Raw genomic sequence first — 56739 nt, 5'->3', positions numbered from 1 at the left:
GGATACGAGACGGCCTGATCCGACTGCGCGACGCGATCGGAGTGGAGCGATGACCGAGACCAGCAGCTACGGCAACCCGACAGACCTGCACGCCCTGAGCGGCGCCTACGCGGTCGACGCCCTCGACGAGGTCGAGCGCGCGGTGTTCGAGGAGCACCTCGAGCAGTGCGCCGAGTGCCGCGAGGAGGTCGCCGGCCTGACCGCCACCGCGGCGCTGCTCGCCGCCGACGAGGTCGAGCCCCCCGCCGACGTACGTTCCGCGGTCCTGGCCGGGATCGAGTCGATCCGGCCGCTGCCGCCGCAGACCGCCCCCCGCCGCCGTGCCGCCGGTGCCGGCACCGGCGACAGCACCGGCACCACCTCCGGCGGCGCCCGCGTGCTCCCCTTCCGGCGCCCGTCCCCCCGGCTCCTTCTGGTGGCCGCGTCCGTGGTCCTCCTGCTGCTCGCCGGCGGGGTGGCACTGGTGCAGCCCTGGCAGGACTCCGCACCGCCGGTGGTCGCGCCGACGCTGACCGAGCGGGTGCTCGATGCCCCCGACGCGACCCGGGTCCGCCAGGAGTTCCCGGACGGCTCGACGGCCACCATCGTGCTCTCCCGCGAGGAGGGCCGGGCGGTGATCGTGACCACCGACATGGCCGCGGCCCCGGAGGGCAAGGTCTTCGAGGTGTGGCTGCAGACCCCCGCCGGGGACATGCAGCCGGCGGCGCTGATGCCGGACGAGCCGAACACCACCGTTCTCCTCGACGGCGACGCCACCGAGGCGACGGGGGTCGGGATCACCGTGGAGCCCGACGGCGGCTCCCCGGAGCCGACCAGCGAGCCGATCGCCCTCTTCGAGCTGGAGGCCTGATGAGCGAGCACCGGACCCCGGCCACCCCGGGCCAGCAGCCGCCGCGGCGGGTGGCGGTGGTCGGCTCCGGCGTGGCCGGGCTGGTGGCGGCGTACGTCGCCTCCCGGTCGGCGGAGGTGACCCTGTACGAGGCCGACGACCGGCTCGGCGGGCACGCCGACACCCACCTGGTGCCGGACCCCGCGACCGGCACCGACCTGTCCATCGACACCGGCTTCATCGTGCACAACCGGCGCACCTACCCGGTGCTGCTGCGGCTCTTCGAGGAGCTGGGCGTGGAGACCCAGCCCTCGGAGATGTCGCTGTCGGTCAGCGACGAGGCCACCGGCGTGGAGTGGGCCGGGGCGCTGGGTCCGCGGGGTCTCTTCCCCGGCGGCCGCAACCTGGCCTCGCCGAGGTTCTGGCGGATGCTGACCGAGGTGCCGCGTTTCCACCGGGCCGCCCAGCGGTTGCTGGAGGCGCAGAGCGGCGCCGGTGCCGGTTCTCGGGAGGGGTCGTGTGCCCCAGGCCCCGCTATGGCGGGGCGTCAGGCACACGACCCTGCCCGCGACCTCACCACGCTCCGCGACTTCCTCGACGCCGGCGGCTTCAGCCCGTACTTCCGCCGCCACTTCATGGCCCCGCTGGTGGCGGCGGTCTGGTCGTGCGACCCGGAGTCGGCGCTGGACTACCCCGCGGCGTACCTGTTCACCTTCCTCGACCACCACGGCATGCTCAGCGTCTTCGGCTCGCCGACCTGGCGCACCGTCACCGGCGGCTCGCACGCCTACGTCGGCCGGGTGGCCGCGGCGATCAACGAGGCCGGCGGCAAGATCCGCGTCGGCTCCCCGGTCACCGCGATCGCCGAGGAGCGTGACGGGGTCGTGGTGACCACCGAGGACGGCACGGAGCAGTACGACGCGGTCGTGGTCGCCGCCCACCCCTCGGCCACGCTCGGGATGCTGGCAGCGCCCAGCGACCTGCAGGCCGAGGTGCTCGGCGCGCTCCCGTACGCCGCCAACACCGCCCTGCTGCACACCGACACCTCGCTGCTCCCCGAGGCCCCGCAGGCCTGGGGCTCGTGGAACTTCCGGCGGCCCGCGGAGGACCGCGAGGACGTGCTGGTCACCTACGACCTGACCCGGCTGCAGCGGCTCCCCACGCCGCGGCACTACCTGGTCACGCTCGGCGGCGAGCACCTGGTCGACCCGGCCACGGTGATCGCGCGCCGCGAGTACGAGCACCCGCGCTACACGCCGGCCTCGGTGGCCGCCCGCGCCCGGCTGCCCGAGATCGACACCGACCGGGTCGTCTTCGCCGGCGCCTACCACGGCTGGGGGTTCCACGAGGACGGCGCGCGGTCGGGGCTGGCCGCGGTGGAGCGGCTGGGGCTGCGCTGGGACTCGCCGTCGGTCCCTCGGGCCACTGGCGTCACACCGGACAGGCGGTTCTTTCACTTGTCAGGCGTTGCAACGGCTGTCAAGCGCGGGAATCACCGGTCGACCGGTGATTCCGACGCCGGGCGCACCACCTACGCCACCGACCTCACCCACACCCGCCGCGGCCCCATCGCGCACCGCTTCCGGATCCGCTCGCGGATGACGGTGGTCGACCTGGACGACACCGCCGCCACCCACACGCGCGCCGGCTGGCGCCGCGGCACGTTCGAGGGTCGCGACCACTTCGCGGGCAACACCCCCGGCGGCCCGGAGACGATCCGCGAGGGCCTGGACCGGTTCCTGGCCAGCCAGGGGATCGACCTGCGTGGCGGGCGGGCGCTGATGGCCGCCCAGCCGCGGGCGCTGGGCCACTGCTTCAACCCGATCTCGGTGCACTGGGTGTGGGCGCCGGAGGCCGATGCGAGGAGCGCCCCGGCCGCGACCGTCGTCGAGGTGCACAACACCTATGGCGACCGCCAGGCCTACCTGCTGCACCCCGACGACAAGGGCCGCGCCGAGGTCGACAAGGCCATGTACGTCTCCCCGTTCCACGGGACCGACGGCCGGTACGTCGTGCACGTGCCGCCGCCGACCGGCGACCGGCTCCGGTACGCCGTCAGCCTCCGCCCCGAGGACGGCCACCGGTTCGACGCCGGACTCGACGGCCGGCCGGCCGCGGCGCCCCGCGTCGCGCTGGCCGGGCTGCGCGGCGCCGCGCTGATCCGTGTGCACGGCGTCTGGCTGTGGCTGCGCCGGCTCCCGGTGCGGCCCCGGCCCGCCGACCACCCGGCGATCCCGTCGGCCCCCGCAGCCGCTGCCGCGGCCGCCGCCAGACCGCCGAGTCCGCACGACCCGACGAGCACGCCCGGAGGTTCCCGATGACCCTGTCCCCGTCCCGTGTGCCCGAGACCCCGCCCCAGGAGGGTCTGGGGCACACGACCCGACCCGAGCCCGACACCGAGCCCGACACCGCCGTCGACCCGAGCCGCTGGATCGACCTGTGCCCCGCGCCGTCGTACGGCCCCGGGGCCCGGATCGCGCGCCGGCTCTTCCGCTCCGCGATCAACCGCCTCGACGTCACGGTGCACGTCGCCGCCGGCGCCCGGACGCCGGCCGAGGTGCTGGGCCGCGGCGGCCCGGCGATCCACGTGCACCGCCCCGAGGAGCTCTACGCCCGGATCGCCCGGGACCACCTCATCGGCTTCGGCGAGGCCTACCTCACCGGCGCCTGGGACGAGGGCGACCAGGGTCCGGACGCGCTCGGCGACTTCCTCGAGGTGCTCGCCGCCCGGATGAGCACGCTGGTCCCCCGGCCGCTGCAGCGGATGCGCGCCGTGGTCTCGCCGCGGCTGCCCGACACCCACCGCGGCAGCCGGCGCCACACCCGGGAGAACATCGCGGCCCACTACGACCTGTCCAACGAGCTGTTCGCGCTCTTCCTGGACCCGACGCTCACCTACTCCTCGGCGCTCTTCACCGAGGACGAGCTGGCCACGCTGCTGGCCGGCGGCGGGCCCGTGGGCGGCGACGCGTTCGTGGCCGCCCAGCACCGCAAGATCGACCGCCTCCTCGACGCCGCCGGCGTCGGCGAGGGCACCCGCGTGCTGGAGATCGGCACCGGCTGGGGCGAGCTGGCGCTGCGCGCCGCCGCCCGCGGCGCGGAGGTCCGGTCGATCACGCTGTCGGTCGAGCAGCGCGCCCTGGCGCTGGAGCGGATCGCTGCCGCCGGCCTGGCCGACCGGGTCAGCGTCGACCTGTGCGACTACCGGGCGCTGCTGGAGGACCCCGCCGCCGCGGGCGCGTACGACGCCGTGGTCAGCGTGGAGATGATCGAGGCCGTGGGCGCGGCGTACTGGCCGACGTACTTCGAGACCCTCGACCACACGCTGGCGCCGGGCGGCCGGGTGGCGATCCAGGGGATCACCCTGCCGCACGAGCGGATGCTGGCCACCCGCGACACCCACACCTTCATCACCAAGTACATCTTCCCCGGCGGCGCGCTCCCCTCGGTCCGTGCGATCGAGGAGATCACGCGGGAGCGGACCGGGCTGCGGCTGGTCGACGACCTGCCGATGGGCCTGCACTACGCGCCGACGCTGCAGCGCTGGGACGCGTCGTTCGCGGCGGCGCGCGACGAGGTCGCCGCGCTCGGGTTCGACCGGACGTTCCGCCGGATGTGGCACTTCTACCTGCAGTACTGCCGCGCGGGCTTCGCCGCCGAGTACATCGGCAACCACCAGCTCACCTTCGCCAAGCACGGGGAGCGATGAGCGACGCCCTGACGGCGCTGCTGCTCGGCGCGGCCGTCTCGGTCGCGGTGGCGACGCTGACGATGACCGCCACGGCGCTGGTCGGCCGCGCGCAGGGCCGGGTGGTCGTCGTGGACACCGCCTGGGGCCTGGGCTTCGCCGCGATCGCGGTCACGGCCGCCCTGGTCTCGCTGACCGGCGCCGGCGACGGCGAGCCGTGGCGGACCTGGCTGCTGGCCGCGATGGTCGCGATCTGGGGGCTGCGGCTGGCCCGCCACCTGCACGTGCGCAACCACACCGGCGAGGACCCCCGCTACGAGAAGCACATGGGCGGCACGCTCGCCGAGGTCGGGCTCGGGGTCGCGATCCGCAAGGTGTTCGGCGTCCAGGGCGCGGCGATGGCGCTGGTCGCGTGGCCCGCCGCGGCCGCGGCGTTCGCCCCGCTGGAGCTCACCTGGGTCTTCGCGGTCGGCGTGGTGCTGTGGGCCGTCGGGCTGCTCTTCGAGGCGGTCGGCGACGCCCAGCTGGCGGCGTACAAGGCGACGCCGCGCGGCGAGCGACCGCTGGTCATGGAGACCGGCCTGTGGCGCTACACCCGGCACCCGAACTACTTCGGCGACTCCTGCCTGTGGTGGGGGATCTGGCTGGCCGGGGGCGTCGCGTCCGGCTGGGTGATCGGGCTGGTGACCGTGCTGGGGCCGATCGCCATGACCTTCTTCCTGGTCAAGGCGACCGGCGCCGGGCTGCTGGAGCAGACGATGATGCAGCGCCCCGGCTACCCCGAGTACGCCGCGCGCACCTCCAAGTTCATCCCGCTGCCGCCCCGACGGGCGGGACAGCGGGTCCCGCGGTGAGCCGGACCCCCTAACCTGCCAGGTGTGACGAACGAGGAGTTCCTGCGCCTGGCGACCGTCGACAACTTCCGCGACGTGGCCGGGACCGGCTACGCGACGGTCGACGGCGGTCGGGTGCGGCAGGGGGTCTTCTTCCGCTCCAACGAGCTGAGGCTCTCCGGCGAGGACGCCGACGCGATGGCCGCGCTCGGGCTGACCGCGATCATCGACCTCCGCTCGGAGGTGGAGATCGCGCAGAGCCCCGACCCCGTGGTGCCCGGCGCCGCCGGCCTGCACTTCGACCTCCTCGGGATCCCGATGGCCGAGGTCGGCGGCGCGACCAGCCGCGAGGAGGCCGCGCACATCATGGGTCGGGTCTACCGCGGCTTCGTCACCGAGGAGCGCACCCGGGGCCTGCTCGGCGACGTCCTCCGCCAGCTCGCGACGGGCGGCAGGCAGCTCTTCCACTGCACGGCGGGCAAGGACCGCACCGGCTGGACCGCGGCGCTGCTGCTGCACATCGCCGGCGTGGACGACCCGACCATCGAGAGCGACTACCTGCTGACCAACGGGCTCACCGCCGGCAGCCGGGCGCGCACCGAGGCGCTGATCGCCGAGCACGCCGGCCCGGAGAAGGTCTCCGTCCTCGAGCCGACCCTGATCGCGGACATCGACTACCTGCGGGCGGCCGCCGCGGCGGTGGTGACCGAGTTCGGCGACCGCGCGACGTACCTCCGCGACGGGCTCGGGCTGGACGACGCGATCCTCACCCGGCTGCGCTCGCTGCTGCGCGAAGGCTGAGGCACCCCCGGCCGGTCAGGACGCGGTGTCGTCCTGGCGCCCGGCCCGCCGGCGCCGCTCGGCCATCTCGCCGAGGTCGACCGGCTGGGTCGGCTCCTCGGCCGCCTCCGCGCGCGGCGGGTGGCCGGGCACGTGCTGCTTGACGATCTCCTCGGTGCGGGGGTCCAGCATGATCGAGTGCGTGTCGCCGTCGCGGCCGTCGAACCGGACCTCCACGGTCTCGAACCCCTTGTGCCGCTGCATCTGGGCGTACATCGCGTAGGCGCGCCGGTCGGCGTCGGTCAGGTCGACGGCGTCGGTGAACGGGGTGAGCAGGGCGCGCGGCCACAGCCGCCGGGCCAGCACCACGTTCACCTCGATGCCGAGCACCCCCATGATCGCGCCGACGTAGAGCAGCGCCATCAGGCCGAGGACGACGCTGAAGGTCTCGTTCATGTTGTTGCCCTGGGCGCCGCCGATCACCCGGGTGACGTAGACGGTCCCGATGTACTGCAGGAACGTCCACATCACGGCGATCGTGTAGGCGCCGGGCGCGACGTGGACGACGCCCTTCTTGATCGCGCGGGCGGCGGCCATCCGCAGCAGCACCGTGAGCAGCATGCCGAGCAGCCCCAGGGTGACCAGGCGGATCACCCAGTGGAACCAGCCGTGCTGGGAGAGGCTGCCGATCAGCTCGGTCTCGGTGAGGATCGCCGAGCCGACCTGGAGGCCGAAGATGGCCGACCCGGCCACGCCCAGGAGCAGCACGCTGCGCACCCGGGTCATCACCGGGTGCGGTCGGCTGTTGCGCGGCACCGCCCAGGCGGCCGACTGCGCGTTCTGCAGCGCCAGGCCCAGGCCGAGCGCACCGTAGAGGGCGGTCAGCGAGCCGATGATGATGCCGGCCGTCGAGCCCTCGATCCCCTCCGGCCGGCCGAGCTGGTCGCCGATGATCGGGAACTGGGCCAGCGCGGAGTCCAGCACCTGCTCCTGCAGGCCGGGGCGCCCCTCGAGCACGAAGCCGAGGATCGAGGTGGCCAGCAGCAGCAGCGGGAAGATCGCGATGAACGCGTAGAACGTCAGGACGGCGGCGAGGTAGTTGCCCTGGTCGTCGAAGAACTTGTAGACGACGGCCAGCGGGAACCCGAACACCGACCTGCGGCGCTGGCCCCGGTCCATCGCCCCGACGACACCCACACGCCCCAAACTAGCGTCCGGTGCGCCCGAGCCCGCGCATATGTCGACATGGGACGGCGTGACGCTGCCGACGTGGCTGGCCTCGCGTCACAACCCGATTGGCCCTGAATCCGGCAAGAACGGGGCCGATCGGGTTGTGACGTTGAGCCACGGGGCGGATGCTCAGTACGACTTGGGGAGACCCAGGGAGTGCATGGCGACGAAGTTGAGGATCATCTCCCGGCTCACGGGCGCGATCCGGCCCAGCCGGGCGGCGACGAGCATGTTGCCCAGCCCGTACTCCTGCGTCAGGCCGTTGCCGCCGTGGGTGTGCACCGCGACGTCGGTGGCGTTGCAGGCGACCTCGCCGCCGGCGTACTTGGCCATGTTGGCGTACTCGCCCGCGGCCATGTCGTCGCCGGCGTCGTAGAGGGCCGCCGCCTTCTGCCACAGCAGGCGGGCCTGCTCCAGCTCGATCTTGGTCTTCGCCAACGGGTGCGCGATGCCCTGGTGGGAGCCGATCGGGTCCTTCCAGACGGTGCGCTCCTTGGCGTAGGCGACCGCCTTGTCCAGCGCGTACCGGGCCATCCCGCAGGAGAACGCCCCGCCCATGATCCGCTCGGGGTTGAGGCCCGCGAAGAGCTGCCAGAGGCCGGCGTCCTCGTCGCCGACCAGCGCGTCGGCCGGCACCCGGACGTCGTCGAAGAAGAGGGTGAACTGCTTCTCCGGCGCCTGCCAGGACATCGGGATCGGCTGGCGGGTGAAGCCCTCGGCGTCGGTCGGCACCACGAACAGCGCCGGCTTCAGCTTCCCGGTCCTCGCGTCCGCGGTGCGGGCCACGACCAACACCGACTGTGCCTCGTCGACGCCGGAGATGAAGGTCTTCTGACCCTTCAGCACCCAGGTGTCGCCGTCGCGGGTGGCGGTGGTGGTGATCTGGTGGGAGTTGGAGCCCGCGTCGGCCTCGGTGATGCCGAACGCCATCAGGTGGGTGCCGTCGGCGATGCCGGGCAGCCAGCGCTTCTTCTGCTCCTCGGTGCCGCAGCGGCCGATGATCGAGCCGCAGATCGCCGGCGAGACCACCATCATCAGCAGCGGCGCGCCCGCGGCGGCGCACTCCTCGAGCACTGCGGCAAGGTCGCTCATCCCGCCGCCGCCACCGCCGTGCTGCTCGGCGATGTTGACGCCGAGGAACCCGTTGCGGCCCATCTCGAGCCACATCTCGGTCATCTTGCCGCCCTCGCGGGCCTGCTTCTCGACGTACTCGCGGCCGTACTTGGCGGCCAGCTTGGCGACGGCCTCGCGGAGCGCGACCCGCTCGTCGGGCTCGGTGAACATGGTCGTGCTCATGCGTTGTCCCCTCCTGCATCGACGACGGCGAGCACGGTGCCCGCCTCGACCTGCTGCCCCGCGGTCGCGGAGAGCTCGGTGACCGTGCCGGCGTACGGCGCGGCGATGGTGTGCTGCATCTTCATGGCCTCCATGACGAGGATCGGCTGACCCTCGGCGACCTCGTCGCCGACCGCGGCGTGCACCGCGATCACGCTGCCCGGCATCGGCGCCAGCAGCGATCCCTCGGCGACCTGGGTCGACGGGTCGACGAAACGCGGTACGACGCGCAGCGTGGCGCCGCCGCGCGGGCCGTCGACCAGCACGGCCACGGCGCCGGGGTCGCCGGGGCCGGCGACTACGCGGGTCCGGTAGCGGCGGACCACGCCCGCGTCGTCGAGGACGACCTCGGTCGGGCCCGCGGCCAGCACCCGGACGCCTTCGGTGCTCGCGCCTGTCGACACCTCGGCCGGGCGGTAGCCCTCCCGGCCACCGAGCCAGGCGACCTCGACCTCATCGCCGCCGAGCTCGAACCGCGTCACCTGCGGCGCCGCGACGACGTTGCGGAACCCCGCGGGGATCCGGGACTGCACCTTCGCGCCGGTCCGCCGGTGCTCGGCCAGCGCCACCGCACCGGCGAACGGGAGCAGCGGGTCGGCGTCCGCCCCGGCCAGCGTCTCCGGGTGCTCGTCGTAGAACGAGGTGGCCACCCCGGTCACGTCGAGGAACGCCGGGTGCCGCAGCGAGGCGACCAGCTGGTCGCGGTTGGTGACCGGGCCGTGGATCCGCGCGGTCTCCAGGGTGCGGGCCAGCGCCCGGGCCGCCTGGGCCCGCGTCGGGGCGTAGGCGATCACCTTGGCCAGCATCGCGTCGTAGAAGGTGCCGACCTCGTCGCCCGACTCGAAGCCGGTGTCGAGGCGGATGCCGTGCCCCCGCAGGGCGAAGGCGTCGTCGTGGTCGATCGCCAGCTCGTGCAGGAGGCCGGTCTGCGGCGCGTAGTCGGCGGCGGGGTCCTCGGCGTAGAGGCGGACCTCGATCGCATGCCCCTGCGGTGGTTGAGGTGCGAGCGAAGCGAGCCTCGAAACCTCCGCGCCCCCCTCCGCGACATCGAGCTGCAGCTCGACGAGGTCGACGCCGTGGACCAGCTCGGTGACCGGGTGCTCGACCTGGAGGCGGGTGTTCATCTCCAGGAAGTAGAAGCGCTCGGTCTTGGCGTCGTAGAGGAACTCCACGGTGCCGGCGCCGCGGTAGGAGATCGCCTCGCCGGCCTTGCGGGCGGCCTCGTGCAGCGCGCCCGCCACCTCCGCGGAGAGGCCGGGCGCCGGGGACTCCTCGACGACCTTCTGGTGGCGGCGCTGGAGCGAGCAGTCGCGCTCGCCGAGCACCAGCACGCCGCCGGCGCCGTCGCCCACGACCTGCACCTCGACGTGGCGGCCGCGCTCGACGTACGGCTCGACGAAGACGGTGCCGTCGCCGAAGGCCGACGCCGCCTCGGCGGAGGCCTTCTCGACCTCGCCGGCCAGGTCGGCCAGGGTGCGCACGACGCGCATGCCGCGGCCGCCGCCGCCCGCGCTGGCCTTGACCAGCAGCGGCAGGTCGTCCTCGGTGGCGGTGTCCACGCTGAGGTTGCCGAGGACCGGCACCCCGGCGGCCTCCATCAGCTTCTTGGACTCGATCTTGGAGCCCATCCGCTCGATGGAGTCGGGGTCGGGGCCGATCCAGGTCAGCCCCGCCTCCGCGACGGCGCGGGCGAAGCCGGCGTTCTCCGACAGGAACCCGTAGCCGGGGTGGATCGCGTCCGCGCCCGCCCGGCGGGCGGCCTCGATGACCAGGTCGCCGCGCAGGTAGGTCTCGGCGGGGGTGTTGCCCGGCAGCCGTACGGCGGCGTCGGCCTCGGCCACGAACGGCAGCCCGGCGTCGGCGTCGGAGTGCACGGCGACGGTCTCGATGCCCAGCCGGCGGCAGGTCCGGAAGACGCGCCGCGCGATCTCGCCGCGGTTGGCGACCAGGACGCGGGTGATGGTGGAAGTCATGGGGCACTCACATCCTGAAGACGCCGAAGTTCATGGCGCCCTCGGTCGGCTGGGTGTCGATGGCGGAGAGGCAGATGCCGAGCACCGACCGGGTGTCGCGGGGGTCGATCACGCCGTCGTCGTAGACCATCCCCGAGATGACGTAGGGCAGCGACTGCTCCTCGACCATCTGCTCGACGGCGGCCTTCGTGGGCGCGAAGCCCTCCGCGTCGAACGCCTGCCCGCGGGACTCGGCCGACTGCCGGGCGACGATCTCAAGCACGCCCGCCAGCTGCGCCGGCCCCATCACCGCGGACTTCGCGCTGGGCCAGGCGAAGAGGAACCGCGGGTCGTAGGCGCGGCCGTTCATGCCGTAGTTGCCGGCGCCGTAGGAGGCGCCCATGATCACCGTCAGGTGCGGGACCTTCGAGTTGGAGATCGCGTTGATCATCATCGCGCCGTGCTTGATGATCCCGTTCTGCTCATACTCCTTGCCGACCATGTAGCCGGTGGTGTTGTGCAGGAACAGCAGCGGGGTGTCCTTCTGGTTGGCCAGCTGGACGAACTGCGCCGCCTTCTGCGCCTCCTCGCTCATCAGCACGCCGCGGGCGTTGGCCAGGATGCCGATCGGGCGGCCGTGCAGCCGCGCCCAGCCGACGCAGAGCGCCGAGCCGTAGAGCGGCTTGAACTCGTCGAACGGGACCTCGTTGCCCGGCCCGGTGCCGTCGACGATCCGCAGGATCGCCTCGCGCGGGTCGAACGGCTCCTTGAGGTCGGTCGGGATCAGGTCGAGCAGGTCCTCGGGGTCGAGGTCCGGTTCGGCGTACCGGATCGGCTCCGGGACGGCCTTGCGCCAGTTGAGCCGGGCGACCGTACGCCGGGCCAGCCGGATCGCGTCGCGCTCGTCGACGGCGAGGAAGTCGGCCAGGCCCGAGGTCCGGGCGTGCATCTCGGCGCCGCCGAGGCTCTCGTCGTCGGTCTCCTCGCCGGTGGCCATCTTGACCAGGGGCGGGCCGGCCAGGAACACCTTCGCCTGCTCCTTGACCATGATCACGTAGTCGCTCATGCCGGGGACGTAGGCGCCGCCGGCGGTCGAGTTGCCGAAGACCACGGAGATGGTCGGCCGCTTCGCCGCCGAGGCCCGGGTGAGGTCGCGGAACCCGCGGCCGCCCGGGATGAAGATCTCCTTCTGGGTCGGCAGGTCGGCGCCGCCGGACTCGGTCAGGTTGATCGTCGGCAGACCGTTGATCGCGGCGATCTCGGCGGCCCGGAACGACTTCTTCACCGACCACGGGTTGAGCGCCCCGCCCTTGACCGCGGGGTCGTTGGCGACGATCACGCACTCCACGCCCTCGACCACGCCGATCCCGGTGACCATCGAGGCGCCGACGGCGAAGTCGCTGCCCCAGCCGGCCAGCGGCATCAGCTCCAGGAACGCCGACCCCTCGTCGACGAGCAGGTCGATCCGCTCGCGGGCGGTCAGCTTCCCGCGCTGCCGGTGCCGCTCGATGTACTTGCCGCCGGCCTCGACGGCCTTGGCCTGCTCCGCGTGGAGCTCGTCGATCTTGGCGAGCATCGCGCGGCGGCGTACCTGCTCGGGGGTCAGCCCGGCTGTCCCGTCGGCGGGCGCCTCGGCCTCGGTGGCGGTCACTGCTGTGCTCCTTCGGCTTCGAGAACGGCCTTCATCCGTTCCAGGGTGGTGCGCATCCCGCGCTCGTTCGTCCGGCCGCGGAGGCGCCCGAGGAGGGCCCAGTAGGCGCGGTTGTACCAAGCCGGCGTGAGCCGGACGGTGACCCGCGTCCCCTCGACCCCGTCCTCGGTGGCGGCCTCGAGGCGGTAGCCCCAGTTGTTGATCGGGTTGGTGTCGAGCCCGACCGAGAACTCGAACGCCTCGCCGGGCTCGCAGACGGTCACCGTGCACGGGGACCAGTACGTCGGCCCGACGCCGTTGCGCTTGACGTGGCCCTTGAACCGGGCGCCGACCTCGGGGCCGGTCGACCCGTGCGTCCAGGTGGCCTCGAAGGTCTCCGGGGAGAACTCCCCGATCCGGGTGACGTCGCTGACCAGGTCCCAGACCCGGTCGACGGGTGCGGCGACGTGCACCGACACCGAGCGGGTGAGCGGTGGGATGAGGGGCATCTGCGATCAGTCCTCGTGGGTGGGAGCGGGTGTGTCTCTGGGGCCGGTCAGGCGTAGCCGAGGAGCCGGGCGGCGAGGTCGGTCAGCACCTCGGTCGCGCCGCCGCCGATCGGAAGGATGCGGGCGTCGCGGTAGTGCCGCTCGACCTCGGTGCCGTGCAGGTAGCCGGCGCCACCGAAGAGCTGGACCGCCATGTCGCTGACCGCGACGGCGGTGTCGACCGAGGTCTGCTTGGCCAGGCACGCCTCGGCGATCACCTGCTCTCCCGCGATGTGCCGGCGGGCCACCTCGAGGGTGTAGGTGCGCGCCACCTCGACCTGGCGGTGCATCTCGACGAGCTGCGCGCGGACCACCTGGTTCTTCACCAGCGGCTTGCCGAAGGTCTCCCGCTCGTGCGCGTAGGCGGCGGCGAGCTCCAGGCAGCGCATCGCGTGGCCGTAGCCCTGCAGCGCGAGGTAGATCCGCTCCACCACGAACTGCTCGGCGATGTAGTAGAAGCCCTTGTTCTCCTCCCCGACCAGGTTCGCGGCGGGGACCCGCACGTCGTCGTACGCGAGCTCGGCGGTGTCGGAGGCGTGCCAGCCCATCTTGCGCAGGGCGCGGCTGACGGTGAACCCGGGCGTGCCCTGCTCGACGACGATCAGCGAGATGCCACCGTGGCCGGCCTCGCCGGTGCGGCAGGCGGTGACCACGTAGTCGCCGCGGACCGCGGAGGTGATGAACGTCTTGGCGCCGTTGATCACCCAGTGGTCGCCGTCGCGGACCGCGCGGGTGGTGAGGCCGGCGACGTCGGAGCCGCCACCGGGCTCGGTGATCCCGAGGCTGCCGATCCGCTCGCCGGCCAGGGTGGGCCGCACGAACGTGTCGATCAGGTGAGGCGACCCGTGGGCGATCATGTGCGGCACCGCGATGCCGTGGGTGTAGAGCGAGGCCATCAGGCCGCCGGACGCGCCGACGGACATCAGCCCCTCCTGCAGGGCGCACACGTCGAGCAGGTCGCCGCCCTCGCCGCCGACCGCCTCCGGGTAGCCGACGCTCAGCATGCCCGCCTTGGCCGCGGCGTGGGTGAGGCTGCGCGGCAGCTCGCCGGCGTCCTCCCAGTCCGCGAGGCTCGGGATGATCTCGCGGCGGGCGAACTCGGCGGCGGCCTCGCGCAGCGCGCGCCGCTCCTCACTCCAGGTGCTCTCCCAGCTCATCGGGCGCCTCCCGGCGTCGACGCACGGCCCGCGCCGGCGCTGGGCGGGGTCGTGTGCCTGACGCCCCGGTATCCCGATGCCTGGGGCACACGACCGCGGCCTCGGCCCGTGAACGCGCTCATACGAGGTCCTCCTGGATGTGCACCGCGCGGCTGCGCACCCACTCGCCCAGCCCCTTGGCCTGCGGGTCGAACCGCGTCGATGCCGCGACGCCGTCGCCGAGCAGGCCGTGGACCACGATGTTGACCGCGCCCAGGTTGGGCAGCACGTAGACGTCGACGTCGAGGTCGGCGGCCTCCGGGATCAGCTCGCGCACCTTGCGCTGGCTGACCAGCTTGGCCAGCCAGGTGACCCGGGCCTCGTACTTGGGCGAGCCGTCGTTCTTCACCCACAGCCCGATGTTGGCGTCGCCGCCCTTGTCACCGGAGCGGGCGTGCACGAACGCACCCAACGGCATGCGGCGGGTGATGGTGTCGGCCGGCGCCGGGTACGGCGAGGGGCGGCGGCCCAGGTCGGGGTCGAGCTCCTCGGGGGCGACCTGCTCCAGGTAGGTCCCGGGATCGGCGATCACCTCACGGGTGCCGTCGGCGTGGACCACCGTGTGCTCGACCTGCGCGCGGTCGACGTACTCGGGCCGGTAGACCCCGTACGGCGAGGGCTTGCCGGGCGGGGTGGTCATCGTGAAGCCGGGGTAGGAGGCCAGGGCGAGCTCGACCAGCGGGCCGGTGAACGCCTTGCCGACCGCGTCCGGCGAGGGGTCCTTGACCACGCAGCGCAGCAGAACCGACGCGCCCTCCTCGGTGTCGGCGTCGGCCGCCCGGTGGCCCGAGAGGCTCCAGGCGACCTCGTCCGCGGTGAGCCGCGGATCGAGCTGCGCGCGCACCCAGTCGGCCTTGGCGTCGATGTCGAGGCCGGTGAGCACGAACTCGGCCTGGTTGCGCCAGCCGCCGACGGTGTTGACCGCGACCTTGAGCCGCTCCGGCGGCGGGGCGCCGGTGACCCCGGAGATCTCGACGCGGTCGGTGCCGACCTCGGTGAGCCGGACCGAGTCCAGGCGGGTGGTGACGTCGGGGTTGAGGTAGCGGGTGGACTGGATCTCGTAGAGCAGCTGCGCTGTGACGGTGTCGACCGTGACCGCGCCGCCGGTGCCGGCGTGCTTGGTGATCACGCTGGAGCCGTCCGCGGCGACCTCCGCGATCGGGAAGCCGAGCGGCTCCGTCATCGGCCGGCCGGCACGGAACAGGTCGATGAAGCCGGAGAAGTTGCCGCCGGTCGCCTGGGTGCCGCACTCGATGACGTGGCCGGCGACGACCGCGCCGGCCAGACGGTCGTGGTCGGTCGGCTTCCAGCCGTGGTGCGCGATCGCGGGGCCGACCACGACGGAGGCGTCGGTGACCCGGCCGGTGATCACCACGTCCGCGCCGGCGGTGAGCGCGGAGGCGATGCCGAAGGCGCCGAGGTAGGCGTTGGCGGTCAGCGCGCCGTCGTACAGGTTAGCGGGGCGCAGGTCGTCGCCCTCGACGTGGGCGACGTTGACGTCGAGCCCGAGGCCGGTGGCGAGCTCGCGGACCTTGGCGGCGAGGCCGGCCGGGTTGAGGCCGCCGGCGTTGGAGACGATCTTGACGCCCCGGCTGAGCGCGTCGCCGAGGGTGTCCTCGAGCTGGGTGAGGAACGTGCGGGCGTAGCCGAGGTCGGCGTCGCGCATCGTGTCCTTGCCGAGGATGAGCATGGTCAGCTCGGCGAGGTAGTCGCCGGTGATGACGTCGAGCTCGCCGCCGTCGAGCTGCTCGCGCAGCGCGGAGAGCCGGTCGCCGTAGAAGCCGGAGCAGTTGCCGATCCGGATCGCGCTCATGCGTCCTCCTTCGCGTCGCGCCCGCCGCCCGCGGGGCCGGCGAAGGCCTGGGCGATGCCGAGCCAGCGCTCGGCCCCCTCCCCGACCGCGACGAGGTCGGTGTCGTCGCGGTGGATGCGCTGGGTGACGAGCTGGCAGAACTCGTACGCCGACCCGGTGACCCGCTGGGCGGCGTCCTCGGGCCCCCAGGCCCACGTCGCCCCGCTCGGGGCGGTCAGCTCGACGCGGAACTCCTCCGCCGGCGGTTCCATCTGGTGCTGGCCGAAGGCGAAGTCGCGGGTGCGGACCCCGATGTGGGCCACGTGCCGGATCCGGTCGGTCGGCTCCGGGCGCGGGACGTCGGCGCCGAGCGCGTCGTAGACGTCGAGCGCGTGCGCCCAGGTCTCCATGAACCGGGCGGTACCCATCGAGGTGGGCGACATCGGCGGGCCGAACCAGGGCATCCGCTGCCCCGCGGGGACGGCGCGGAGGGCGACCTGGAGGGCGGCGCGGGCCGCGTCCCAGCGGGCCAGCAGCGTGGCCGGCGGCAGGTCGGCGAGCTCCAGGGCGCAGGCGTCGACGTACCCGGTCGGGTCGTTGATGGCGGCCAGGACGACGGCGTCCCACGCCTCCTTCCCCTCGGCGGTGTGCGCGGCGGCGGCCAGCGCGGCCACCTCGTCGGTCCACAGCAGGTGGGCGACCTGGGTCGCGATGCTCCAGCCGGGCGCGGGGGTGGGCGTGGCCCACTGCGCCGGATCGAGCCCGGCCACGGCCGCCCTCAGCTGGTCGCCCTCGGCGGTCAGGTCCGCCAGGACGTCGTCCAGGACGCTCATCGGGTCTCCTTCTCGGGTACGTCGGTCGGGCCGGTGCCCTTGTCGTGCGCTCCGCCCGCACCCGGTGCCGGCGGAGCGCACATCAGTGCGCCGTCGAGGGTGGCCGCCCACTGGGCCAGGATCCGCCGCCGGCGGGCGGTGTCGTCGCCGAGCGTGGCGGCCAGGCCGAGGCCGCGGACCAGGTCGAGGGTGGCCTGGACGAGCTCCCGCTCGCCCGGCCGGGACTCGTCCACGCCGAGCAGCTCGACGGTCATCCGGTGGGTCTCGCGGCCGACCCGCTGCTCCAGCGGGGCGACCGCCTCCAGCAGCGCCGGGTCGGTGCGGGCGGCGACCCACAGCTCCAGCGCGGCGGAGAAGACCGGGGAGGCGAAGTGGTCGCCGAGCATCTCCAGCACCGCGAGGGTGCGGCTCGGGCCGTCCGGCAGCCCGGCGGCGGCGCGCTCCAGCTCGCTCCCGCGGATCTCGGTCAGGTGCGCGACGGCCGCGACGACGAGGTCGTTCTTCGTCGGGAAGTGGTGCAGCTGGGCGCCGCGGCTGACCCCGGCCCGCTCGGAGACCAGCGTGGTGCTGGTGCCGCCGAACCCCTTCTCCACGAGCAGCTCGACGGTGGCCTCCAGCAGCCGCGCCCGCATGGCGCGGGTCCGCTCCTCCTGCGGGACGCGGGTCGGTGTTGTGGCCACGGCCACATCGTGCACCCCCGTAAACAAACAGTCAAGACTGACTTTAAGTGCCGACCTGCCGATCCGGGACGCCCGAGCCGCCGGTCGTCCCCCGCCTCGGTGGCGGGTCGTGTGCCTGAGAACGTCCTATATGCGGGCGTCAGGCACACGACCCGATCCCGGCGCAGGCCGGGGCCGGGCCCGGACCACGCGCCGCGACGCGACGCACCTCAGCCGGCGCCGGAAGCGTCCCACGCCGCCAGCACCTCCGCCTCCTGATCCGGGGTGATCCCCGTGACGACGGCGGCCGGCTCCGCGCGCAGCCACGCGGCCGTGTCGGCGAAGGTCTCCGCCAACGGCCTCAGGGCCAGCCCCGCGTCGACCGCCGGGGCGGGGTCGTGGGCCAGCATCCCGTCGTACGCGGGCCGGGGCACCCACAGCGGCAGCGACGACGGGCCCGACCAGGGCTCCACCCCATGCTCGGCCAGGAACCCGGCGTCGACCCAGGCGAGCTCCGCCGGCGAACCGGCCGCGGCGAGCAGCCCAGCGAGCGGCACCGGCTCGCCGACCGCGTCGAACGTGCCGACGGTCCCCCGCTCGGCGAGCGTCACGATCCACGCCGCGAGGTCCCGGACGTCGATCACCTGGACCACGTCGTCCGGGGCGCCGGGCGCCAGCACCCGCTCCCCGGGGTCCGCGGCGGCCAGCCGCTGCGCCCAGTACGAGAACCGTCCCGTGGGGTCACCCGGGCCGACGATCAGGCCCGGCCGTACGACGGTCGCCGCCGCGCCGGCGCGGACGACCTCCTCGCAGGCCACCTTCATCGGCCCGTAGGCCTCCGGGCGCTCGGCGAGGTCCACGTCCTCGTGCAGGGGCTCGTGCACCGCCCCCTCGCCCGGCCCGGCCGGGGAGGCGTCGTCGGCGTACACGCTCACCGAGGAGACGAAGACGTGGTGCGCGCTGGGGTGCAGCGCGACCGCGCGGGCGACCTGGCCCGGCAGGCGGCCGACCTGGACCACGGCGTCGAACGCGGCCTCCGCCACGGCCGCGGGCGGTTCCTCCCGCCAGTCCCAGCGGACCAGCTCGGCGCCCGTCGGCACGTGGCCGGACCGGCCACGACAGGCGCAGACCACGCGGTGACCGCGGGCGACGGCCGCGGCCGCCACCTGGTGGGAGAGGAAGACCGTGCCGCCCAGCACCAGGAGCTCCATGACCCCACTCCACCGTGTCCGCGGCGGCGCGGCAAGCACCGGTCAGGCGTCGTCGACGTCCAGGTCGTCCGGCGGGTCGGAGAACGCCGTCACCGAGGGCCCGAGCGGCTCGTCACCGTCGTCCTGGGCGATCGCCGCGCCGGTGGTCATCGCCGCGATCACCGCGGCCGAGGCGGCCCAGCGGGAGGTCACCAGCGCCGTTCGTCGTCGCCTGCGGTCCTTGTCGCGGGCACCGTCCCGAGCACCGTCCTGCGACTTCTCGTGCGACCCGTTCTCGGTCCCGTCGTCGGCAGCATCCATGGCAACCGAGGATGACAGCCCGGGCTGAGAGGTGCCTGAGGCCGCGGCCGCACCGGCGCGGGTCCGCGCTCAGTCCCGTCCCTGCCAGGTGGCGACGTCGACCACGTTGCCCTCCGGGTCCGAGAGGGTCCACCAGGCCGGGGCATGGTCGTCGCTGAGCAGCGTGCCGCCCGCGGCGAGTGCCTCGGCGACCCGGGTGACGGCCACGTCGTGCGGGACCGCGACGTCGATGTGGATCTGGTCGCGGCCCGAGCGGGGCTCGTCCATCTGCTGCACGAAGACCGGCGGGTAGAGGCCCAGCGGGTCCGCGATGTCGGAGTCGCCGACCTTCTCGTACCCGAGCACCGCGCACCAGAAGTCGCGGACCGCATCCACGTTCAGCGCGTCCAGCGCGAACTCCCACGTGCGGATCGCGGTGGGCTCGGCCTCCACGCCGAGCTCGCGCGCCGCGGCCGAGATCTCGCGGGCCAGGGAGAGGTCCTTGTCGGTCAGCGACATCGTGGAGTGCGTCGCCAGCCGGACCTCGATGCGGCCGTAGCGCATCTCGATGTCGGGGTGGTGGTCGGCCGCCTCGGCCAGGCGCCCGATCTCGTTGACCAGTGCCAGGCCGGTGGCGAAGTCCCGCGTGCGGAAGACGGCGAACGCCCGCCACCACAGCACCCGCCAGTCCTCGACACCCTCGGCCTCGGAGAACTGCTGCGCTGTGATCTGCTCCATGGGCACACGCTAGCCCTGGGCGCCCGGGACCTGTCCCGTGGAACGGCACCGCGGGACCACCGCCCGCACGACGGCTGCGAGGATGCCGCGCGTGGGCATGGTCTTCGACTGCGAGATCCAGGCGCGGCTGCGCGACGTCAACCTCGGCGGGCACGTCGACAACGTGGAGGCGATGCGCGTCCTCGACGAGGCCCGGCTGCTCTACTTCCGGCACGCGCCGCTGCCGGGCGGCGACGGTCGGCCGGGTCTGCTGCGCGACCTCCCCGAGCCGGTGACGATGCTGATCGGGTCGCAGCGCGCCGAGTACCACGCCGAGATGCGCTTCCAGCCCTTCCAGCCGTTCCTGGTCCGGATGTGGGTCGCGCACGTCGGGCGCTCCTCGATCACGGTCGACTACGAGCTGCGGGTCGCGCCCGACCACGCTCCGGCGGTCACCGCGGAGAGCACGCTGGTCCTCTGGGACACGCGCACCGATGCCGCGTGGCCGGTCAGCGACGAGGTCCGCGCCACGCTGGAGTCCTACCGCAACGACCCCGTCGAGTTCAGGCCGCGCCCGGTCGGCTGAGTACGGTCGGCCGAACCCGGCTCCGCGGCAGGCCGCTCAGGCGGGCCCGCCGACCGTCAGCCCCACCACGACCGGGTCGCCCGGCTCGACGCCGGCCGCCCGTCGTACCGCCACCTTCAGCGGCACCAGGTAGCGGCCGTCCTTCGGGAAGAGCGACGTCTCCCACTCGACCTCGCCGATCCGGGCACGGACCGGGATGCAGCCCCAGCCGTAGGTGACGTCGCGGGCGATGTCGCCGATCGCGTCGCTCCCGTCCTCGGGCACGGCGACGTAGTAGAACGGCGCGGGGCCGCGCCACTCGAAGACGTCGCCGCTGAACTCCAGGTCCATGCGCCGAGCGTAGGCGCGGGCACCGACGCCCGCGCGCGCCGACCGGGACCGGGTCGTGTGCCTGACGCCCGCCCATGCGCGGGTCTCAGGCACACGACCCCGCTCAGAGCCCGTCCACCGACCGCTCAGAAGACCCCGGCGCCACCGAGGATCAGCACCACGCCGAAGAGCGCGAACAGCGCCGCGGCGCCGTAGGAGATGACCTTCTCCGGCAGCCGGCGGCCGAGGACGGCGCCGACGGCGATGGCCAGCGCGTCGGCGGCGACCATGCCGACCGTGGAGCCGATCCAGGTGCCGAGCCAGCCCTCCTGGGTGGCCAGGGTGATCGTGGCCAGCATCGTCTTGTCGCCGAGCTCGGCGAGGAAGAAGGCGGTGCCGACCGCGACGATCGCCATGCCCTTGCTGTTGCGGGCCTTGGCGGCCTCCTCCTCGGTGAGCTCGTCGCCGCGCAGCGTCCAGGCGGCGAAGCCGAGGAAGGCGACACCGGCGATGATCTCGATGATGTGCTGGGAGTCGGCGAAGGCGTCGCCGATGAAGTAGCCGATGCCCACCGAGACCAGGTGCACGAGGGCGGTGGCGGCGGTGATCGCGATCAGCACGTCGCGGGCCCGGTAGCGGGCGGCGAACGTCATCGCCATCAGCTGGCTCTTGTCGCCGAGCTCGGCGACGAAGATGACGGCGGTGCTCAACAGGAATGCGTACATGGTTCTCTCTCCGGCTGCCGGCCGGAGGAACCCTGGTGGACGCCCTCGACCAGGCACCCCACTCGGGTTTCGTCGCCCGCCCGTGACGGGTCGACGGTGTCTGGTCGAAAGTCTCGTCCGCCATCCGACGCGTCTGATGGCCTGCCGCGCCGGACTCCGCTTCAGCACCGCGAGCAGTGCTGGGCGGGGTCAGTATGTCGACGCGACCGTTGGGGACTACTCCCTCTCGCTCGGGGCCCAGCCTAGGGCACGGCGTCGCACGGGCGGGAACCGTCGCGACAGGCGGACGTGCTTGGCGCCCCCCGCCGCATCGGGAACGCTGGTGCGGTGACGTCGCTGACCCGCACCCGCAACGCCGTCGCGGCCAGCTTCGCCCTCGCCGGGTTCTGCTTCGCCACGCTGGTCTCGCGGCTGCCCGACATCCGCGCCGGGCTGGGCCTCGACAACGCCGCGCTGGGGCTGCTGCTGTTCGCGATCGCGCTCGGCTCGATCGTCGCGATGCCGTCGGCGGGCTGGGCGATCGACCGCACCAGCGCGGCGACGGTCGTCCGGCTCGGCGCCTGCCTGGTCGCGGGCGGCCTCGTCGTGGCGATGGTCGGCGCGACGACCGGGGCGGTCGCCGTCACGGCGGTCGGATTCCTCTCGCACGGCGCCGGCACCGGCCTGTGGGACGTCGCGATGAACGTCGAGGGCGCCGAGGTCGAGCGTCGGCTGCGGCGCACGATCATGCCCCGCTTCCACGCCGCCTGGAGCGGGGGATCCATCGCGGGGGCCGCGCTCGGCATCCCGATGGCGGCGCTGCACGTGCCCCTCCTGCTCCACGTCGGCCCGGCGGTCGCGGTCGCCTGGGCGCTCGCGTGGCGGGGCGCCGCGTCGTTCCTCCCGACCGAGCGCCTGGCCGGTGGAGCCGGGGAAGGGTCGGGGCGCGGCGGGCCCTCGGTCTGGCTCGAGCCCCGCACCCTGGCGATCGGCGCGATGGTGCTGTCGTTCGCGCTCGTCGAGGGCATCGCGAACGACTGGCTCTCGCTCGCGCTGATCGACGGGTACGACGTGCGCCACTGGGTCGGGGTCGCCGGCTTCTCGCTCTTCGTCTGCGCGATGACCACCGGACGCCTGGTGGGTCCGGTCGTGCTGGACCGGTTCGGCAGGGCGGCGGTCCTGTGGGGGTGCGCGGCGGCGACGGCCGTCGGGGTGCTGCTGGTGGTGCTGGGCGGCTCGCCGGTCCCGGTCGCGCTCGGCATCGTGAGCTGGGGCCTCGGCGCCTCGCTCGGGTTCCCGGTCGGGATGAGCGCGGCGTCCGACGACCCCGCCCGGTCGGCCCAGCGGGTGAGCGTCGTCTCCACCATCGGGTACGCCGCCTTCCTGGCCGGGCCGCCGGCGCTGGGCCTCCTGGCGGACCGCGCCGGGACGCTGCAGGCGCTCCTCGTGCTCGTGGCGCTGATGCTGCCGGCCAGCCTCACGGTGCTGGCCGCGCGCCCGGCGGCCGACCGGTCGCCCTCGCCCGCGTGACTCCGGGGCCGCGGGTAAAACATCGGGCGGCACCCGTTGCCTGCGACTCCATGTTGCGTTAACTTCGGGTGAGTGCAACACGGTGTTGCACTCACCAGCCGCGCAGACCAGACGGCGCCGAGCGGCGCGGATCCCGACCCGGATCCGCCCACGCCGACGGTTCGACGACGAGACGACGAGATGACGAGAGGTGGCCGCCGATGACCGCGACCCAGGAGCACCGCCCCCAGACCATCCCCGCGACCCCCACCGACGGGATGACCTACGAGGAGACGCTCCGGACGCTCTCGGAGGCGTCCGTGCACCAGCACTTCGACGCGTTCCTCGACATCGACTGGGACGACCCGGACCACGCCGTCGACCCGACCGACGTGCGCTGGGTGCTGCCGGTGGCCGACGTGCTCGGCCGCACGGAGTGGTACCGCTCGCTCCCCGTCGCCGAGCAGGTCCGGATCGGTCTCTACCGCCAGGCCAACGTGACGAAGGTCGGCCTCCAGTTCGAGCAGATCCTGATCTCCGGCCTGATGAACTACGCCTTCGGGCTCAAGAACGGCTCCGCCGAGTTCCGGTACGCCACCCACGAGGCGACCGAGGAGTGCCACCACACCCAGATGTTCCAGGAGTTCGTCAACCGCTCCGGGCAGAAGGTCAAGGGCGGCAGCCTGCTCTTCCACCTGCTCGCGCCCGTCCTGCCGCTCGCCGCCAAGGTCGTCCCGGTCGCCTTCTTCTTCGGCGTGCTGGCCGGCGAGGAGCCGATCGACCACGTCCAGAAGGCGATCCTGCGCGCCGGCGACGACATGCACCCGCTGCTGCAGCGGATCATGCAGATCCACGTGGCCGAGGAGGCCCGCCACATCGGCTTCGCCCACCAGTACATCGAGAACCACGCCCCCCAGCTGCGGCGCATCGACCGCTTCGCCCTCTCCCTCATCGTCCCGGTGCTGATGAAGTGGCTGGCCACCGAGATCCTGCGGCCGAGCAAGCGCGCCCAGCGGGCGATGGGCATCCCGGACGACGTCATGAAGGAGGTCTACTGGGAGTCCCCGGAGTCGCAGAAGTTCCTGCGCGACCTCTTCGGCGACGTCCGGATGCTCGCCGCCACCACCGGCCTGATGAACCCCGCCGCGCGCCGGGTCTGGAAGGCGCTCGACATCGACGGCCGCCCCTCCCGGTTCCGCAGCGAGCCCGCCTCGGCCGCCTCCTGAGCCGCCGGCCGAGCACCCCACCCGGAGAACCGCCCGTGCCGTACGTCGTCACCCAGTCCTGCTGCGCCGACGCCTCCTGCGTCGTCGCCTGCCCGGTCAACTGCATCCATCCCGCCCCCGGCGAGCCCGGCTTCGCCGAGGCCGAGATGGTCCACATCGACCCCGCCACCTGCGTCGGCTGCGGCGCCTGCGTCACCGCGTGCCCGGTGGGCGCGATCAAGGCCGACACCCACCTCGCCGCCGGCGAGAAGCCGTTCCTGGCGCTCAACGCCGAGTACTACGAGGTCTTCCCGCACGCCGACCGCACCCCGGTCGCGGTCGTGCCGCCCCAGCGCCGCCTGTCGCGCACCGGACCCTTCCGGGTCGCGGTCGTCGGCGCCGGCCCGGCGGGCCTCTACACCGCGGACGAGCTGCTCAAGCACCCCGAGGTGGAGGGCGTCGACGTCTACGAGCGGCTGGGGACGCCGCACGGGCTGGTCCGCTTCGGCGTGGCTCCCGACCACACCACGACCAAGCGGGTCACCCGCCTGTTCTCGGCGATCGAGCGGCAGCCCGGCTTCCGGTACCGGCTCGGGGTCGACGTCGGCCGCGACGTGACCCTGGCCGACCTGCGCCGGCGCTACCACGCGGTCGTGTACGCCGTCGGTGCCTCCGCCGACCGCCGGCTCGGCGTCCCCGGGGAGGACCTGCCCGGATCGGTCCCCGCCACGGAGCTGGTCGGCTGGTACAACGGCCACCCGGACCGCGCCGGCCTCGAGGTCCCCCTCGACCACGAGCGCGCGGTCGTGGTCGGCAACGGCAACGTCGCCCTCGACGTGGCCCGGATCCTCACCGCCGACCCGGAGTCCCTGGTCGGCACGGACCTCGCCGCGGGCCCGCTCGCGCGGCTGCGCACCAGCAGCGTGCGCGAGGTGGTCGTCCTCGGTCGCCGCGGCCCCGCCCAGGCGGCCTTCACCGTCCCCGAGCTCATCGGGCTGACCGCCCTGGCCGAGGCCGGGAGGGTCGGCGTCGTCGTGGAGGCGGACCCCGCGGACCTGACGGGCACCGACACCCGGTCCCGGCTGCTGGCCGGGCTGGCGGAGCGGACGATCGCCACGGGGCCGGCCGGGAACGCCCCGGGACGCGGGCCGGACCGACGTACGATCGTGCTCCGCTTCGGGGTCTCGCCGGTCGAGCTCCTCGGGGAGTCCCGGGTCGAGGGGGTGCGCGTGGTCCACAACCGGCTCGAGCGCGCCGCGGACGGCTCCGTCCGGGCCGTGCCGACCGAGCGGACCTCGACGATCGAGGCCGGGCTGGTGGTCCGCTCGATCGGGCACCGCGGCCTCCCCGTCACCGACCTCCCCTTCGACGAGGCCACCGGGACCGTGCCGAACGACGCCGGACGGGTCGAGCCCGGCGTCTACGTCGTCGGCTGGATCAAGCGCGGCGCCGTCGGCTTCATCGGCACCAACAAGTCCTGTGCCGAGGAGACGGTGGCCGGCCTGCTCGACGACCTCGACGCCGGCCTGCCCGCGCCGCTGGCCGCGGTGCGGGTGGAGGAGAGGCAGCGCCGCCGCGGCGGCCCGGTCGGGGCCGGCTCCCGATGACCGGCGCCCGCGCCAAGGACGGCCGGCAGCTGCGCTGGGAGAAGCACAAGCGCGAGCGGCGCCAGGTGGTGATCGACGCGGCCGTCGAGGTGCTCGAGCAGCACCCGCCGGGCGAGGCGATCCACGTGCAGCAGATCGCCGACCGCGCCGGCATCCACCGCACCGTGCTGTACCGCCACTTCGACGACCGCACCGACCTGGACCTCGCGGTGCAGACCGAGATCTGCCGCCGCGCGGGCGACACCGTCATCGCCGCGATGAGCCTCGAGGGCACGCCCAGCCAGATCACGCACCGGATCGTGGCCACCTTCGTGGAGTGGATGGTGGCCCACCCGGCGCTCGTCCGCTTCGTCGAGCGCGACCTCTCCGGCGGCCCCTCCGGCCGCGACGCGACGCCGCTGGAGCAGGCGCTGCAGCAGGTCGCGGAGCGGGTCGAGCTGCTCATCCACTCCGTCGTGCAGGTGCTCGGTACCGACCTGCCCGAGGACAGCCGCGACGCCCTCGACCCGTTCGTCTTCGGGCTGATCGGCAGCGGCTTCCAGACCACCAAGCGCTGGGCCTCCCGGGCCGAGCTCCGCCCGCCCACCGGCGAGTTCATCGAGATGCTCTCCCGCAACATCTGGCGCCAGATCACCGGCATGGCCGCCGACCAGGGCATCGACCTCCCCGACGTACCGGTCGAGCAGCTGCTCGCGCTGCTCGCCTCCCCGACCACCACCCCAGGAGCGTGACCCCCGTGAGCAAGCGCGTGAGCAACCCGGTGAGCGATGGCGCCACCGAGCACCTCGACGTCCTCATCGTCGGCGCCGGCCTCTCCGGCATCGACGCCGCCTACCACGTGAGCAAGGCCTTCCCCGAGCGCAGCTACGCGCTGCTCGAGGCGCGCGGGGCGATGGGCGGCACCTGGGACCTGTTCCGCTACCCGGGGATCCGGTCGGACTCCGACATGTACACGCTCGGCTTCAACTGGAAGCCGTGGCTGGGCAGGAAGTCGATCGCCGACGGCCCCGACATCCTCGCCTACCTCGAGGAGGCGGCCGCCGAGAACGGCATCGACGAGCACGTGCGCTACCACCACAAGGTGGTCCGCGCCGACTTCTCCACCGCCGACGCCCGGTGGACCGTCACCGTCGAGCGCGGCAGCGCGGAGGGCGGCGTCGAGACAGTGCTCCTGACCTGCGGCTTCCTCTTCTCCACCAGCGGCTACTACTCCTACGACGAGGGCTACACGCCCGAGTTCGCCGGCGTCGAGGAGTTCACCGGCCAGGTGATCCACCCGCAGGACTGGCCCGAGGACCTCGACTACGCGGGCAAGCGGATCGTCGTGATCGGCTCCGGCGCCACCGCGGTGACCCTGATCCCGGCGCTCGCCGAGTCCGGTGCCGGTCACGTGACGATGCTGCAGCGCACCCCGTCGTACGTGATCAGCCAGCCCGGCAGCGACCCGCTCTCCTACCGGATGCTGACCCGGCTGCCGACCAGGATCGCCGCGCCGCTGGTCCGGGCCCGCTACATCGCCACCCGGACCTGGTTCTACGAGTTCTGCCAGGCCCGCCCCGAGCTGGCGCGCAAGATCCTGCGCAAGGGCGTCGAGCGGCAGCTGCCCGACGACGTCTCGTTCGACGAGCACTTCAAGCCGCCGTACGACCCGTGGGACCAGCGGCTGTGCGCGGTGCCGCACGGCGACCTGTTCAAGGCGCTGCGCAAGCACACCGTCGACGTCGTCACCGACCACATCGACCGTTTCACGTCGAACGGGATCCTGTTGAAGTCCGGCCGGGAGCTCGAGGCGGACATCATCGTCACCGCGACCGGCCTCAACCTGCTCGCCTTCGGCGGCGCGTCGCTCGCCGTCGACGGCCGTGACGTCGCGCTGCCGGACACGATGGCGTTCAAGGGCGCGATGCTCTCCGGCATCCCGAACTTCGCCTTCATCGTCGGCTACACCAACGCATCCTGGACGCTCAAGGCGGACCTCGTCTGCCAGTACGTCGTCCGGGTGCTGCAGCACATGGAGTCGACCGGCACCTCGATCGTGGTGCCGCGCCGCGACCCGTCGGTCGCCGAGGAGCCCTTCCTCGACTTCGCCGCCGGCTACGTGCTGCGCAGCGTCGACCAGTTCCCCAAGCAGGGGTCGGTCGAGCCCTGGCGGCTGAAGATGAACTACTTCCGCGACCTGAAGGTGTTCGGGGCGTCCGCCGACGACCCGGCGCTGGTGTACAGCTCGCCGGTGCGGGAGCGCGTGGAGGCGTAGGGGTCGGGTGGGGTCGGAATCACCGGTCGACCGGTGATTCGGTCGCTTGACAGGCAATGCAACGCCCGTCAAGCGACCGAAGTGCCTGTCCGGCGTGACGCCTGAGGCACACGGCCGGGCTCCCGCTTCCTCGAACAACCGACCATCCGGATCTGATCAACCGACCAGACACCTGTTGCTTTCACTGAAACCTGTTCTACCCTTGCCGGCACGCGGGCACCGCGGCCCGCCGCGGGAGGGTAGGCATGGACGTCCAGGAGTTCCCCGAGCTCGGCTGCTACGGCCTGGCCGGGCACAGCGCGCAACCACACGACCTGCTCGAGGAGGTGCGGCTGGCCGAGGCCCTGGGGCTCGGGTCGGTGTTCCTCTCCGAGCGGTTCAACGTCAAGGACGCCGCGGTGATGGCCGGCATGGCGGCCGCGGTCAGCACCCGGATCGGGATCGGTACGGCGGCGACCAACCCGCACACCCGCCACCCGATGGTCACCGCGACGATGGCCACCACGCTGCACCGGGCCTCGGGCGGCCGGTACGCGCTGGGCCTCGGCCGCGGCTTCGACCTCCTCTGGGACGTGATGGGCGTGCCCCGGGTGACCGGCGCACGGCTCGTCGACACCATCGGCATCCTGCGCACGCTGTGGTCCGGCGGGAGCGTCGTCGGGCACGACGGCCCGGCCGGCACGTTCCCCTACCTGAGCCAGGACAGCAGCTTCGACGAGCACATCCCGGTGCTGATGATGGCGATCGGGGGCAGGACCCTCGAGCTCGCCGGCCGCCACGCCGACGGGGTCGTGCTGCACACCTTCTTCACCGACGACACCCTGCGCCGCGCGGTCGAGACGATCCGCAACGCCGCCGCCGACGCCGGGCGCGACCCCGCGTCGGTCCGGATCTGGTCGGTACTCGCCACCGTCACCGACGACATCCCCACCGAGCTGCGGCTGCGCAAGCTGGTCGGCCGGCTGGCGACGTACCTGCAGGGGTACGGCGAGGTGCTGGTCCGGGCGAACGGCTGGGACCTCGCCGACCTGGAGCGGTTCCGGAACGACGACCTGGTGCAGGGCTACCCGGGCGCCTTCGACGCGGTCGGCACGGTCGAGGAGCTGAGCCACCTGCGCGACGACGTGCTGCCGGCCGAGTGGCTCGCCGCGTCCGCGACCGGCTCCGCCGCCGAGTGCGCGGCCCGGATCCAGGACCAGCTCGACGCCGGTGCCGACAGCGTGATCCTGCACGGGGCCACGCCGACCGAGCTGGCACCCGTGCTCAAGGAGTGGCGGGAGATCCGGCCGCCCGCGCTCGATCCGCTGCCCGCCAACCCCGGGTGGATGCGATGAGCCCGCAGCGGGCGACCGCCCCCAGCACCCTGGTCAGCACGGCCGAGGAGCTGACCGTCGAGTGGGCACGCGCCGCGCTGGGCGAGGCGGTGGAGTCGGTCGAGGTGACCAGGGTCGGCACCGGTCAGATCGGCACCTGCTACCGGGTCCGGGTGACGGCCGCGCCGGGCGCCGGGCTGCCGGGGACGGTGCTCGTGAAGCTCCCCGCCGAGGACCCGGCCGCCCGGGAGCTGCTGGCCAACGTCTACCGCACCGAGGTGCGGTTCTACGACGAGATCGCCCCCACTGTCGCGGTGGCCGTGCCCGCGTGCCACCTCGCCGCCACCAACGACACCGGCTCGGCGTTCACGCTGGTGATGGCCGACGCCGCGCCGGCCGGGCAGGGCGACCAGTTCGCCGGGTGCAGCAGCGCCCAGGCGCTGGACGCCGTGGTCAACCTGGCCGGCCTGCACGGACCCCGCTGGTGCGACCCGACCCTCCTCGAGATCGACGGCCTCAGCATCAACGGCCAGGCCGAGGCCGACCAGATGGCCGAGCTCTACGGCACCGCGACCGAGATCTTCGTCGACCTGATGGGCGACCGGATCACCCGGGAGTGCGTCACGACGCTGGGCGAGGTCGCCGAGGTGATCGGGCCGTGGTCGCTGGGCCGCGCCGAGCGGTTCGGGCTGGTCCACGGCGACTACCGGCTCGACAACCTGCTGTTCCCGCCCGACGACGCCCCCGGCGTACTCGCCGTCGACTGGCAGACGCTCTCCCTCGGGCTGCCCGCCCGGGACCTGGCGTTCTTCCTCGGCACCTCGCTCGACGTCGAGCACCGGCGCCGCGAGGAGCGCGACCTGGTCGCGGCCTACCACCGGGCGCTGCTCGGTCACGGCGTGACGGGGTACGACGGCGCGCTGGCGTGGGACGACTACCGCTACGCGATGCTCCAGGGCCCGCTGATCGCCGTCTTCGGGTGCGCCTACGGCGCGCGGACCGAGCGGGGCGACGCGATGTTCGCGGTGATGGTGGAGCGGTCGTGCCAGGCGATCCGGGACCTGGGGAGCCTGGGGTTGGTGGGGTGAGGCGTTCGCGTCGGAATCACCGGTCGACCGGTGATTCCCTCACATGACAGGCATTGCAACGCCCGTCAAGTGACTGAAGCACCCGTCCGCTGCGACGACAGTGAAGCCTGAGGCACACGACCCGACCCACCACCGGCCACGGTCGACCACTGGCCCTACCGGTCCGGCCGCACCTCGCTGCGCAGGTCGCTCATGGTGGCGTCGAGCGACGCGGCGGTCTCGGCGGCGACCTTCAGCTCGTCGGCCAGGCCGGCGGGGACGGTGCCGTCGTACTTGTAGTAGATGCTGTGCTCGACGCTCGCCCAGAAGTCCATGGCGATGGTGCGGATCTGCAGCTCGACCGGCACGTGCTCGGTGCGGTCGGAGAGGAAGACGGGGATCGTCACCAGCAGGTGCAGGCTGCGGTACCCGTTCTCCTTCGGGTTGATGATGTAGTCCTCGACCTCCATCACGGTCAGGTCGGGCTGGCTGGTCAGCATGTCGCTGATCCAGTAGACGTCGGACGCGAACGGGCACACCACGCGCACGCCGGCGATGTCGCGCACCTGCGCCTCGATGCTGCTCAGCGTCGCCGGGAGCCCGAGCCGCCGTACCTTGTCGATCACGCTCTCCGGCGTCTTCAGGCGGGTGCGCACGTGCTCGATCGGGGAGTGGTCGTGGGACTCCTCGAACTCCTGCCGCAGGATCGAGATCTTGGTGGTGATCTCGTCGAGCGCGAACTTGTACGGCAGCCGGAACCGCTGGAGGGTCCGGTACAGGGCCTCCTCGGGGACCAGGTCGTGGACCGGGCCGGCCTCGGCCAGCTCCTCCATCAAGTCGGTGTGCGCGGGATCGGTGACGCTCATCAGTCCTCCGGAACGGGATCGGACTCCAGCATCCCCCGACCCTCAAGGCGCGGCGCACCCACCCCGTTCGCGACCGCCGGGATGCTCCGCTCGAGGCCGAGCGCGAGCACCGCGATCACGCCGCAGCCGGCCACCATCACCGCGATGTAGACGCCGGGCAGCTGCAGGTCGAGCAGGAAGCCGGCGACCACCGGGCCGGTGATCGCGCCGAGCTGGAAGGCGCCGGCGTTGATCGCGTTGTACCGGCCGCGCGTGTGGTCGGCGGCCAGGTCGTTGCTGATCGCGGGCACCGTCGGCTGCAGCAGCGTCTCGCCGAGCGCGAAGACCGCCATGAAGGCCAGAACGCCGACGACGGCCGCCGCGCTGCCGGGCACCAGACCGGTGCTGCCCAGCAGCAGCCACGCGACCGCCCAGATCGCGGCCATCACCATCATCACGCGGGTACGCCGCCGGCCGCTGATCCGGGTCAGCACGGCGAACTGCAGCAGCACGATCACCGCGGTGTTGACCGCGAACGCGATACCGATCGCGGACGTGGAGACGTCGGCGACCTGTCGCACGAACGCCGGGAAGCCGGCCTCCAGCTGCCCGTAGCCGAGGAAGACGCCGATGAAGGTGATCACGGTCAGCCGCTGCACCGCGGGCTGGCGCAGGATCGCCAGGTAGCTCACCGGGGCGGCCTCGGCGCCACCCTCCTCCGGCCCGGGCGCGGCGGCGGCACCGCGGACGTGGCGCAGCGGGCCGAGCAGCAGCCCCATCGGGACCAGCATCGAGACGGCGTCGGCCAGGAAGATCGTGGTGAACGTGGACGGTTCGTGCACGTCGACGTAGAGGCCGCCGACGACGCCGCCGACGCCGATGCCGAGGTTGACCAGCGCGAAGTTCACGCCGAAGTACTGCTGACGCAGGTCGCCGGTGACGATCGAGGCGATGAAGGCGTTGAACGCCGGCCAGGAGACGCCGAAGTTGATGCCGATCAGCACCAGCGCCACGGCGGCCACGGCCGGGGTCGTGGCGAACGCGAGCAGGGCGTTGCCGACGATCATGCAGGTGATGCCGAACAGCAGCACCGGCCGGGCGCCGTACCGGTCCGTCAGCACGCCGCCCGGCCCGGTGACCAGCAGCCCCGCGAACGCGATCAGCCCCATCAGCACCCCGGAGAGGCCGAGGTCGAAGCCCCGCACCTCGTGCAGGTAGATCAGGGTGAACGGCAGCGTCAGCCCGCGACCCAGGGTCTGGATCGCGACGGTCGACAGCAGCCAGCGGCCCTCGGTGGGCAGCGCTGCCCAGAACCCTCGCATCGTCACCGGGACATCCTCGCCCGCGGCACCGACAGGGGGCGAGCCGGGGCGGGCGCCGCGTCACATGGATTCTGGCCCCCTCCACCGGCGTGTCGGGGGCCAGAATCCATGTGACGCGGGCGAACCAGCCCGGGGAGGACCGGTCAGGCGATCGGCGACGCCTCCAGGGTCACGGTCGCGGTCTGGCTCTGGCCCGAGGTGTCGGTCCAGGCCAGCGTGACCGAGTCGCCGGGCTCGTGGTCGCCGATGGCGCTGGTCAGGTCGTCGACCGAGGTGACGGTCCGCCCGTCCACGGCGGTGATCACCGAGCCCTCGGTGAGGCCGGCCTGCGCGGCGGGCCCACCGGACTCCACGCCCGCCACGGTCGCGCCGGCGACGCCGGCCGTCCCGCCGGCCGCTCCCTGCGTCGAGATCGAGACGCCGAGGTAGGCGTTGGGGCCGATCCGGGTGGTCGCGGTCTCGACACCGGACTCGACCTGGTCGACCACCGACATCGCGTCGTCGATCGGCACCGCGTAGCTGCGGGTCGTGCCGCCGGTGGTGGTGGCCACGGTGACGCCGACGACCTCGCCCTCGGCGTCGACCAGCGGCCCGCCGGAGTCGCCGCTGACGGCGTACACGTTGTTCTCGATCAGCCCGGTCAGGTCGCTGCTGCCGCCGGTGAGGCGGTCCGAGGTGGTGATGTCCTGCTCCAGGTCGAGCACCTCGCCCGACGCGGCCGACAGGTAGCCCTGGCCCTCGGAGTTGCCGATGGTGGTGACCTCCTCGCCGACCTGCACGCCGTCGTCGTCGAGCTCGACGGTGCTGAGCCCGCTGGCGCCGGTGAGCGAGAGGACGGCGATGTCGGCGGTCTCGTTGTAGCCGACCACCGTCGCGTCGTAGGTCTCGCCGCTGCTGGCGATCGTCACCGTCACCGAGGTGCTGCCGTCGACCACGTGGTAGTTCGTGACGACCGTCCCGTCCTCGTCGATGACGAACCCGGTGCCCGCGCCCGCGCCGCTGGTCAGGGTGGTGTCGATGAGGACGACACCGACCTCCTGCGCGTCGGTCGCGGTGGCCTGGCCCGCCGACCCGGTGGACCCGTCGGTGCCCGACGAGCCGCCCTGGTCCGACCCCGGCCAGCCGCCCGACCCCTCGCCCGACCCGTCGCCCGGGACGGAGGGCATCTCGCCCTGGCCCCACGGCGCGGTCTGCGACCCCGAGTCGCCGGGGACGGTCGCGGTACCGCCGTCCGCGCTGGCGCTCACCGACGCGTCGGACCGCTGCTGACCGGCCACCCAGCCGATGCCACCGCCGATGCCCAGCGCTGCCACCACGGCGAGCGCGCCCGCCGTGCCGAGGATGACGCCGCTCCTGCGCTTCTGGTGGCGCGAGGGGCCGTACACCTGGGACGGCGGGTACGGCGGCGGCGGGTAGAGCGGCTGGCCGTAGTACTGCTGCGCCTCCGGGGTGGGCTGCGCCTCCGGGGTGGGCTGCGGGGCGGGCTGGGACTGCGGGGCGGTGGGGTCGCTGTCGGGCATGGTCCTAGTGGACCGGGACATCCTGAGCCCATCCACGGAGAAACCTGTGAGCCGGATGTGCGTTGGCCCAGCGCCCGGGGCGGGCACTAGTGTCCCGAACGCGGAATCCGTGCCGATAGTCGTGCCCTGGGTGCGTGGCTCGCAAGGCGGCGTCGCGACAGCATACCGGGCGTCTTCCGAGCGATGCCAACGCGGCGAGGGGCGCGCCCAGGGTGCGACGATCGGTGCGGATTCAAAGTTCGGGGCACTAGCCTCACGGCCATGCTCCAGCGCCTCGCCGTCTTCCTCGGCTCCCGCGACGGCGGCGACCCCCGGTTCGCCGAGACCGCGTACGCCGTGGGCCGCACCCTCGGCGAGCGTGACATCGAGCTCGTCTACGGAGGCGGCTCCTCCGGCCTGATGGGCGCCCTCTCGGACGGCGTGCTCGACGCCGGCGGCCGGGTCTACGGCGTGATCCCGCGGTTCATGGTCGACCGCGAGTGGGCCCGCACCCACGGCGAGCGCACCCAGATGCACGTGGTCGCGACGATGCACGAGCGCAAGGCGATGATGGCCGAGCGGGCCCAGGCGTTCCTTACCCTGCCCGGCGGCCTCGGCACGCTGGAGGAGCTCTTCGAGATCTGGACCTGGGGCACCCTCGGGCTGCACCGCAAGCCGATCGGGCTGCTCGACCAGGACGGGTTCTGGCGGCCGCTGGTGGACACCCTGGACGGGATCACCGCGGCCGGCTTCATGGACCGGCGCACCCTCGACGCGCTGGTGGTCGAGGGCGAGCTGGACGCGGTCCTGGCCGGCCTGTCCGAGCGCCTGGACGCGCCGGCGTAAAACGAGTTCTCCGCGGGCGCCGGCTCCTGCGACACTCTGCGGGTGCTGGGCGTCATCGATCTGCCGACCTACCTGGTCGGGCTCGTGCTGATCATCCTCCTGCCGGGGCCGAACTCGCTGTACGTGCTCTCGGTCTCCGCGCGCCGCGGCCCGCGCAGCGGGTACGCCGCCGCGGCCGGCGTGTGGACCGGCGACGCCGTGCTGATGACGCTGTCCGCGGCCGGGGTGGCCTCGGTGCTGCAGGCCAACCCGCTGCTGTTCGACCTCGTGAAGTGGGCCGGCGCCTGCTACCTGGCCTGGCTCGCGGTCGGCCTGATCCGGGGCGCCTGGGCGACGTGGCGCAGCCGCCGCGACGCCGTACTGGCCGAGGCCGGGCTGCCGGTGCCGGTCGTCGTCGAGCGCCCCTACCGGCGGGCGCTCGCGGTCAGCCTGATCAACCCGAAGGCGATCCTCTTCTTCGTCGCGTTCTTCGTGCAGTTCGTCGACCCCGCCTACGCGCACCCCGCGCTGTCGTTCCTGGTGCTCGGCGCGTTCGCCCAGCTGGCCAGCGTGATCTACCTCAGCGCGCTGATCCTCGGCGGCAGCAGCCTGGCCGCCGCCTTCCGCCGCCGGCGGGTCCTCTCGGCCGCCGGCAGCTCGGCGATCGGCGCGGTCTTCCTCGGGTTCGCGTTCAAGCTGTCGCTCGCCGGCGCCTGACGCCCGCCGGTGGTCGCCGCGACCGCTGGTGGGGGGTAGTCCCTGACGAAAAGCACCGCCGACACCGGCCAACGGGTGCTTTTCGTCAGGGACTACCCCCTCCCCTACACCCGGGTAGCGGCCAGCGAGGCCTCCGCCACCACGTCCACCGGGGAGCGACGTCGCGGCCAGGCGCGCTCACCGATCAGGACCAGCGCCGCGGGCAGGATCACCAGCCGGATCACGGTCGCGTCGAGCAGGATGGCCGCGGCCAGGCCGACGCCCATCATCTTCATCTCCATCATCGACAGCGTCGCGAAGATCGAGAACACCGAGACCATCACCGCCGCCGCGCTGGTGATCACGCCGGCGGTGTCGGCGATCCCCTGGCGGACCGCCTCGCGGGCGGGCAGGCCCAGGTCGACGAGCTCGCGGACCCGGCTGAGCACGAAGACGTGGTAGTCCATCGACAGCCCCACCAGCACGACGAGGACGAAGATCGGGATCCAGTCGATGACGAACCCGGGGCTGGTGAAGTCGAGCAGCGACTCCCCGAAGCCGTGCTGGAAGACCACGGACAGTACGCCGAACGCGACCGCCACCGAGGCCAGGTTGAGCGCCGTCGACACCGCCGCCACGACGACGCTGCGGAACGCCGCGGCCATCATCAGCGCCGTCAGCAGCAGCACGAACCCGAGCAGGTACGGCAGCCGCTGGCCCTGGCGGGTGGCGTAGTCCAGCGACGCCGCGGCGTCGCCACCGACGGCCCACTCGCCCGCGCCGTCGAGGGCGGCCGGGGCGAGGTCGTCGCGCAGCGTCTCGATCGCGTCGGCGGCGCGCTCGTCCGACTCGTCGTACGGGATCGGCAGCGACAGCACGCTGGTCCCGCCGTCGGCGGAGGTCCGGACCGCCGCCCCCGCGGCGTCGAAGTCGCCGGAGGCCGCGGCCGCGCGGCGCAGCGACGCGAGCGCCGGCAGCGCGTCGGCCTCGTCCGCGCGGACCACCACCTGCGCGGCCGTGCCCTCGGCCGGGAACGCGGCCGTGATCGCCCGGTAGGTCTGCACGCCCGGCAGGTCCTGGGGCAGCGTCTGGAGCGACGACTGGTGCGTGGAGAGGGTCGCGGCCGGTACGGCGAGCGCGGCCACGCCCGCGCCGGCCACCACCAGCGCGACGACCGGGTGGCGGACCACGGGGGCCAGCAGGCGCCCGCTGATCGCGCCGCGGCGCAGCCGTCCGGTGACGCGCCACAGCAGCGGCACCCGGGGCCGGTCCACCCACCGCCCGAGCTTCACCAGCAGCGCCGGCAGCACCGTGATCGAGCCGAGCACCGCGATGGCGACCACCAGGATCGCGGCGGTGGCCAGCGAGTTGAAGGTGACGTCGCCGAGGACGAAGAGGCCGGCGAGCGACGCCATCACCGCCGCCCCGGAGACCAGGATGGCGTGGCCCGAGGTCTCGGCGGCGATCGCGACGGCGTCCCGGGTGGTCCGGCCCAGGGCCCGCTCCGCGCGCTCCCGCTTGAGGTAGAAGAGGGAGTAATCGACACCGACCGCCATCCCGATCAGCACGATCATGCTGTTGACCGACATGTCGGCGGGCACCAGGTGCGAGATCGGAGCGGTGATGCCGATGGTCGCGGCGACGCTGGTGGCGGCCAGCAGCACGGGGATCCCGGCGGCGATCAGGGCGCCGAAGGCGAGCAGCATCAGGAGCAGCGTGATCGGGACGCTGGTCGCCTCCGCGGTGTGCAGGTCGTGGCCGACCCGCTCGCCGATGGCGGCGTCGAGGCTGTTCGCCCCGGCCTGCTCGACGACCAGGTCGGGGTGGTCCGCCTGGACCGCCGCGGTCGCCGCCAGCAGGGGCTCGGCATCGGTCTCCTCCGATGCCAGCTCGACCGTCACCAGCAGCGCGGAGCCGTCGGCGCTCGGCACCGGGTCGCCGACGCCGACCACACCGGGCAGCCCGGTCATGCCGGCCGTCACCTCGGCGGCAGCGGCCGCCGCGGCGGCGGGGTCCGGACTGCCGTCGGCGGCGGTGATCAGCACGTTCTCGGTCGGCGGCTCCACCAGCCCGGCCTCGTCGGCGAGGGCCGCGGCGCGGCCGGACTCCCCGACCCGGTAGTCGGCGTCGACGGTGTGCTGGGTGGGGACCGTCATCGCGAGCGCGACCGCGGCGGCCACGAGCAGCAGCCACAGGCCGATCGCTCGCCAGGGATGCGTGGCGCTCCAGCGCGCGGCGAGGACCGGCACGCGCGTCAGCGGGGTACGGGACATCGTGACTCCTGGAGGAGGAAGACGGGGAGGGGAGCGGGTCACCTCCAGCCTCGGCGCGCGGTCGGTCGGGGTCAGGAGCGCCAGGACCCGTACGACGGTGGTGCCAGCACCGGCAGGACGGTGGTGCCAGCACCACTGCACCCGCGCGTGGTTCGCGGGAGGATGGCCCGGTGGACGAGCACGCGCAGCCCGGGGCCGGCCGCCTGGCGGTGACCGGCTACGCGGCCCTGCAGGTCCTCCTCCTCCCCGTCGTCGTCCTCGTCCTCGTCCTCTGCGTCGTCAGCGCCGTGCTGGTGGTCGTCTGGGTCGGCATCCCGCTCCTCATCGCGGTGCTCCCCGCCGCCCGCGGCCTGGCCGGAGCCGAGCGCGCGATCGCGTCCCGGATCCTCGGCGGCACCCTGCCGTCGCCGTACCTGCCCGTCCCGGCGGGGGCGCTGGCGGGCCTGCGGGCGCGGGCGGCCGACCCCGCGACCTGGCGTGACCTGCTGTGGATGCTCTGGGCGATGACCCTCGGCTTCGTGATGTCGCTCGTCGTGGTGGTGCTGATGGTCGCGGTCGTGACGCTGCCGATCTGGTGGTACGGCGCGGTCCCGCTGATGCGGCTGCGCGCGACGGTCGACCGGGCCGTCCTGTGCACCGGCCGCACCGAGCGCCTGGAGCGCCGCGTCGACGCGCTGACCGAGTCCCGGGCCTCGGTGGTCGACCACTCGGCGACCGAGCTGCGCCGGATCGAGCGGGACCTGCACGACGGTCCGCAGGCGCGGATGGCGGCCGTGGCGCTGGGGCTCGGACTCGCCGACGACCTCTTCGAGGACGACCCCGACGCCGCCCGGCGCCTGGTGCGGGAGGCCCGGTCGACCTCGTCCAGCGCCCTGCAGGAGCTGCGCGGCGTGGTCCGCGGCATCCACCCGCCGGTGCTCGCCGACCGCGGCCTCGGCGGTGCCGTCTCCGCGCTGGCGCTGGACATGGCGATCCCGGTCGAGGTCGCGGTGGCGGTGCCGGACCGGCTGCCGCCGCCGGTGGAGTCGGCCGTCTACTTCGCGGTCGCCGAGTGCCTGGCCAACATCGGCAAGCACGCCCGCGCCACGCAGGCGTGGGTCACCCTGCGCCACGACGGCGGCGTCCTGCACGGCGAGGTGGGCGACGACGGGCGCGGCGGCGCGGTCCCCGGCGCCGGCACCGGGCTCGGCGGGATCGCGGCCCGGCTGGCCGCCTTCGACGGCACGATGGAGGTGTCGAGCCCACCCGGCGGGCCGACCACGGTCAGGTGGGAGGTCCCGTGCGCATCGTCCTCGCCGAAGACCACGCGCTCCTGAGGGCCGGCCTGGAGCAGCTGCTCCGCGCCAAGGGTTTCGAGGTGGCGGCCTCGGTCGACAACCTGCCGGGACTGGAGCGCGCGCTGGCCGACCCGGACGCGGACGCGGCCGTCGTCGACGTACGGATGCCGCCGACCTTCACCGACGAGGGCCTGCGCGCGGCCATCGCGGCCCGGGAGGCGCGGCCCGGCTTCCCGGTCCTGGTGCTCTCCCAGTACGTCGAGCAGCTCTACGCCCGCGAGCTGCTGGCCAGTGGCCAGGGCGGCGTCGGCTACCTGCTCAAGGACCGCGTCGCGGACGTCGCCGAGTTCGTCGACGCGCTGCGCCGGGTGATCGACGGCGGCACCGTGCTGGACCCCTCGGTGGTCGCCGCCGTCCTGGACCGCCGCCAGGACTCCCCGGTCGCCCGGCTGACCGAGCGGGAGCGTGAGGTGCTGGCGCTGATGGCCGAGGGCCGCGCCAACGCGGGGATCGCGACCGCCCTGGTGGTGTCGGAGAAGGCCGTCGCGAAGCACATCAACAGCATCTTCACCAAGCTCGACCTGCCCGCGGACGTCGACGGCCACCGCCGCGTGCGGGCGGTCCTGGAGTACCTGCGGGTCTGAGCGCGCCGGGCGTTCGCCCGTGGGTCCCGGGCGCCTCGATCTCGGGACATTGGCCGAGGCGCCCGGGCGGGACCGGAGCCGGTGTGGGGCTGGCTCCGGAGTCTGGTGGCACGGCGCCCGCGACGCGCCCCGACGGGCGTCGCGGGCGTCGCGTTCGCTGCGGGATCAGAATGCGCCCGAAGTCTGTGGTGTCCAAATCGGCGCGAGGTGAGCCGCGACACACTGATTCCGCACGTTTCCGGGGCCGCCGTACAGGCCCACGTCACATGGATCTCGGCCCCTTTTCTGCCCGAAATGGGGCCAAGATCCATGTGACGTGGCGAGGGCGGTCGTCAGCCCAGCTGGTTGATCCGGACCAGGTTCCCCGAGGGGTCCCGGAAGGCGCAGTCGCGCACCCCGTAGTCCTGGTCGGTCGGCTCCTGCAGCACCTCGGCGCCCGCCGCCTCGATCTTCGCGAAGGTGGCGTCGAGGTCGTCGCTGGCGAGGGTCACCGCGCCCAGGCTGCCCTTGGCCATCAGCTCGAGGACGACCCGGCGCTCCTCGTCGGAGATCGTCGGGTCGACGGCCGGCGGGTGCAGCACGATCGCGGTCTCGGGCTGCTCGGGCGGGCCGACGGTGATCCAGCGCATCGACTCGTAGCCGACGTCCTGGCGGACCTCGAACCCGAGCACGTCGCGGTAGAAGGCCAGCGACGCCTCGGGGTCGGTGTGGGGGACGAACGCGTAGTGGATGATCAGGCTCATGCCGCTCACGCTAGGTGCGGATCGACGTGGGGCGCTTCTCCGTTCCTGACCGGCCGCGTCACCTGCTTCGACACGCACGGCGGCAGCCCGCCGGCGCCGGACGCGGCGCGCTCCCGGTAGGCGCTCGGCGACATCCCGACCAGCTCGGTGAACCGGGTGCTGAACGTCCCCAGCGACCCGTAGCCGACGGCGAAGCAGATCTCGGTCACGCTGAGGTCGCCGCGACGCAGCAGGGTCATCGCACGCTCGATCCGCCGCGTCATCAGGTAGCTGTACGGCGACTCGCCGTACGCCCGCTTGAACTCGCGGCTCAGGTGGCCGGCCGACATGTGCGCGCCGCGCGCCAGCGCCTCCACGTCGAGCGGTCGCGCGTACTCACGGTCGATCCGGTCCCGGACCCGGCGCAGCTGCGCCAGGTCGCGCAACCGACGACCCTGCTCGCTCTCCACGCGGAGATCCTGGCACGGCCCGGGCGGGCTCCGGCAGGGATCCGGGCGCCGCTCATCCAGGCTCAACCGCCGAGGCCGGCCTCGCCGAGCTCGTCGGGGTCGACCACCTCGCGGTCGTCGGCGTCGAGCGCCGGCTCCACCAGCTCGTCGGAGACCGCCTCCGGGTCCGGGATCTCCGGCTCCTCGGCCGGCCGGTCCGCGTCCGTGAGCGGCAACGTCTCCGTGCCGTACTCGTTCGGGTCGATCATCGGCACACCCCCGATCGTCTCTGCGGTTCGGCGGGCCGGTTCCGGACCGCCGCTCCCACGGTAACCCCGCGTCGGGCGGCCGCCGCCCGACGCCGGCGAGATTCGTCACGGCGCCCCGTCGGAATGGCCGGGAGCGGCGGCCGGTTGCACCAACCGATCACCCGTCCCCCACCAGAAGGATCAGCATCATGCGCGCCGTCGTGCACCAGGAGTTCGGAGAGCCGGAGAACGTCCTCGACGTCGAGGAGGTCGCCACCCCCGAGCCGGGGCCGGGCGAGGTCCGGCTGAAGATGCTCCTGGCCCCGATCCACAACCACGACCTCTGGACCGTGCGCGGCCAGTACGGCTACAAGCCCGAGCTGCCGGCGCGCGCCGGCACCGAGCTGGTCGGCGTCATCGATGCCGTCGGCGAGGGCGTCGAGGGCCTGGAGGCCGGCCAGCGGGTGGCCACGGCCGGTGCGTTCGGCGCCTGGGCCGAGTACGTCGTCACCAAGGCCGCCGGCCTGATCCCGGTGCCGCCCGGCCTGCCGGACGAGGTCGCGGCGCAGCTCGTCGCGATGCCGTTCAGCGCGATCAGTCTGCTGGAGTCCCTGGACCTCGAGGCCGGCGACTGGCTGCTCCAGAACGCCGCGAACGGCGCCGTCGGCCGGATGGTGGCCCAGCTCGCCGCGGCCCGCGGCATCAACGTCGTCGGACTGGTACGACGCGACGCCGGCGTCGACGAGCTCGCCGGCCACGGCATCGGCAACATCGTCTCCACCGAGTCCGAGGGCTGGGCGGACCGCGTCGCCGAGCTGACCGGCGGCGCCCCGATCAGGGCCGGCGTCGACTCGGTCGGGGGCAAGGCCGCGGGCGAGGTGCTGGCGCTGCTCGCCGACGGCGGGACGCTGGTGGTCTTCGGCGCGATGAACTCCCCGCGCCTGGAGCTCTCCTCGGGCGACCTAATCTTCAAGGAGGCCGTGGTGCGCGGCTTCTGGGGCAGCAAGGTGGCCGCGTCGATGCCGGCCGACCAGCAGCTCACGTTGTTCGGCGAGCTGATCCAGCGCGCCTCGGACGGCTCCCTGACCCTGCCGGTGGAGGCCACCTACCCGCTGGAGGAGGCGCGCGCGGCCGCGGCGGCGAACTTCCTGCCGGGGCGCAGCGGCAAGATCCTGCTGCGCGCCTGAGGGAGCGGCAGCTCGGCCTCCGGTCGGCGGGGGCACGGGTGCCGGAGGACCCTGGTCTGGAACGCTTGGATGACATACCTGTAATGGGTGAGGAGAGCGCCCAATGGCCTAGACGGCGGACGCTCCGCAACCCAGACTGGGGACCTCCGGACCCTCACTGAAGAGACGATGACGCCAGCCGACCCGACCCGCAGCCGCCAGGACCCCGAGCGCGAGCCGTCCTCGCGCCGGGGCCGGGCGCCGTTTCCGGCCGGTGGGTTGACGGGCGCGGCGCTCGTCCTCTCCGCGACGATGGCGCTCTCGGCCACCGCCGTGGCCGGCGGCGCGTCGCTCGTCACGCTGGCCGGTACGGCGCCGAGCCCCAGTCCGCCGGACCCGGCGGTGGTCGAGAGCGCCGAGTCGGAGACACCCACGGAGCCGACGGAGCCGGTCGAGCCGGACCCGTCCGCGCCGACGTACTCCCCCGCCGTCCGCTTCGGGAAGCCGGGCGTGGTGCGCGTGCAGCGCCAGCGCAGCGAAGCCCGCCCCTACGACCGCGCCGCGGGTCCGCAGCCGGTGGACGCGGTCCCCCCGCTGGCCCTGATCGCCTACCAGCGGGCCGAGCAGGTGCTCGACGCCGCGGCCGCCCGGTGCCACCTGGACTGGACCGTGCTCGCCGCGATCGGTCGCGTCGAGTCCGACCACGGTGGCGTGGACGGGGCTCGGATCTCACCGCGGGGGGTGCTCAAGCCGGCCCTGACCAGCGTCGCGCTCAACGGCCGGGCCACCCCGATGCGGGTGCCCGACACCGACCGCGGCACCCTCGACGGCGACGAGCGCTGGGACCGGGCGATGGGGCCGATGCAGCTCACCCCCGCCCAGTGGTCCGTGGTCGGCGTGGACGCGGACGGGGACGGCCAGCGCAACCCGCAGGACCTCGACGACGCGACCCTCGCCGCGGGCGTCACCCTGTGCGGCCCCGGCGACGACCTGAAGCAGCGCAAGGAGCTGCACGCGGCCCTGGTGCGCTACAACCCGGCGCAGGGGTACGCCGACCTCGTGATCCGCGTCGCCCGGCACTACGCCAAGGACGAGCGGAACCTGCCCGACCCCGGCCCGGTCACCGTCCCCGACGGGCTCCCGGACCGGATCGCCGACGGCCTCACGCCCGGCGTCCCCGTCCGGCTCCCGGTCGGTACGACGACCCCCGGCTCGGACGGGTCCCCGACCGGGCCGGCGACCGGGCCGAACGGCTCCCCGGACGTCCTGCAGCCGGCGAAGTTCGGCCAGGAGGCGATCGTGATCGCGTCGCAGACCCCGTCCCCGACGCCCACGCCGACGCCGACGCCGACGCCGACGCCGACGCCCACCCCTACGCCGACGCCCACCCCCACGCCGACCCCCACGCCCACGCCGACCCCCACCGGCCCCCCGGTCGACGAGCCCACCGACGACGCCACCGGGGCCCCCACCGACGAGCCGACCGAGGACGACACGGAGGAGCCCGCCGGTCAGCCCACCGACGAGACGACCGGGACGGCGCCGGAGATCGACCCGCAGCCGGCGGTCGACGGCAGCCCGTCCGACTGACCGCACCGCGGCCCGCGGTTGGGAGGCGCCGCCCCGGCGGTGGCACGCTTGGCGCATGTGCACCGACCCCGCGGGCTGCTCGCCCGCGCGCGTGACGAGCGCCCGGGAGACGGGCGAGCGGCTGGCCGCGTGGCTCGAGGAGCTCGGCCTCGCCGACTACCTGGCCGGCGCCGGGCTCCCGACCTTCGAGCGCGACCTGGGCGGCGTGGTGCGCTGGCGCGACCCGGCCACGGGCGAGCCGCTCACCGCCGACCAGCTCGCCGAGCTGGACCGGGTGCTGCACGCGGAAGGGGACGACCCGACGCACGCGGTCCCGATCGCGCTGGTCCAGCTGCGCCGCGAGGCCCGGCTGCGCGCCCACCTGCTGACGACGCCGGCCCACACCTACGAGTACCTGGCCGGCCTCCGCGGCGCCTCCGTCAACGCGACCCGGTTCGCGGTGCACAAGGCGGCCGAGCGGCACCAGCTGCTGGTGATCGCCCACGACGGGCTCACGCTGGTCCCCGGCTTCCAGCTCGATGACGAGGGCGAGCTGCGCCCGGAGCTGGGTCCGGTGCTGGAGCCGCTGCTCGCCGCACGGATGGACCCGTGGAAGGCCTGGATCTGGCTGACGCAGCCCGCCGGGCTGCTCGCCGGCCTGGTCCCGCAGGAGGCCGCGGCCGACCCGGCCGAGGCCGACCTGGTGCGGCACGCCGCCGTCCGCCTCGCGGAGCGGGTCGCCGCCAACCGCTGAGCCCCCGAGTTGGGGGTTGCCGACCCTCGAGTTGGGGGTTGCCGACCGTCGAATCCCGGCTGAACGACCAGCGAGGTCGCAGGTCGGACGTCGTCGAGCCCCAACTCGGGTGTCGCCAACCCGCAACTCGGGTGTCGCCAACCCCCAACTCGCGGGTCGGGGTTTTTCGGATGCCCGGGTCAGACGCCGACCGGGAAGACCGTCCCCTCGAACACCGTGGCGTGCACGCCGATGTCGCGGATCGCGGCCGGCTCCACGTCGTACGGGTCCTCGTCGAGCACCGTCAGGTCCGCCCGCTTGCCGGCGGCGATGCTGCCGAGCTCGTGGTCCTGGTGGAGCGCCCAGGCGGCGTCGATGGTGATCGCCCGCAGCGCCTGCTCGAGCGTGACCCGCTGGTGCTCGCCGCGCACGGTGCCGCTCGCGGACTGCCGGGTGACCGCGGTGGAGACCGCCAGCAGCGGCTGCACCGGGCCCATCGGCAGGTCGGAGTGGAGCGAGACCGGGACGCCGGCGCGGACCAGGGAGCCGACGCGGGTCATCTGGTTCGCCCGCTCGGCGCCGAGGCCCTCCTCGGCGTACTTGTCCCCGAGCAGGTGCAGGTAGTAGCCGTTGACCGAGACGGACGCGCCGAGGCGGGCCAGGCGGGTGACCTGGTCCTCCCGGGAGACGCCGAAGTGCTGCAGGTCGTAGCGGAACTCCGCGCGGGGGTGCGCGGTGGCCAGGTCGGCGAGCACGTCGAGCGCGGCGTCGATGCCGCGGTCGCCGTTGGCGTGGATGTAGAAGTCGTACCCGGCCTCCCAGAACGGCCGCGCGATCCGCAGCAGCTCCTCGGGCTCGGTCATCCACTCGCCCTCGTGGCCGTCGATGTAGCCGGGCTCGCACAGGTGCATGGCCTGGGAGAAGAACGCCCCGTCGGCGAACGTCTTGACCGCCTTCAGCCAGCGCAGCCGGTGGCTGCCGGTGCCCTCCAGCGCCTTGATCCGGTCGACCGTGGTCTCCAGGTCCTCGCCGTTCAGGGTCATGAAGTGCCCGACCGACGGCACCAGGAAGGTCCGGAACGGCGTCTGCTCGTTCTCGTAGGCGCCCGCGAGCAGCGCCACCTCGAGGTCGACGCCGAGGAAGCTGCCGGTGGCCAGGTCGCCGCAGGTGGTGACCCCGCCCGCGTGCACCATCGCGGCGGTGCGGGCCATCCCCGCGCCGATCCGCTCCGGGGTGCCGACGTGCGGCAGCAGGCGGGTCTGCACCGGGGTCACACCGGTCTCGTAGAAGTGGCCGCGGTCGTAGTCGACCCGGCCGTGGGACTCGGCCTCGGCCGTCTCCCGGTCCAGGCCGAGCCACTCCAGGGCGGCGCTGTTGAGGAGGAATCCGTGCGCGGAGCGCTCCCAGACCACCACGGGGCGGTCCGGGGCCAGCTCGTCGAGCTCGGGGCGGCCGACCCGGCCGTGCCAGCCGGGGTGGTAGCCCCAGGTGAGCAGCGGCTCGGCGGGCTCCTCGGCCAGGTACGCGCGCAGCCGCGCGAGGTAGGAGTCGCGGTCCGGGCAGCCGGGCACCACGCCCTCGGGGAGCCGCCACTCCTCCGGCGCGGCGATCCGGCAGGTGAGGATCAGCATCGCCAGCAGCGGGTGCAGGTGCGGCTCGACGAAGCCCGGCAGGATCACCTTGTCCGCGAACCGGTCCTCGACGACGTACGGGTGGGCGTCCAGCCACGGCCGCATCGACTCGACGGTGCCGGCCTCGATGATCCGACCGCCCCGGATCGCGACGGCGGTCGCGGTCGGGTTGCCCGGCTCCATCGTGATCACCCGGCGCGCCGGGTAGACGGTGATCAGGTCGGTCGGCGTGCTGCTCTCCACCGCGGCAGCCTCACACACCGGTGACGGCGGCCGGCGCACCGGCTCCCCGCTCGACCTCCGCGGCCGCCGGGGTGTGCGCCGTCTCCGGCGCGAGGAACGCGGCCGCCGAGGCGACCAGGGCGATGACCAGCAGGTACGCCGAGATCGCCCAGCTCTCGCCGCCGCTCCACGCCAGCAGCGAGGCGGCGATCATCGGCGCGGTGCCGCCGGCGACGACCGTGGCCGCCTGGACGGCCAGCGAAGCACCGCTGGCGCGGTACTCGGCGGGGAAGAGCTCCATGAAGAAGACGCCGCCGGTCATGTACATGATCGCGTTGGTGACGCTGCCGAGGAGCAGGGCGACACCGATCAGCGCGAGGTTGCGCGTGTCGAGCAGCCAGAAGAACGGGAAGGCGATCGCGGCCAGCAGCAGGCTGCCGGTGAGGAACAGCGGCCGGCGGCCGAGACGGTCGGAGATCCTGGAGACCTGCATGCTCGGCCAGACCATCACCGCCATCACGAGGATGCCCAGCATCAGCACGGCGTCGCGGTCCATCCCGAGCTCGTCGGTGGTGTAGGAGAGGACGTAGACCGCGACCGTGAAGGCGATCGTCGAGCTGGCGATGTGCATGAAGAAGACCAGCGCCAGGCTGCGGGGCTGGTTGCGGATCGCGTCCATCACGGGGAGGCCGGACCGGCCGTCGCCGTCGTGGGCCGGCTCGAAGTCGGGGGCCTCCGGCAGCGTCCGCCGCAGGTAGAGGCCGGCCACCACGAGCACGGCGCTGAACAGGAACGGGAGCCGCCAGCCCCAACCCTCGAACTGCGCCTCGCTCAGGCCGAGCGACAGCGCGACCACGGTGATCATGGCCAGCAGTGGGCCGAGCACGCCGCCGAACTGCACCCAGCGGCTGTAGGAGCCGCGCTCACCGTCGGGCGCGTGCTCGACCAGCAGCGCGGCCGAGCTGCCCCACTCGCCGCCCAGCGCGAGTCCCTGACCGAACCGGAGCACCGTCAGCAGGGCGGGCGCGGCGATCCCGATCGAGGCGTACGTCGGCAGCAGGCCCATCCCCGCGGTCGCGACGCCCATCAGCATCATCGAGGCGACCATCGCGCCGCGGCGGCCGAGGCGGTCGCCGTAGTGGCTGAATACCAGGCCGCCGAGCGGGCGGGCCACGAAGCCGGCGGCGAAGGTCGCGAAGGCGGCGATCGTGCCGACGGCCGGGTCGAGGTCGGGGAAGAACAGCTCGTCGAAGATGAGCGCGGCCATCGTCCCGAAGATCGCGAAGTCGTACCACTCGAGGGTGGTGCCGACCGCGCCGGCGGCGTAGAGCCGTCGCCGGGTGGACCTGTCGGCCGCCGGGCGGGCGGGGTCGGTGGCCACGGGGATCTCCGTCCTGCAGGGGAATGACGGGCGTCGAGCATGGCGCGCGCCGCATCGTTCATCAAGATCGAACGAGCGAATACAGTATCTGTCCAGACCGAACAGTCGGTCGGGGGTTTCACCGAGGTCAGGAGCGACGCCCGTGGAGACCAAGCTGGAAGTGCGCGACCTCCGCGCGGTCCTGGAGGTGGCCGAGCAGGCGAGCTTCGCCCGGGCCGCCGAGGCGCTGTGGATCTCGCGGGCGAGCATGAGCGAGTACGTGAAGCGGGTCGAGTCCGTCCTCGGCGTACGGCTCTTCGACCGGACCACCCGGGCGGTCCGGCTCACCCCGGCCGGCCGGACCTTCGTCGACCACGCGACGCGTCTGCTCGCCGACCTCGACGGGATGCAGGACGCGGTGCAGGCCGCCGGCGCCCTGACCAGCGGCAAGGTGCGCCTCGGCCTCCCGGCCGGGGTGGTCAACCAGCGGATCTGGCACGCGATCTCGGTCTTCCACCGCGACCACCCGGCCGTCGAGCTGGAGTTCACCGAGACCACCGTCGAGCAGCTGGTCCGCGCCGTGCAGGGCAGGGACCTCGACCTCTCCATCGTCGCCTGGCCGGTCGGCTCACCGCCGACCCAGGTCGCGGCGGTCGAGCTGGACACCGAGCCGACGTGCGTGGCGGTCGCACCCGACCACCCGCTCGCCGCGACCGGCCGCACGGTCGCGTCGGAGGAGCTCGCCGAGATCCCGCTGGTGACGTTCACCCCGGGCTTCGTGCTGCGCACCATCGCCGAGGACTTCTGCCGGCGCGCGGGCCTCTCGCCGACGATCGCGCTGCAGAGCTCGGTCGAGGAGACGGTGGCCGGGCTGGTGCACGCGCAGGTCGGCTACACGGTCACCACCCACCACCGGGCCCGCCAGGCCGGCCTGGCGCTGCTGACCACCGAGGTGGTGAGCACCGAGCGGGTGCGCGGGCTCGCCTGGGCCGCCCAGGGCACGCTCAACCCGGTCGCCGCGCTGATCCGGGACCGGCTGATCAGCGGTTTCCGCCACGACCTGGAGTAGCGGCCGCGCCTGCCTGCCCGAGGGGCGGGTCGTGTGCCCCAGGCATCGCCCTGCCGGGGCCTCAGGCACACGACCCGGCACCGCGCCGGATGATCCAGCACTGTTCAGTCAAAGCGAATAGATAGTTCATCTATTCGGCGTTGATGGCCGATGTCACCAGCACGTAACTTTCTCCCGTGACAGTCCTGGTGGCCGCGATGATCTGCGTCGGGTTCGCGGCGATCGTCGGTGGCGCCACCGGCTTCGGCGCGGCCCTGGTCGCCACGCCGCTGATGCTGATGGTCGGCGTCGACGTCACCGAGGCGGTCGTGATCAACCTGGTCGTCGGCCTGGTCACCCGCCTCTCCGCCGCCGTCCAGCTGCGCGCCCACATGGACCGCCGCCGCGTGCTGCTCCTCGGCGGCGCCGCGATCCCGGGCGCCTGGGTCGGCGCGCTGACCGTGAGCATGCTCCCCGAGCACTACCTCAAGCCGGCCGTCGGCGTGCTCACCATCATCTGCGGCATCGCGATGGCGCTGCCCACGCGCCGCGAGCCCGCCGCCCCCTCGGCGCGGGCGACCCTGGCGGCGGGTGCGGTCGGCGGCTACCTCAGCACCACCACGTCGCTCAACGGCCCGCCGGCGGTGCTGCTGCTGAGCCGGGCGCGCATCCCCCAGCTGGGCTTCATCGCCGACCTGGCCGGCTACTTCCTGATCGCCAACCTCGCCTCGCTCGTGCTGCTGTGGCACTACGCCGACCTGCGCACGGGCGCCGTCGGCCCGATGCTCGCCGGCTGCCTCGCGGTCGCCCTGGTCGGCAACCAGGCGGGCATCGCGATCGCCCGGCGGCTCCCCGCGGGGGTGTTCCGCTCCGCGGTCGTGGCGCTGGTGATGGCCGCCGGCGCGATCACCGTCGCCGGCGCCTGAGCGCGCGGTTCAGCGCAGGTCGCTCTGCTTCCCGAACGGGTCGAAGGCGTCGTACGGGATCCGGTCGGCCACGGGTACGCCGACGGGCAGCCAGCGCCGCAGCAGCATCCGCCGCTGCGCGTCCTCCTGGGCGGCCGTCGTGACCATGTCGTTGCCGTCCATGCCGACCAGCCACACCAGGCCGCGGCCCTGGTCCTTGTCGTCGACCACCAGGGCGACGGCGAAGGTGAGGGTGTCGGCGGCCTGGCGCTGCGCCCAGTCGATCACCTGGAGCGCATCGGCCCCGGTGACGTCGTAGGCGTGCGTCCAGCCGGCGGTCGTGTCGTCGCCGCTGCCGTGCAGGTAGACGCGGAAGCGCGGTAGGTGGTCCTCCCACCCGCTGTCCAGCTCGTCGACCCCGAGAATTCGAACTTGGTCCACCGGCTCAGTGTGCCGATGGTTCGCCGCCCCGGCCCGGGAATCGTGGGATCGGGACAGAGTCCGGGGCCTACCAGCGCTGCCGGACCTCCTCGGCCCACCCGAACACGCCATCGACCCGCACCCGGTCGCCGTCGGTCGCGCGCACCGAGCCCGCCCAGGTGCCGAACGCCTGGTGCGTCCGGGACGAGATCAGCCCGAGCTCGGTGCGGTCCTCGCGGACGTGCTCGGGGGTGAAGGTGAGGTCCACGTCCTCGCCGGCGACCCGCCACGGCCGCAGCCAGTCGGCGGGGTCGTAGGTCCAGACCAGCTCCTCGCTGATCTTGGTGAGCCGGCCGTCCACCAGCAGCGCGTTCTCCACCGACCCGGTGCCGTCGGTCCACCTCCCGCCGACCTGCACCCCGACCACCCGGCCGTCGGTGCGCCCCGACCCGGCGCCCCAGTTCCACTCCACGGCGTACGGCCAGCGGCCCCGGCCGTGGTCGAGGGTCGCCCACGCCTCACCCTCCGGTACGTCGACCCCCCGGCCGTCCACGACGATCCGGCCGTTCGCGGGGCGGGCGACGTCCTTGACCGTGTACTGGAAGAGCCGGTCGCTCCACGGCACGACCACGCCGAGGCACTCGTGCCCCGCGGGGCGGTGCGCGACCACGTCGACCTCGACCCGGTCGGTGCGGCACCGCAGCCGGGTGCCGCCGTCGACCTCCTCGAGGTCGATGCTCAGCGACCGAGCCCGGGCGCTGACCGGTCCGGCGCCGAGGGTGCCGGGCAGCTGGGTGCCCCGGCCGAGCGGACCCAGCGCGTCGGCGCCGATCTCCTCCCCCGACGCGCGGTCCAGGACCCACACGGCGTTGACGGCGGCGTAGTCGATGTCGGAGACGGTCAGCGCCACGACGTGTGTCGGCGTGGTGATCGCCCAGTACTCCCAGCGCTTGTTGCGGCCCCGGCCGTACCAGCCGCGGCCGACGCCGTCCGTGCGGTGCAGCGGCACCCGGGTCCAGCCGACCGCGGCGGCGTTCAGCCGGCCCCGGGCGTCGGTCAGGTCGACCGGCGCCGTCAGCTCGGTCTCGGTCACCCGCACGGTGCTGCCCATCGCTGCTCGCTCCCTCTCCTCGTCCGCCCGGTCTCCTCTTCCACCCGGTCCAGCGGAGCCTAGGGCGTCCCTCGCCGCCGGTCAGGCCGAGGTGAGCACGACCAGCCGCTGGGTGGCGCGGGTCATCGCGACGTACCGGTCCACGGCGCCCTCGATGCCCTCCCCGAAGGCGTCGGGGTCGACCAGCACCACCAGGTCGAACTCCAGGCCCTTGGCCAGCTCGGGGGTCAGGGAGCGGACCCGCGGCCGCTCCGCGAAGCCGGGGGCGCCGATGACGCACGCGACGCCCTCGTCGTGGGCGGCGAGCCACTCCTCGACCACCGCGGCGAGGTCGCCGGCGTCGCCGTGGGCGACGGGGACCCCGGACCGCCGCACGGAGGTGGGCACGTTGGCGTCGGGCAGTGCCGCCCGGATCACCGGCGCGGCGGCGATCATCACCTCCTCCGGCGTGCGGTAGTTGATGCTCAGCGTCGCCTGCTCGACCCGGTCCATCCCGACCCGCGCGAGCCGCTCGGCCCACGTCTCGGTGAAGCCGTGCCGGGCCTGCGCGCGGTCGCCGACCACCGTCACACTGCGGGAGGGGCAGCGCCGCAGCAGCATCCGCCACTCCGCGTCGGTCAGCTCCTGGGCCTCGTCGACGACGATGTGGGCGAACGGCCCGGCCAGCTCGTCGGGGTCGTTCCCGGGTGTGGCGGACTCGTCGACCAGGGCGCCGCGCAGGTCGTCGACGCGCAGCATCGACATCACCCGCATCTCGGTGTCGTCGCTGGCCACCAGGTCCTCGACGACCCGGTCCATCTCCGCGCGCTGCGCCGCCTCGGCCTCGCGGCGCCGCCGGGCGCGACGCGACGCGTCGGGGTCGCCGAGACGGAGCCGGGCGGCGTCGAGCAGCGGCAGGTCGGCCGCCGTCCAGGCCCGGGGATCGTCGCGCCGGAGCAGGCGGACCTGCTCGGGCGTCAGGTGCGGGGCGCACCGGCGCAGGTAGGCGGGCACCTCCCACAGGTCGGCGACCAGGTCCTCGGGGTCGAGCGTGGGCCAGGCCCCGCCGAGCGCGTCGAGGATCGCCGGGTGCCGGAACAGGGCGGCCCGGAGGCGCTCGGGCGCGACCGGCGCGGCGTCGTCCTCCCCCTCGTCCCCCGGCGCATCCTGACCGTCGTCCGGCTCGCCGTCCTCGAGGTCCCGCGCGTACACCCGCTCCTCGAGCGCCGCGACGTACGTGTCCACCAGGATCTGGACGAGCTCCTCCAGCACGCGCTCGCGGGCCTCGTTGTGCGGCGTGCTCGGGTCCGGGGCCCCGAACGCCTCGGCCCAGTCGGCGGCGCCGAGCCGGAGGTCGACCCACGGCGTCTCCACGAGCAGGCCCGTGGTCGGCGCCTCCTCGTAGAGGCGGACCGCCGGCTCGATCGCGTCCGCCATCGCGGCGTCGGCCTTGAGGCGAGCCACCTCGGGATGCGGCTCGGCGGGCAGGGCGGCGCCGCCCGGCACCATCTCGCGCAGCGTGCAGGTCCGCACGCCCTCCTCGCCGAGGCTGGGCAGCACGTCGGCCACGTAGGCGAGGTAGGGCTGGTGCGGGCCGACGACCAGGATCCCGCCGCTGCCGCGCCCCAGGCGCGGATCGGCGTGGAGCAGGTACGCCGCCCGGTGCAGCGCCACCACCGTCTTGCCCGTGCCGGGGCCGCCGTCGACGACCAGCGCGCCGCGGGAGTCGGCCCGGATGATCGCGTCCTGGTCGGCCTGGATCGTGGTCAGCACGTCGCGCATCCGCGCCGACCGGCTGGCGCCGAGGCTGGCGATCAGCGCGGAGTCCTCGTCCAGCGCCACCGGGTCGCCCGCGGCGTCGGGCGTGAGCGCCTCGTCCCAGTAGTCGGTGATCCGCCCGCCGGTCCACCGGTACCGGCGGCGGGTCCGCACGCCCATCGGCCGGGCGTGGGTGGCGGCGAAGAACGGCTCGGCGGCGGGCGAGCGCCAGTCGACGAGCAGCCGGCCGCCGTCGCGGTCGGCGAGGCCGGACCGGCCGACGTAGACCATCCTCCCGTCCTCGGTGACCATCCGCCCGAGGCAGAGGTCCATCCCGAAGCGGCGGAGCGTGCGCAGCCGGCTGACGGTGCGGCGCACCTCGTGGTCGCGCTCGAGCACGTCCTGCGCGGAGCCGCCGGCCTCCCGTCGTACGGCGTCGAGGCGGTCGGTCAGCTCGGCGACCGCGTGATCGAGGCTGGCGGCGACGGCGGCGAGGTGTGCCTCGTCGGCCGCGATCAGCCGCGCGTCGGCCTTGGCGGCGAGGCGGGCGGGCAGGGCGAAGGCTGAGGCGGACGGCGGGACGGTCAGGGTCGGCTCCCAGTGGTCTAGCGGGCTTCCGGAGAATCGCCGCGGGCGGCGGCGAACGGGGATTCTGCACCCGCCCGGGGGCCTTGCCGCAAGCCCCGGTTGCCGCTATACCTTGGTACTGGAGGCCCCGCTTGCGGGGCCTTCGCCAATTCCTGGGCTCCCCCGCACTCCGCTCCGGGCATCAGGTGCCGAGCAGCTCCCGCATCAGCTCGATCTCGGCCGTCTGCGACTTCACGATGCTGGACGCGAGCCGCCGCGTCGGGCGGTACTGCCCCTCGTCCAGCTCGGTCTCGGCCATCTCGATGGCGCCCTCGTGGTGGTCGATCATCATCGTCAGCCACATCGCCTCGAACCCGGACACGTCGGCGTCCGCGAGGGCGTCGAAGTCGTCGCCGTCCATCATCCCGGGCAGGTCGTCCTCCAGGCCCTCCATCGCGTCGCCCATGTGGTCGAGGTCGCCCATGCCGTGGCCACCGTTGACGTGGTCGCGCATCGTCGCCGGGATCTCCTCGTCCCACGCGACGAGCCAGTCGACCATCTGCTCGATCTCGGCGGCCTGGGCCTCGCGGATGTCGATGGCGAGCTGCTCCAGGGTTGGGTCGTCGGTGCGACCGCGGAGCACGTCGACCATCACCAGCGCCTGGGCGTGGTGCGGGATCATGGCCGTGGCGAACTCGACGTCGGCCTCGTTGTGCTCCGTCGCGGAGGCGCCCCCGCCACCACCGCTCTCGCCGGCCCCGTCCGCCGAGCTCCCCCCGGAGCATGCCGCGACGGCGAGGAGCAGCCCCACCAGGAGCACCCCCAGCCCTCGCCGCCGCGACCCGTCGCCCACCACGCGGCCAACCTACGTCGCCGCACAACCGAGGCGGAGGCGGGCGACCTCAGGCCTCGCTCGGCGGGCAGAGGCAGAACGGGTGCCCGTCGGGGTCGATCATCACCCGCCAGGTGGCGCCCTCCGGCTGCTCGGCGGCGACCTCGGCCCCGAGCGAGACGGCGTGGGCGGTCGCCGACTCGAGGTCGCCCACGCGCAGGTCGAGGTGGAACTGCTGCGGGTGGGCCTGGCCCGGCCACTCGGGGCGGCCGTAGTCGGCCACGCTCTGGAAGTTCAGCGTGGTGTCCAGCGCCTGCATCTGGGCGTAGCCGTACTCCGGGTACCTCCCCGTCACCTCCCCGCCCATCAGCGCGGCGTAGAACTCGGCGGACCGGACGGCGTCGGGGCTGTCGATCGTGAACGCGATGAACCCGGTGACGGGCGTGGCGGAGGAGGTCATACGACCAGCGTGCACCGGACCACCGACACCCGGCCCGCGAGCGGGACCGCGGCCCGCAGATGGTGGATGCCGCGCGCCCTCCCGCGCGCCTATGCTCCCGCCATGTGGGTCGGCGTGCTCGGCCGTACGGTCGTGGCCGATGCCGGGCGGGCGATCGAGATCCAGACCGGCAAGCACCGCGCGCTGCTCGCCGCGCTGGCGCTCGCTGCCGGCCGCCCGGTGGGCCGGGACGCGCTGATCGAGGCGCTGTGGGGCGCCGACGCCCCGCCCAGCGCGGCGGGCACCCTGCAGACCTACGTCTCGGCGGTGCGCCGGCTGCTCGAGCCCGGCCTCGCGGCGCGCGGCGCGTCGACCCACCTGGTCAGCGTGGACGGCGGCTACCTGCTGCGCGCCGGCGTGGACGCGGCGGAGTTCGCCGCCGCCGTGCGCGAGGCGCACGCGACCCTCGGCCCCCTGGCCCGGCGGACGGTCCCGGTCGCGAACGACCCGGCGGCGCTGGACGCGCTGCTCCCCCGGCTGGAGGCGGCGCTGGCGCTGTGGCGCGGGACCCCGTACGCCGACCTGCCCGACACCGACCTCGTCGTCCCCGAGCGCGCCGGACTCGCCGAGCTGCGGACCCTGGCCCGCGAGGACCGGGCAACGGTGCTGGTGGCACTCGGCCGAGACGCCGAGGCCGCGGCCGAGCTGGAGGCGCTCACCGCCGAGCACCCCCTCCGGGAGCGGCCGTGGACCCTGCTCGCGGTGGCGCTGGCGCGCGGCGGCCGGCAGGCCGACGCGCTCGCCGCCCTCGACCGGCTCCGCGCCGCGCTCGACGACGAGCTCGGCCTGGAGCCCTCCCAGGCGGTCAACGAGCTGCAGACCGCGATCCTTCGCCACGACCTGCCGGCAGCACCCCCGGCGACCGACGGGTCCGCCGGCGGCGCCGCCCCCGACCTCACCGCGGGAACGCCGCACGCCGAGCCGGTGCCCGCCCGCCTGGTGCTGCCGGAGTGGCCGCTGGTCGGCCGCGACGCCCACCTCGGGGTGCTGGAGGCGGCGCTGGCCGAGGCGGACCGCGGCGTGCCGCAGTTCGTCACCATCCGGGGCGAGGCCGGGGCCGGCAAGACCCGGCTCGGGACCGAGTTCGCCGCCCGGGCCCGGGACGCCGGCGCCCTGGTGCTCGTCGGGCGGTGCTCCCAGGAGGAGGACGCACCCCCGCTGTGGCCGTGGCTGCAGGCGCTCGGCGAGGCGGTCGCCGGCGTCGGCGGGGCCGACCACGACGCCGCGCGGTTCGCGCTCGCGGAGTCGATCCGCGTCCTGCTCACCGACCTGGCCCGCGACGGCACCGTGGTGCTCGGCCTCGAGGACCTGCACTGGGCCGACGCCTCCTCGCTGCGGGTCCTCCGCCACCTCGCCGCCCACCTCGACGCCGGTCGGCTGATGGTGGTCTGCACGTGGCGGCGCGGCGCCCGCCAGCGGATCCGCCCGCTGGCCGAGGCCGCCGAGGCACTGGCGCGGCGGCATGCCACCGACCTCGAGGTCGCCGGGCTCTCCGCGGACGAGACCGCCCGGCTGCTGGCGGCGGTCACCGGCGAGACCGACCGGGCGCTGGACCCGGCGCTGGATCCGGCGCTCATGGAGGCGCTGCACCGGCGGACGGACGGCAACCCGTTCTTCCTCATCGAGTACGGGCGGCTGGCCCGCGACGAGCACGCCGACCTCGACGACCTGCTCGACCAGGTGCCGGCCACCGTCGCCGCCGTCGTCGACCGTCGGATCGCCCAGCTGCCGGACCGCACCGCCGAGACGGTCACGGCCGCGGCGGTGATCGGCCGCGAGTTCGACCTCGGCCTGCTCGCCGAGGCCCTCGGCTCGGGCGAGGACGCGGTGCTGGCCCTGCTCGAGCCGGCCCTCGCTGCCGACCTGCTCCAGGACCTCGGCGACGACCGCTTCCGATTCGCCCACGCGCTGGTCCGCGAGACGGCGTACGGCGCGCTGCCACCGTCGCGGCGCGAGCGGATGCATGCCACCCTGGCCGGGCTGGTCGAGACCGCCCCGGACGCCGACCGGCGGGCGCCCGAGGTCGCCCGGCACTGGGCGGCCGCGGGGCGGCGGCACCGCGGGCGGGCCCAT

General features: G+C 73.8%; 52 protein-coding genes (1 of these 52 only partly in view). 24 read left to right on the top strand and 28 right to left on the bottom strand.

Features of this window, described 5'->3' with window-relative positions:
• The 6 genes in view from sigK to ABLM29_RS02035 are tightly spaced (at most 24 nt apart) and all read left to right on the top strand, a layout consistent with a single transcriptional unit that may run on beyond the window.
• A protein-coding gene (gene sigK / locus ABLM29_RS02060; RefSeq protein WP_349711945.1) for an ECF RNA polymerase sigma factor SigK crosses the window boundary here: on the top strand, nucleotides 1–53 show its final stretch. The gene continues 547 nt to the left of window position 1, outside the view; only the last 53 of its 600 coding nucleotides appear in the window; its start codon lies beyond the left edge, outside the window; it ends in the stop codon at nucleotides 51–53.
• Nucleotides 50–850 (top strand): anti-sigma factor, encoded by an 801-nt coding sequence (locus ABLM29_RS02055; RefSeq protein WP_349711944.1) that lies wholly within the window; start codon nucleotides 50–52, stop codon nucleotides 848–850. The genes sigK and ABLM29_RS02055 overlap by 4 nt, the downstream gene beginning before the upstream one ends.
• Nucleotides 850–3150: an FAD-dependent oxidoreductase gene (locus tag ABLM29_RS02050; RefSeq protein WP_349711942.1), complete on the top strand. Its 2301-nt coding sequence runs from the start codon at nucleotides 850–852 to the stop codon at nucleotides 3148–3150. Before ABLM29_RS02055 ends, ABLM29_RS02050 begins: the two co-directional genes overlap by 1 nt.
• Entirely contained in the window at nucleotides 3147–4538 is a 1392-nt protein-coding gene (locus ABLM29_RS02045; protein ID WP_349711940.1) for a class I SAM-dependent methyltransferase, read from the top strand. Before ABLM29_RS02050 ends, ABLM29_RS02045 begins: the two co-directional genes overlap by 4 nt.
• Nucleotides 4535–5371 (top strand): DUF1295 domain-containing protein, encoded by an 837-nt coding sequence (locus ABLM29_RS02040; RefSeq protein ID WP_349711938.1) that lies wholly within the window; start codon nucleotides 4535–4537, stop codon nucleotides 5369–5371. Before ABLM29_RS02045 ends, ABLM29_RS02040 begins: the two co-directional genes overlap by 4 nt.
• 24 nt (nucleotides 5372–5395) lie before the next feature.
• Complete coding sequence (locus tag ABLM29_RS02035; RefSeq protein WP_349711936.1) at nucleotides 5396–6151, top strand: tyrosine-protein phosphatase; 756 nt, start codon at nucleotides 5396–5398, stop codon at nucleotides 6149–6151.
• A gap of 15 nt (nucleotides 6152–6166) precedes the next feature.
• Here ABLM29_RS02035 and ABLM29_RS02030 read toward each other — a convergent pair whose 3' ends face one another.
• The 12 genes from ABLM29_RS02030 to ABLM29_RS01975 form a co-directional block, all read right to left on the bottom strand.
• Nucleotides 6167–7327 (bottom strand): YihY/virulence factor BrkB family protein, encoded by a 1161-nt coding sequence (locus ABLM29_RS02030; RefSeq protein ID WP_349711934.1) that lies wholly within the window; start codon nucleotides 7325–7327, stop codon nucleotides 6167–6169.
• A 162-nt stretch (nucleotides 7328–7489) separates the two neighbouring features.
• Nucleotides 7490–8656, bottom strand: coding sequence for an acyl-CoA dehydrogenase family protein (locus ABLM29_RS02025; RefSeq protein WP_349711932.1), 1167 nt, complete (start codon nucleotides 8654–8656; stop codon nucleotides 7490–7492).
• Complete coding sequence (locus ABLM29_RS02020) at nucleotides 8653–10668, bottom strand: acetyl/propionyl/methylcrotonyl-CoA carboxylase subunit alpha (protein ID WP_349711930.1); 2016 nt, start codon at nucleotides 10666–10668, stop codon at nucleotides 8653–8655. Before ABLM29_RS02020 ends, ABLM29_RS02025 begins: the two co-directional genes overlap by 4 nt.
• Before the next feature lie 7 nt (nucleotides 10669–10675).
• Nucleotides 10676–12223, bottom strand: coding sequence for an acyl-CoA carboxylase subunit beta (locus ABLM29_RS02015; RefSeq protein WP_349712165.1), 1548 nt, complete (start codon nucleotides 12221–12223; stop codon nucleotides 10676–10678).
• A gap of 71 nt (nucleotides 12224–12294) precedes the next feature.
• Nucleotides 12295–12786 (bottom strand): SRPBCC family protein, encoded by a 492-nt coding sequence (locus ABLM29_RS02010; protein ID WP_349711928.1) that lies wholly within the window; start codon nucleotides 12784–12786, stop codon nucleotides 12295–12297.
• A gap of 47 nt (nucleotides 12787–12833) precedes the next feature.
• Nucleotides 12834–13982, bottom strand: coding sequence for an acyl-CoA dehydrogenase family protein (locus ABLM29_RS02005; protein WP_349711926.1), 1149 nt, complete (start codon nucleotides 13980–13982; stop codon nucleotides 12834–12836).
• A gap of 118 nt (nucleotides 13983–14100) precedes the next feature.
• Nucleotides 14101–15834, bottom strand: coding sequence for an acyclic terpene utilization AtuA family protein (locus ABLM29_RS02000; protein WP_349711924.1), 1734 nt, complete (start codon nucleotides 15832–15834; stop codon nucleotides 14101–14103).
• Nucleotides 15831–16646, bottom strand: coding sequence for a TIGR03084 family metal-binding protein (locus ABLM29_RS01995; protein WP_349711922.1), 816 nt, complete (start codon nucleotides 16644–16646; stop codon nucleotides 15831–15833). The genes ABLM29_RS02000 and ABLM29_RS01995 overlap by 4 nt, the downstream gene beginning before the upstream one ends.
• Complete coding sequence (locus ABLM29_RS01990) at nucleotides 16643–17326, bottom strand: TetR/AcrR family transcriptional regulator (protein WP_349711920.1); 684 nt, start codon at nucleotides 17324–17326, stop codon at nucleotides 16643–16645. Before ABLM29_RS01990 ends, ABLM29_RS01995 begins: the two co-directional genes overlap by 4 nt.
• A 209-nt stretch (nucleotides 17327–17535) precedes the next feature.
• A complete protein-coding gene (locus ABLM29_RS01985) occupies nucleotides 17536–18516 on the bottom strand; it encodes an NAD-dependent epimerase/dehydratase family protein (RefSeq protein ID WP_349711918.1) in 981 nt (326 codons plus the stop codon).
• Between the two features lie 42 nt (nucleotides 18517–18558).
• Nucleotides 18559–18816 (bottom strand): hypothetical protein, encoded by a 258-nt coding sequence (locus tag ABLM29_RS01980; protein ID WP_349711916.1) that lies wholly within the window; start codon nucleotides 18814–18816, stop codon nucleotides 18559–18561.
• Nucleotides 18817–18885: 69 nt separating this feature from the next.
• Nucleotides 18886–19533: a 4a-hydroxytetrahydrobiopterin dehydratase gene (locus ABLM29_RS01975; protein ID WP_349711914.1), complete on the bottom strand. Its 648-nt coding sequence runs from the start codon at nucleotides 19531–19533 to the stop codon at nucleotides 18886–18888.
• A gap of 97 nt (nucleotides 19534–19630) precedes the next feature.
• Between ABLM29_RS01975 and ABLM29_RS01970 the strand changes: the two genes are divergently transcribed.
• On the top strand, nucleotides 19631–20098 hold the full coding sequence (locus ABLM29_RS01970; protein WP_349712163.1) for an acyl-CoA thioesterase: 468 nt from the start codon (nucleotides 19631–19633) through the stop codon (nucleotides 20096–20098).
• A 36-nt stretch (nucleotides 20099–20134) separates the two neighbouring features.
• Here ABLM29_RS01970 and ABLM29_RS01965 read toward each other — a convergent pair whose 3' ends face one another.
• Both ABLM29_RS01965 and ABLM29_RS01960 read right to left on the bottom strand, forming a co-directional pair.
• The gene (locus tag ABLM29_RS01965) at nucleotides 20135–20428 is read right to left on the bottom strand and encodes a DUF1905 domain-containing protein (protein ID WP_349711912.1); all 294 of its coding nucleotides are present in this window, start codon (nucleotides 20426–20428) and stop codon (nucleotides 20135–20137) included.
• A gap of 125 nt (nucleotides 20429–20553) precedes the next feature.
• Nucleotides 20554–21117, bottom strand: coding sequence for a TMEM165/GDT1 family protein (locus tag ABLM29_RS01960; RefSeq protein WP_349711910.1), 564 nt, complete (start codon nucleotides 21115–21117; stop codon nucleotides 20554–20556).
• A gap of 342 nt (nucleotides 21118–21459) precedes the next feature.
• Between ABLM29_RS01960 and ABLM29_RS01955 the strand changes: the two genes are divergently transcribed.
• The 7 genes from ABLM29_RS01955 to ABLM29_RS01925 all read left to right on the top strand — a co-directional run bounded on the left by ABLM29_RS01955 (nucleotide 21460) and on the right by ABLM29_RS01925 (nucleotide 30087).
• Entirely contained in the window at nucleotides 21460–22641 is a 1182-nt protein-coding gene (locus ABLM29_RS01955) for an MFS transporter (protein WP_349711908.1), read from the top strand.
• Between the two features lie 200 nt (nucleotides 22642–22841).
• Nucleotides 22842–23846, top strand: coding sequence for an AurF N-oxygenase family protein (locus ABLM29_RS01950; RefSeq protein WP_349711906.1), 1005 nt, complete (start codon nucleotides 22842–22844; stop codon nucleotides 23844–23846).
• A 35-nt stretch (nucleotides 23847–23881) separates the two neighbouring features.
• A complete protein-coding gene (locus ABLM29_RS01945) occupies nucleotides 23882–25432 on the top strand; it encodes an FAD-dependent oxidoreductase (RefSeq protein WP_349711904.1) in 1551 nt (516 codons plus the stop codon).
• The gene (locus ABLM29_RS01940) at nucleotides 25429–26163 is read left to right on the top strand and encodes a TetR/AcrR family transcriptional regulator (RefSeq protein ID WP_349711902.1); all 735 of its coding nucleotides are present in this window, start codon (nucleotides 25429–25431) and stop codon (nucleotides 26161–26163) included. The genes ABLM29_RS01945 and ABLM29_RS01940 overlap by 4 nt, the downstream gene beginning before the upstream one ends.
• Before the next feature lie 5 nt (nucleotides 26164–26168).
• Complete coding sequence (locus ABLM29_RS01935) at nucleotides 26169–27686, top strand: flavin-containing monooxygenase (RefSeq protein ID WP_349711900.1); 1518 nt, start codon at nucleotides 26169–26171, stop codon at nucleotides 27684–27686.
• 245 nt (nucleotides 27687–27931) lie between these two features.
• The gene (locus ABLM29_RS01930; RefSeq protein WP_349711898.1) at nucleotides 27932–29020 is read left to right on the top strand and encodes a TIGR03857 family LLM class F420-dependent oxidoreductase; all 1089 of its coding nucleotides are present in this window, start codon (nucleotides 27932–27934) and stop codon (nucleotides 29018–29020) included.
• Nucleotides 29017–30087, top strand: coding sequence for a phosphotransferase family protein (locus ABLM29_RS01925; protein WP_349711896.1), 1071 nt, complete (start codon nucleotides 29017–29019; stop codon nucleotides 30085–30087). Before ABLM29_RS01930 ends, ABLM29_RS01925 begins: the two co-directional genes overlap by 4 nt.
• Before the next feature lie 155 nt (nucleotides 30088–30242).
• Here the strand turns inward: ABLM29_RS01925 and ABLM29_RS01920 are convergent, their stop codons facing one another.
• The 3 genes from ABLM29_RS01920 to ABLM29_RS01910 form a co-directional block, all read right to left on the bottom strand.
• Entirely contained in the window at nucleotides 30243–30932 is a 690-nt protein-coding gene (locus ABLM29_RS01920) for a GTP pyrophosphokinase (RefSeq protein WP_349711895.1), read from the bottom strand.
• Complete coding sequence (locus ABLM29_RS01915) at nucleotides 30932–32233, bottom strand: MFS transporter (RefSeq protein ID WP_349712161.1); 1302 nt, start codon at nucleotides 32231–32233, stop codon at nucleotides 30932–30934. Before ABLM29_RS01915 ends, ABLM29_RS01920 begins: the two co-directional genes overlap by 1 nt.
• A 143-nt stretch (nucleotides 32234–32376) precedes the next feature.
• Nucleotides 32377–33753 carry a S1C family serine protease gene (locus ABLM29_RS01910; protein WP_349711893.1) on the bottom strand — a complete coding sequence of 459 codons (1377 nt, stop codon included), beginning with the start codon at nucleotides 33751–33753 and terminating at the stop codon, nucleotides 32377–32379.
• Between the two features lie 261 nt (nucleotides 33754–34014).
• Between ABLM29_RS01910 and ABLM29_RS01905 the strand changes: the two genes are divergently transcribed.
• Entirely contained in the window at nucleotides 34015–34578 is a 564-nt protein-coding gene (locus tag ABLM29_RS01905) for an LOG family protein (protein ID WP_349711891.1), read from the top strand.
• A gap of 42 nt (nucleotides 34579–34620) precedes the next feature.
• A complete protein-coding gene (gene leuE, locus ABLM29_RS01900) occupies nucleotides 34621–35274 on the top strand; it encodes a leucine efflux protein LeuE (protein WP_349711889.1) in 654 nt (217 codons plus the stop codon).
• A gap of 104 nt (nucleotides 35275–35378) precedes the next feature.
• Here leuE and ABLM29_RS01895 read toward each other — a convergent pair whose 3' ends face one another.
• Nucleotides 35379–37526, bottom strand: a complete 2148-nt coding sequence (locus ABLM29_RS01895; RefSeq protein ID WP_349711887.1) for an MMPL family transporter — start codon at nucleotides 37524–37526, stop codon at nucleotides 35379–35381.
• Nucleotides 37527–37696: 170 nt separating this feature from the next.
• Between ABLM29_RS01895 and ABLM29_RS01890 the strand changes: the two genes are divergently transcribed.
• A complete protein-coding gene (locus ABLM29_RS01890; protein WP_349711885.1) occupies nucleotides 37697–38842 on the top strand; it encodes a sensor histidine kinase in 1146 nt (381 codons plus the stop codon).
• Nucleotides 38806–39447, top strand: coding sequence for a LuxR C-terminal-related transcriptional regulator (locus ABLM29_RS01885; RefSeq protein ID WP_349711883.1), 642 nt, complete (start codon nucleotides 38806–38808; stop codon nucleotides 39445–39447). Before ABLM29_RS01890 ends, ABLM29_RS01885 begins: the two co-directional genes overlap by 37 nt.
• Before the next feature lie 332 nt (nucleotides 39448–39779).
• Here ABLM29_RS01885 and ABLM29_RS01880 read toward each other — a convergent pair whose 3' ends face one another.
• From ABLM29_RS01880 to ABLM29_RS01870, 3 genes are all read right to left on the bottom strand, one after another.
• Nucleotides 39780–40190 carry a VOC family protein gene (locus ABLM29_RS01880; protein WP_349711881.1) on the bottom strand — a complete coding sequence of 137 codons (411 nt, stop codon included), beginning with the start codon at nucleotides 40188–40190 and terminating at the stop codon, nucleotides 39780–39782.
• Nucleotides 40191–40195: 5 nt separating this feature from the next.
• Nucleotides 40196–40639, bottom strand: a complete 444-nt coding sequence (locus tag ABLM29_RS01875) for a helix-turn-helix transcriptional regulator (protein WP_349711880.1) — start codon at nucleotides 40637–40639, stop codon at nucleotides 40196–40198.
• A gap of 62 nt (nucleotides 40640–40701) precedes the next feature.
• Nucleotides 40702–40887, bottom strand: coding sequence for a hypothetical protein (locus ABLM29_RS01870; RefSeq protein WP_349711878.1), 186 nt, complete (start codon nucleotides 40885–40887; stop codon nucleotides 40702–40704).
• Between the two features lie 188 nt (nucleotides 40888–41075).
• Here ABLM29_RS01870 and ABLM29_RS01865 point away from each other — a divergent pair, with 188 nt between their 5' ends.
• The 3 genes from ABLM29_RS01865 (at nucleotide 41076) to ABLM29_RS01855 (ending at nucleotide 44355) form a co-directional block, all read left to right on the top strand.
• The gene (locus tag ABLM29_RS01865; protein WP_349711877.1) at nucleotides 41076–42053 is read left to right on the top strand and encodes a zinc-binding dehydrogenase; all 978 of its coding nucleotides are present in this window, start codon (nucleotides 41076–41078) and stop codon (nucleotides 42051–42053) included.
• Nucleotides 42054–42221: 168 nt separating this feature from the next.
• Nucleotides 42222–43622, top strand: coding sequence for a lytic transglycosylase domain-containing protein (locus ABLM29_RS01860; protein ID WP_349711875.1), 1401 nt, complete (start codon nucleotides 42222–42224; stop codon nucleotides 43620–43622).
• A 55-nt stretch (nucleotides 43623–43677) separates the two neighbouring features.
• Nucleotides 43678–44355 (top strand): hypothetical protein, encoded by a 678-nt coding sequence (locus ABLM29_RS01855; protein WP_349711874.1) that lies wholly within the window; start codon nucleotides 43678–43680, stop codon nucleotides 44353–44355.
• 179 nt (nucleotides 44356–44534) lie between these two features.
• Here the strand turns inward: ABLM29_RS01855 and ABLM29_RS01850 are convergent, their stop codons facing one another.
• Both ABLM29_RS01850 and ABLM29_RS01845 read right to left on the bottom strand, forming a co-directional pair.
• Entirely contained in the window at nucleotides 44535–46208 is a 1674-nt protein-coding gene (locus ABLM29_RS01850) for an amidohydrolase (protein ID WP_349711873.1), read from the bottom strand.
• Between the two features lie 10 nt (nucleotides 46209–46218).
• Nucleotides 46219–47568: an MFS transporter gene (locus ABLM29_RS01845; protein ID WP_349711872.1), complete on the bottom strand. Its 1350-nt coding sequence runs from the start codon at nucleotides 47566–47568 to the stop codon at nucleotides 46219–46221.
• Nucleotides 47569–47710: 142 nt separating this feature from the next.
• Here ABLM29_RS01845 and ABLM29_RS01840 point away from each other — a divergent pair, with 142 nt between their 5' ends.
• Both ABLM29_RS01840 and ABLM29_RS01835 read left to right on the top strand, forming a co-directional pair.
• Complete coding sequence (locus ABLM29_RS01840) at nucleotides 47711–48616, top strand: LysR family transcriptional regulator (RefSeq protein ID WP_349711870.1); 906 nt, start codon at nucleotides 47711–47713, stop codon at nucleotides 48614–48616.
• Nucleotides 48617–48792: 176 nt separating this feature from the next.
• The gene (locus ABLM29_RS01835; RefSeq protein WP_349711869.1) at nucleotides 48793–49521 is read left to right on the top strand and encodes a sulfite exporter TauE/SafE family protein; all 729 of its coding nucleotides are present in this window, start codon (nucleotides 48793–48795) and stop codon (nucleotides 49519–49521) included.
• 9 nt (nucleotides 49522–49530) lie between these two features.
• Here the strand turns inward: ABLM29_RS01835 and ABLM29_RS01830 are convergent, their stop codons facing one another.
• The 5 genes from ABLM29_RS01830 to ABLM29_RS01810 all read right to left on the bottom strand — a co-directional run bounded on the left by ABLM29_RS01830 (nucleotide 49531) and on the right by ABLM29_RS01810 (nucleotide 54627).
• Complete coding sequence (locus tag ABLM29_RS01830) at nucleotides 49531–49941, bottom strand: hypothetical protein (protein WP_349711867.1); 411 nt, start codon at nucleotides 49939–49941, stop codon at nucleotides 49531–49533.
• A gap of 67 nt (nucleotides 49942–50008) precedes the next feature.
• Entirely contained in the window at nucleotides 50009–51031 is a 1023-nt protein-coding gene (locus ABLM29_RS01825) for a DUF2804 domain-containing protein (protein WP_349711865.1), read from the bottom strand.
• 81 nt (nucleotides 51032–51112) lie between these two features.
• Entirely contained in the window at nucleotides 51113–53284 is a 2172-nt protein-coding gene (helR, locus tag ABLM29_RS01820) for an RNA polymerase recycling motor ATPase HelR (RefSeq protein ID WP_349712158.1), read from the bottom strand.
• A 253-nt stretch (nucleotides 53285–53537) separates the two neighbouring features.
• Nucleotides 53538–54191 (bottom strand): DUF305 domain-containing protein, encoded by a 654-nt coding sequence (locus ABLM29_RS01815; RefSeq protein WP_349711864.1) that lies wholly within the window; start codon nucleotides 54189–54191, stop codon nucleotides 53538–53540.
• A 46-nt stretch (nucleotides 54192–54237) separates the two neighbouring features.
• Nucleotides 54238–54627 carry a VOC family protein gene (locus ABLM29_RS01810; protein ID WP_349711862.1) on the bottom strand — a complete coding sequence of 130 codons (390 nt, stop codon included), beginning with the start codon at nucleotides 54625–54627 and terminating at the stop codon, nucleotides 54238–54240.
• Between the two features lie 102 nt (nucleotides 54628–54729).
• On the opposite strand from ABLM29_RS01810, the gene ABLM29_RS01805 reads away from it, so the two are divergent.
• Nucleotides 54730–56739: ATP-binding protein (locus tag ABLM29_RS01805; protein WP_349711860.1), on the top strand; the 2010-nt coding region annotated here is incomplete at its 3' end.

This window comes from Nocardioides sp. YIM 152588 (assembly GCF_040191335.1).
Lineage (GTDB): Bacteria > Actinomycetota > Actinomycetes > Propionibacteriales > Nocardioidaceae > Nocardioides.
The sequence above is the reverse complement of the archived record's forward strand: the minus strand, read 5'-3'. Positions and strand labels throughout refer to the sequence as shown.

What these genes read in the sequence shown, in the direction of transcription:
- ABLM29_RS01865 (WP_349711877.1), top strand. Translation starts at nt 41,076, where the DNA reads ATGCGCGCCGTCGTGCACCAGGAGTTCGGAGAGCCGGAGAACGTCCTC.
- ABLM29_RS01870 (WP_349711878.1), bottom strand. Translation starts at nt 40,887, where the DNA reads ATGATCGACCCGAACGAGTACGGCACGGAGACGTTGCCGCTCACGGAC.
- ABLM29_RS01810 (WP_349711862.1), bottom strand. Translation starts at nt 54,627, where the DNA reads ATGACCTCCTCCGCCACGCCCGTCACCGGGTTCATCGCGTTCACGATC.
- ABLM29_RS01925 (WP_349711896.1), top strand. Translation starts at nt 29,017, where the DNA reads ATGAGCCCGCAGCGGGCGACCGCCCCCAGCACCCTGGTCAGCACGGCC.
- ABLM29_RS02055 (WP_349711944.1), top strand. Translation starts at nt 50, where the DNA reads ATGACCGAGACCAGCAGCTACGGCAACCCGACAGACCTGCACGCCCTG.
- ABLM29_RS02025 (WP_349711932.1), bottom strand. Translation starts at nt 8,656, where the DNA reads ATGAGCACGACCATGTTCACCGAGCCCGACGAGCGGGTCGCGCTCCGC.
- ABLM29_RS01985 (WP_349711918.1), bottom strand. Translation starts at nt 18,516, where the DNA reads ATGGAGCTCCTGGTGCTGGGCGGCACGGTCTTCCTCTCCCACCAGGTG.
- ABLM29_RS01940 (WP_349711902.1), top strand. Translation starts at nt 25,429, where the DNA reads ATGACCGGCGCCCGCGCCAAGGACGGCCGGCAGCTGCGCTGGGAGAAG.
- ABLM29_RS01965 (WP_349711912.1), bottom strand. Translation starts at nt 20,428, where the DNA reads ATGGACCTGGAGTTCAGCGGCGACGTCTTCGAGTGGCGCGGCCCCGCG.
- ABLM29_RS02015 (WP_349712165.1), bottom strand. Translation starts at nt 12,223, where the DNA reads ATGCTCGCCAAGATCGACGAGCTCCACGCGGAGCAGGCCAAGGCCGTC.
- ABLM29_RS01920 (WP_349711895.1), bottom strand. Translation starts at nt 30,932, where the DNA reads ATGAGCGTCACCGATCCCGCGCACACCGACTTGATGGAGGAGCTGGCC.
- ABLM29_RS01905 (WP_349711891.1), top strand. Translation starts at nt 34,015, where the DNA reads ATGCTCCAGCGCCTCGCCGTCTTCCTCGGCTCCCGCGACGGCGGCGAC.
- ABLM29_RS01980 (WP_349711916.1), bottom strand. Translation starts at nt 18,816, where the DNA reads ATGGATGCTGCCGACGACGGGACCGAGAACGGGTCGCACGAGAAGTCG.
- ABLM29_RS01915 (WP_349712161.1), bottom strand. Translation starts at nt 32,233, where the DNA reads ATGCGAGGGTTCTGGGCAGCGCTGCCCACCGAGGGCCGCTGGCTGCTG.
- ABLM29_RS01930 (WP_349711898.1), top strand. Translation starts at nt 27,932, where the DNA reads ATGGACGTCCAGGAGTTCCCCGAGCTCGGCTGCTACGGCCTGGCCGGG.
- ABLM29_RS02050 (WP_349711942.1), top strand. Translation starts at nt 850, where the DNA reads ATGAGCGAGCACCGGACCCCGGCCACCCCGGGCCAGCAGCCGCCGCGG.
- ABLM29_RS01970 (WP_349712163.1), top strand. Translation starts at nt 19,631, where the DNA reads ATGGTCTTCGACTGCGAGATCCAGGCGCGGCTGCGCGACGTCAACCTC.
- ABLM29_RS02045 (WP_349711940.1), top strand. Translation starts at nt 3,147, where the DNA reads ATGACCCTGTCCCCGTCCCGTGTGCCCGAGACCCCGCCCCAGGAGGGT.
- ABLM29_RS02000 (WP_349711924.1), bottom strand. Translation starts at nt 15,834, where the DNA reads ATGAGCGCGATCCGGATCGGCAACTGCTCCGGCTTCTACGGCGACCGG.
- ABLM29_RS01895 (WP_349711887.1), bottom strand. Translation starts at nt 37,526, where the DNA reads ATGTCCCGTACCCCGCTGACGCGCGTGCCGGTCCTCGCCGCGCGCTGG.
- ABLM29_RS02020 (WP_349711930.1), bottom strand. Translation starts at nt 10,668, where the DNA reads ATGACTTCCACCATCACCCGCGTCCTGGTCGCCAACCGCGGCGAGATC.
- ABLM29_RS01975 (WP_349711914.1), bottom strand. Translation starts at nt 19,533, where the DNA reads ATGGAGCAGATCACAGCGCAGCAGTTCTCCGAGGCCGAGGGTGTCGAG.
- ABLM29_RS01950 (WP_349711906.1), top strand. Translation starts at nt 22,842, where the DNA reads ATGACCGCGACCCAGGAGCACCGCCCCCAGACCATCCCCGCGACCCCC.
- ABLM29_RS01910 (WP_349711893.1), bottom strand. Translation starts at nt 33,753, where the DNA reads ATGCCCGACAGCGACCCCACCGCCCCGCAGTCCCAGCCCGCCCCGCAG.
- ABLM29_RS02040 (WP_349711938.1), top strand. Translation starts at nt 4,535, where the DNA reads ATGAGCGACGCCCTGACGGCGCTGCTGCTCGGCGCGGCCGTCTCGGTC.
- ABLM29_RS01880 (WP_349711881.1), bottom strand. Translation starts at nt 40,190, where the DNA reads ATGAGCCTGATCATCCACTACGCGTTCGTCCCCCACACCGACCCCGAG.
- ABLM29_RS01825 (WP_349711865.1), bottom strand. Translation starts at nt 51,031, where the DNA reads ATGGGCAGCACCGTGCGGGTGACCGAGACCGAGCTGACGGCGCCGGTC.
- ABLM29_RS01855 (WP_349711874.1), top strand. Translation starts at nt 43,678, where the DNA reads ATGTGCACCGACCCCGCGGGCTGCTCGCCCGCGCGCGTGACGAGCGCC.
- ABLM29_RS01860 (WP_349711875.1), top strand. Translation starts at nt 42,222, where the DNA reads ATGACGCCAGCCGACCCGACCCGCAGCCGCCAGGACCCCGAGCGCGAG.
- ABLM29_RS02010 (WP_349711928.1), bottom strand. Translation starts at nt 12,786, where the DNA reads ATGCCCCTCATCCCACCGCTCACCCGCTCGGTGTCGGTGCACGTCGCC.
- ABLM29_RS02005 (WP_349711926.1), bottom strand. Translation starts at nt 13,982, where the DNA reads ATGAGCTGGGAGAGCACCTGGAGTGAGGAGCGGCGCGCGCTGCGCGAG.
- ABLM29_RS01995 (WP_349711922.1), bottom strand. Translation starts at nt 16,646, where the DNA reads ATGAGCGTCCTGGACGACGTCCTGGCGGACCTGACCGCCGAGGGCGAC.